The organism is Streptomyces sp. SS8 (assembly GCF_054072955.1).
In genome coordinates this window covers 1-56,633 of the sequence record NZ_JBSVCZ010000025.1, presented here as the reverse complement: position 1 = coordinate 56,633, position 56,633 = coordinate 1, and the positions used below count along the sequence as shown (strand labels likewise).

Here is a 56,633-nt window from a genome sequence, read left to right as displayed (position 1 = left end):
CCAGGGAGACGAATCCGTGCTCGTCCTCGGCGGCGTTCCTGGCGAAGCCGGGCAGGAGGTTGGTGCTCGCGTCGTTGACCAGCTTGGCGCGCAGCTCGGCCGGGGTGGAGGGGTTGAGGAGGTTGAGCGGGACGCCCGCCTCATGGTCCTCCTCGGCGGCGAGCGCGGTGTCCAGCAGTCGCGGGGTCCAGGCGAAGCCCTCGCCCCACTCGTCCTCCTCGCCGCCGTCCATGCCGCTGCCCCCCAGGCCCCGGATGACGGCCTCGTCGCCGATGTTGGCGCGCATGGCGCGGATGTCGTCGAAGAGGGAGTCGGTCCGGTACACCTGCGGGGTCGGGGCGTCCGGGTGCAGCTTCTTGACGTGGTGCACATAGCCGCCGAGGACACGCTGCTCCAGGGCCTTCGCGCCGAGCATGTGGTACGGCACCAGCAGGAACCTCCTGCCGTCCGTGCTCAGCCACTCGTGCCGGGTCAGCACCGGGTCGAACTCGGTGCGGGCGCGGGCGGCCGGGTCGCCGCTGAGCAGTGCGTAGAGGACGGCCATGAAGTGCGACTTGCCGGAACCGAACGAGCCGTGCAGATACGCCGCCTTGGAGCGGTGGCCGTCCAGCGCGGACTTGATGAGGGCCAGCGCCTCGTCGAAGTTCTCCAGCAGCCGCTCGGTGACGACGTAGTCCCTGAGCGCGTGCCGGGCACCCTCGGGCGTCGTCGCCTCGGCGAGGGACAGCACGAAGTCCGAGGTGGAGATGGACTCCTTGATGTCGATGACATCGCGGAGGAGGGGCTGCTGGGCCATCGGGTTTTCTCGCTCTCCTTGCGGACGTGCGGTGTGCGGCTCTGCGGTGTGCGGCTCTGCGGTGGACGGGCGGGCGGGTGGTGAGGGCGGCCGGGGCCGGAGGCCCCGGGCCCGGCCCGCCCCGGGGTTCTGCTGTTCCTGCTGCTTCCGCTACTTCTTCGCGGCGGCGCGGCGGCCCCGGGTGGCGGCCGGGGGCCGCCAGGCGCGCAGGTCGTCGTCGGTCAGGCCGTGCCCGCCCTGCTCGGCCCGCCGGTGGCCGAGGTCGGTCCCGACCACCTCGGCCTGCTGCTTCAGGTCGTCCAACAGGGCCTTGCGGTAGGTCACTTCGCGTCTCCCTCGACACCACTCGCCACGTTCTCGCCGGATCCCCGGTGGGCGTTGCCGACCCAGGTGTCCGGAAGCTGGATCCACTCCCCCAGGCCGGCCTGGTACGGCACGGCCACCTGCCCGAGCCTGGGCTCGCGCGAGGGGTCGGCCTGCGGGACCAGGAGCCACAGCCCCCGCCCGCCCCGCCGGGCCGCCGACGCCAGCCGGTCCAGGACGCCCATCGCGTCGTACCGGGCGAACACCCCGGCCTCCGTCAGCAGGACCGGGCCCGCCGCGCCGCCGCTCCCGTCATCGCCTTCGCCTTCGCCCAGCAGCTCCGCGATCCGCGGCTCCACGAACCCCCAGGCCGTCCGCGCGTACTCCGCGAACCGCACCGCGCCCTTCGAGCCCGGTTCTGCGGCGTCCGCCTTGAGCAGGGTCTCCCAGGTGGGCTTGGTGCCCGGCGCGACCTGCGCACGCAGGCCCTGGAGGAACAGCTCGGTCACCGAGACGGCCCGCGCGCCCAGGCGTTCGGCGCCCAGTTCCCGCACCGCGTCCCGTACGAGCTGCTGCCTCACCGTCAGCACCCGGTAGCCGTCCCGGCGGGCCGAGGCGGTGAGCCGTTCCTCCGCGCGCACCGCGCCCGCGAGCTGCGGGTCGTCCGCGTACCGGGTCACGGTGCCGATGCGGGTGGACTGCCGCCAGGCGCCCGTCGTGAGGTAGCTGGAGGCGTCGTCCACCCGCGTCGGCAGGTAGCGCAGCGTGCCCGTGTCCTCGCGCGTCTTGAGCGACAGCTCGAAGCCCGCTTCGCGCAGCGCCTTGGTGAGCGGTCCGCCGGCCGGCAGGTCGTGCGTCGTGCCGCCGCGCCCGTCCGGGACGACCAGCTCGGGGAAGCGGGCGCGGATCCGCTCGTGGATCTCCTCACCGGTCAGGCCGGGCTGCCTGCCCTCCGGCACGCCCGGGTTCCAGCGGACGAGTCCGGCCTGGGTCAGCCGCAGGGCGCGGACGAGGGGCAGGTCGCGCGGGTAGATCTCCAGGCGCGGGGTGGCGGCGGCGTTGACGGAGGTGGCGGCGGCCAGTTCGACCATGCGCCGCTCGTCCCAGTCGACCGTGCCGGGCGGCACGGTCACCGCGCCCAGCTCCGCCAGTACGGTCGTGGCCGTCGGCAGGGTGTCCAGCCTGGCGAGACGGTCGGCCGTCCTGCCGAGTCTGGTCGCGTAGTCCAGCAGACCGGGCGCGGTCGGGGTGTCCGGTGCGTCGTCCTCGCGCACGTCCAGGGCCAGCAGGCCCGCGCCGAGGGACTCCTCGGTGGCCCTGCGGTTGGGCTGGTGCTGGAACTCCGCCTCGTCGGGGACGAGTTGCTCGGCCTCGACCACGGCGCGCACGGCCGCCAGCGCCAGCGCGCGCCGCTGTTCGCGCTCGGAGAGCTGGCTGCCGCGCCGCACGGCGAGGGCGTCGGCTATCTCGACGGCGGAGGCGACGCGCCCCATGCCCGCGAGCAGGTCGAGGATCTCGTCGCGCAGGGCGCGGACGGCCGGAGCGGCCTTCCAACGCCTGCGCTCCTCCTTGAGCATCTGCGGGATGCGCCCGGCGCTGAGCCCCAGCGCCTCGGCGACGTCCTTCTGTCTGGGCCAGACCCCGATGTCCGGCAGGACTCCGTGCTCGTCGGGCAGGCGCAGCAGCAGCCGCACCATCTCGGCCTTGTTGCGGTTGGAGCCGTTGTTGTTGACCGGCGGGACGAGGATCGTGGCGAGGGCGTCGAGGCTGACCGAGCGCAGGGCGCGGGCCGACAGCCCGCCGGCGGCGTCGGCCGCCGCCAGGTCGCCCGCGAGGGCGGACTCGGCGGCGGTGAGCTGCTCCAGCTCCTCCTTCGCCTCCGCCCGGCCCTCGGGCGTGAGCGGCGAGACGGGTGTGCCGCGCAGCCTCTCGCCCCACTCCCGCTGCCGCCGCTGCACCTCGTTGCGGGTCTTGGCGCCCAGGCCCGGGGCGTTGACGAGCTTGCGGCGGCTGTAGTCGAGGAGTTCACCGACGGTGCCGATGCCCAGGCCGTAGAGGAAGGACTGGGCCGCGCCCGTGAGGCCGGAGACGGTCAGCGGGGTGTCGCGGGTGACCTCGGCGGCGAGGCGGTCGCGCTGCTGCTCGGCGGTCTCCGGCTCGGCGTCCGCGATGGCGCCGAGGGGAGCCGCCCCGGCCGTGCCGGGGCCCGCGGCGGAGCCGGTGGCGGCCGGGGCCGGGTGGCGGGTGCGGTGGCTGGAGGGGACGGCCCGCGAGGCGTCGAGGAAGACCTTGCGCCAGGCGTCCCGCATCGGCTTGAGCTCGGGGAACCGCTTGCTCACATCACGGTGCAGGGCCTTCCGGAAGAAGGCGACCAGCCCCTCGCGCACGGCCGGGTCGAACGCCTCGGCCGCGATGGTCGGGTACGGCCACTCCTTCGCGTCCGTCATCCGGGGCGGGACGCTGCCGTCGCCCCACCTGGGCAGCTCGCGGGAGGCCATCTGGTGCAGGGTGACGGCCACGGCGTACCGCTCGGCGTGGGAGTCGTAGCTGCCACGCGTGATGACGCCGACGAACGGGTCGAGGTAGCCGTCGGTGCCCGCGTCGGTGTTCTTCGCCGGGTATCCGGCGAGCGAGAAGTCGATGAGGACCAGTTCGCGGGTGCGGTTGGGGCGGATGCGGATGGCGATGTTGTCCGGCTTGATGTCGCGGTGCCAGACGCCCTCGCCCTCCAGGAAGTCGACCGCGCCGAAGAGGTAGTCGCCGTACGCCTCCAGCTGGTCGACCGGGAGCCGGCCGTCGTCGCGGAGCTGGCGGGCGACGGTCTCCTCGCGGCGGCGGGGGGTCTTGCGCTCACCCGGCTCCCCGGCCTCGTCGCGTTCGTCGCCCACGTACTCCAGCGCCAGGACGGTGCGGCCCGCGATGCGCAGCGGCTCCGGCTCGACCAGGCGGATGATGCCGGAGTGGGGACGCAGGCGGCCCATCACCTCGGCCTCGCGGACGAGGATGTCGCCCCGGCTGTCGGACAGGGCCACCTTCAGCACGGCCAGCGGGCGGGTCCTGCGCACCTGCGCCTGAAGGTCGCGGACGAGGAAGGCGCGGCTGGTGGAGCCCGTGCCCAGGCGGCGGCGGATCTCCCAGCGTCCGTCGAGCACATCGCCGGGGACGGCCTCCAGCGGGTCCTTCTCCGGCGCGGCGGCCTCGGAGGCGGTGTCGGTGGCGGCCTCGGAGGCGGGGGCGGTCAGGGAGTCCTCGACGACCTCCAGCATCTCCAGGAAGTCGTCGACACTGGACAGGCGCCGGTCCGGGCTGTACGCCGTGGCGGCCTGCACCAGCTCGTCGACGTCCTCCGACAGGCCGTCCACCAGGGAGCTGGGCCGCAGCCCCTCCCCGGTCTCCAGGCGGGCGCGCAGCTCGGCCTGGCTGGCGGCCGGGGCCCGGTCGGTGACCAGCAGATAGGTGAGGACGCCGAGGCCGTAGACGTCCAGGGAGACCGGGTCGGGGCGGAGCGCGGTCAGCTCGGGCGCGAGGTAGGGGTCCTCGTCGTCGGCCAGGTTCATCGCGGACAGGGCCGTCGGCGCCAGGCGCGTGGCGCCCCCGGCCTGGGAGGAGTCCGCGCTGCGCTGGGTGGCGATCTGCCAGTCGGAGATCTGCAGCCCCGGGCTGAGCCAGGCCGCCTCCTCCCCGGCCGCCTTCCCCGGCCCGCCGCCCGGGCGGGGCAGGACGTGGACGGAGCGGGCGGCCAGGGCCCGGTGGTGGATGCGCCGGGCGTGCGCGGAGCGCATGGTCTCGGCGAGCTGGCGGACCAGCGCCATCCGGCCGAGGATGTCCAGCTTCGCGCCGTACTGGACCAGGTACTCGTCCAGCTTCATCGTCCGCCGGTCGTAGTCGAAGACCAGCGCGGGGCCCGCCGGGTGCCCGGTCGGGAAGTACTGCCGGTAGGGGACGACGCCGGGGTGCCGGAAGCGCTGCAGGACGGCCGCCTCGCGGCGGGCGGCGTTCTCCACGGACTGCCGCAGCGAGGAGTCCGAGCCTCGCTCGCTCAGGTAGACGCGGACCCGGGCGCGCTCGGGCAGCTCGCTGTGGCGCGCCTCGTAGTCGGCCCAGGTCTGGCCGGAGTCGAAGGGGCGGCGCTCCAGCTCGTAGGGGCCGACCTTGTACTCGGCGTCGCTGCGGCGGATGCCGATCTTCTCCAGCGCGGCCTTGATCTGGCGGGAGTCGCCCGGGGAGATCCTGCCGCGCTCGTCACGCGGGGGCCGCTTGAGCAGCTCGACCAGCTCGGCGACCGTGTGGACGCCGTTCCGGTCGTGGGCGGGCAGCCTCACGCGCAGTGAGTCGTCGGTGAAGCAGACGGCCTCGCCGACCCAGATCCGCCTGCCGGGCTGCCCGGCCTGCCCGAGCAGCCCGGACAGCTCCTTGGCCTTCCTGTTGACCAGATGCAGGGGGTTGGAGTGGGTGCGGCGCCGGCCGTCGGGCGTGGTCTGCACCCAGGTGCCGCCGACGGAGGTGACCGAGCCGTGCCAGTCCTTCAGCTCGATCATGTAGACGCCGCCGGGGGCGACGACGAGCAGATCGACCTCGCGGACGTGCCCGGTGCCCGCGGTGAAGGTGAAGTTCGACCAGGCCCGCCATGGTTCGGCGTCCGGCAGCCTCTCCCGGACGGCCTCCAGGCCCCGGCGTTCGTGATCGAACTCGGACTCGGTGACCGTGGTCCACCGGCCTTCCCGCATGCGCTGTCCTCGCTCGTCGTCTCCGCCGCCCCGGCCTGCCGGGGCCGTCCGGCCGGCGCTCGCGGGCCGGTCCCCGGGCGGGATCCTAACGGGTCGGTCCGACATGGGCGGAGGGATCACGGATCACACCTATGAGACGTTCGCCCCGGCCGGCAGGGACGCCGGCCAGGGCTGGGGGCAGGGTCAGCGGCGGCGTCCGAGAGTGGGCAGCCCACCCGAGACGGTTCGCACACTGCTGCCGCGCTCCGTGATGTCGCGGAGCTCCTCCCGGAACTCCTCGGCCGCGCGGTCGTCGCCGTAATCGCCGTAATCGCCGTACGAGAACGCGTCGCCCCTGAGCGGGCGGGCGGAGTCCGGCCGCTTAACGCCCTGCCGGGCCTTGGACTTCGGGATCCGCCGGACCGCGACCGGCCGCTTCCGCCGCCCCTTCCCCGGAGAGGGGCAGGCGCATCCCATGCCGATCAGAAGCTCACACCGCGTGCATCTGGTTCCGTTCACTCAGCCCCACCCCCGAGACAGTGTTGACGCCGACATCACGTCGAGCGCCACCAACCAGCCTACGCAGGCATCAGCGGACGTCAATCCATTTGACTGAGCTTTCAGTTGAATTCTCGCCGGGCGCGCTCATCGCTCGGGGCTCAGGCCCCGCCGCACAGGCGGATCGACGGCACCGCGGAGGTTCACCGGATGATCTCGCTGCTGCTTGGGCACGGAGGCGTGGCAGTGGACGACTACACCCCCCACCCGTGGACCCTGCCGGAAATCATCTCGGGCGCCGTGATCGACGGCCTGCGCTTCTTCGACTTTCGCGGCTACCACGAACTCAACCACCGCGAACACGGATGTTCCTGACTCGGTCACTGATCGGTGCAGGTCCGGGAAGGCGGGAGGAGCCCCGGCCGTCGTACGGCCGGGGCTCCCCGATGTGGTGGGTGCCGGGCGGCGGGTGGGGTCATCCGCGCAGCGGACCGCACCACATCACGCACTCACCGGGAAACGAGCGGGTCAGCGCCGCAGGGTGAGGACACCCGGCCGCCACGGCAGCCGGTTGTAGTCGCCGCCCGCGCCGGGGGTCATGCCCTGGTAGAGGAACTGCAGGTTGCAGGGGTCGATGGTCATGGTCTGGTCGGGGTTCTCGCGGACCAGGTCACCGTGGCTGATGTCGTTGGTCCAGGTGGCACCGCTGTTGGCCTTGCCCGCGAAGGGGTTGCTCTCGCTGGTGGCCTGCGGGGTCCACGAGCCGCTCAGGCTGGAGGCCGTGAAGGAGCGGAAGTAGCGCCCGTTCGCGCCCATCGCCTCGACGATCATGAGGTACTGGTTCTGGCCCTTGACCTTGTAGACCTGTACGCCCTCGAACAGGTTGGCCTTCGTGTCGCTCATGATCGTCGTGTACGACGATCCGAAGTTGCCCGGGAAGTTCCCGAGCGGCATGCTCGCCCGGTAGATCTTGCCGTTGTCACCGGCGAAGAACAGGTACATGTTCCGGTCGTCGGCGATCAGGGTCTGGTCGATCGGGCCGGTGTCGGAGCCGGAGATGCTCCCGGTGAACAGCGGCTGCGGGGAGGACCAGCCGTTGGGGTTGGTGGGATCGCTCGACGTGCGGTAGATGAAGGGCCACTGACCCCACTGGTACGCCAGCACCCAGATGTTCTTGGGCGCGAAGTAGAACAGCGTGGGCGCCACCGCGGCCTGGTTCATCCCTCTCTGGTCGGCCGACGCCATGTCCGACCAGTTGGTGAAGGGACTGAACATCATCGAGCCGTACGACGATCCCGAGTAGTTCGTCCCGTAGACCAGGTACCTGCCGTTGTGCTTCACGGCGGTGAAGTCCTTCACCGCGGCCCACCCGTGGGCCGGCTGCGCCAGCGCACCCGTCGACGTCCACCGGTACGTCGACGGCAGGGAGCACGTGCCGTCCGTCGGCGGCGTCCCGGACAGGCCCGTCCACTTCTGGTTGCTGCCGCCGTTGCACGTCCAGATCTGCACCGCCGTGCCGTTGGCCGTCCCGGCGCTCGCGGCCTCCAGGCAGAGCCCGGACTCCACGCCGACGATCGTGCCGTCGGAGTTCACCCGCCACTGCTGGTTCGCACCGCCGGAACAGGTCCAGATCTGCACCCGGGTGCCGGGCGCGGTGGCGTGGTCCGGGACGTCCAGGCACTTGTCGCCGTACACGGTCAGCCGGTTGTCGTCCGTGAGCGTCCACTGCTGGTTGCTCCCGCCCCAGCAGTCGTAGATCTGCAGTTGCGTGCCGTTGTCCGTGTTGCCACCCAGCACGTCGAGGCACCGGTTCGAGCCGGCGCCGCGTAAGGCGCCACTGGTGGCGGCCTGGGCCGACGGGGCGACGAGCATCGCCGCCAGCGCGGCCAGGGCCGCGACCGCGGCGGCGAGCGCCGCGGTCGGACGTCTGCGGATGGAACTTCCTCTGTACATGGGGGCTCCCCCAACCTTGAGTGGGTGGTTCCGGTCGGTCTCTTCGGAGGCCGGCCGGACTGTCGGTGCAGTGCGGTCAGCGTGCGCACCCGGGCGCGGCTGCCGGGGAGGACCGGGTCGGCCGGTGGGATGTCCTGCCGCTCGGGCGGTGGGGCGACGACACCCACCCCCCTCCGGCATGGCCGCGGGACCTGTCCGAGGGCGTGCTCGGCGCGGGAGGGCCGCGCCGGCGGCGAGGCCGGTCGGCGGCCGCCGGCTCGCGGCGGAAGGGGAAGGGTTCATGAGGCCGTGGCATACGCATGCGCCAGGCTCCTTGCGGCTCGGCGTTCGTGGGGGGTGCGACCCGGAGATGCCCTTGCTGCACGGTGAGCACCTCCAACGCGTTCGAAATACCGAACGACGGTCGAAGTATCGAGCAACCTGAATGATAGGGAACCGGTGGACGACGTCAACACCTCTCGCATGCGCCGCCCCCGACGACGGAACATCCCCGGGACTCACGGGGAGGCGGTGTCCGCCCTCCGGGAGGCCGCGACAAGGGCCCCGGGCGGGATGTCGGGCGAAGCCGGGCCCCGGGACGGACCTCAGCCGGTTCCGCTCCGGGGCAGTCCGCCGCGTCCCCGGATGCTGCTGGACCGGCCGAAACCCAGAAGCCGGGCTCGGCTCGGCCTACGGCCCTCCAAGGGCTCGCCGCCGGCTCATTGGCGACCCGGAGTCCCTGCCGCCGAGCGGCGTCGAGGTCTGCCACGGGCCGCCCTCCGCGGGGGTCATGTCCGCCGCCCGCCCGTACTGTCGGCCAAAAGCCGCACCAGGACGGTCGTCGACGGCGACCGGGCCCTCGACGAGACGGTGGGGAGCCGGTCGCCGTGCGGCTGCCGCGCGATCGGGGGGTGTTCACACCAGGAGCGCAGGCAGCCCCGTCGGGGCAGGGTGACCAGAAGGGTCCCCTGCCCCGACGGGGCTCGGTCGGCCGGGCTGCGGGTTACCGGCACCCGGCCGGGGCGGGTGCCGTGTGCGGCGCTCTCCGGCTCAGCCGAAGTTCACGTCGCTGCACCACATGTATGCCTGGTCGAGGTGCGAGGCCTGCCAGATCACGAACAGGATGTGGTGTCCGGTGTAGCCGGAGGTGTTGACGTTGAAACTGATGTCCTGCGCCGGGGCGAAGCGGCCGGTCTGCGTGATGAAGTCGAGGTTGCCCCAGCCCAGGGTCTGGGTCTTGGGGTCGAAGCCCTGCTTGCTCACGTAGACCCTGAAGTAGTCGGCACCGTGGGACGCCTGGTCGTGCAGCCGGACCGTGAAGTTGTTGCTGACGTTGGTCGTCTTCCACGCCCCGGGCCTGTTCAGGCTGGCGTTCCGCGAGAGGTTGTTGCTGCAGAGCGTTCCGTCGGGGGTCCGCGCCTGGAACTGGCCGCCGAGGCCGTCGCGGAGCGCGCTCATCCAGTTCCACATGGTGTCAGGGTTGGCCTGGAACGCCTGATAACACATGGGGTCCTGGGTCTGCATGGCCGGGTTCGTGTGGTTGCTGCCCCACGTCTTCCAGCACTGGTACGCGCGGGAGGCGGGGTCGACGATGGTGCCGTGAGCCTGGGCGGGGGCCGACCAGGTCAGTGCGCCGACGACCACGGCGAACAGCATGACCAGCGCCTGGAGGGGCCGGCGGAGGGCCGTCCGGGAACGTCCGGTTAATGGGCTCTTCTTACGCATGTGGGGGGAACTCCTTCCAGTTACGATGCACCATGGGAGCGCTCCCAACAGTACGGCTTCTGAGTGAAATGTCAATGAAACAAACGGAGTTGATCACATGAGGGGGCGGCGAGCAGGGGATCTGCCGGGAGTCGGGAGCCAGAACCCCACCCCGGACCGCCGGCCGGGCCGTAGGGACATCGTCTCCCCCGTGACGAATGGTCATTACGGGGTCTTGCAGATCCTCCGGACCGGTGGGGGAGACTGCCCCCACGACCGTCCGCCCGGTCCCGGGCAGCACCACACCGAGCGGGTCGACCGCCCCCCATCGAGATGAGGTCTCATGAACCGAAACCGAGCCGCTGTCAGCGCGGTCGCCGTGACCCTGTTAGCCGCCGGCCTCACCGCCGGCCCGGCAGCCGCCGCAACCGCCGAGGCCAAGGCCCGTGTCGGCGCCGACTGGGCGACTCAGTCGATCGTCTTCACCGCCGCTGCGGGACAGGTCAACGACCTCAGCATATTCACCATGTACACCAGTGACGGGATCCGGCGGATCGGCTTCAGCGACGTGGTCCCCCTCGCGCCGGGCGACCACTGTGCCTACTCCAGGCCCGAGGACACCACCTCCGTCGTCTGCGAACTGCCCGCCGACAGCCCCCGGCCCGACAGAATCGACGTCTTCCTCGGCGACGGCGACGACACGATCGCCGCCTTCACACCCGGGATCGGCACCGTCAGCGGCGGTCCCGGCGACGACGAACTGCACGCCCACACCGCACGCACGGTGCTGGGCGGCGCGGGGAACGACATGGTCATGGGACCCGCGGCCCTGCACGGCGGGGACGGCATGGACCACCTGATGGGTGACAGCGGCAACCAGCGGATGTGGGGCGGCCGGGGCGACGACATGATCGAGGGCTACGGCGGTGACGACATCGTGTACGCCGGCCCCGGCGACGACCACGCCATGGGCGGGGACGGCCACGACATCCTCCTCGGTGGACCCGGCAACGACACACTGGACGGCGAAGGCGGCGACGACCTCGTCCGTGGTGGCGCCGGAAGGGACAACCTCGAAGGCGGCCCCGGCCGCGACATCGTCCTCCCGTAAGCGCGCCCCATGCTCGAAGGCCCCTGGGCCGCGTCGCGATCAGCGTCGCGGGCGCCGGGCCACCACCGTCGGCGACCCGCCACCCGAACCGTGTCACACCGCGAACGCCACGGGCGGAGGGTCCCCGCGTGACACGAGGTGACCCGGCGGAACCGGGCCGTCGAACCTGACGGCCGGGGAGCGGAGGTGAGTCTCCGGGCTGCTCGGCTCACCCGCCCTCGCGAAGAACCGGCAGGCCGGCCGCGTCCACTGGTTTGGTCGGCACGCTCCCGCTCACCGGAGCCTTCGTCATCCCGCCCCACTACGACGGAATGCGTCTGAGCGCACTCAGACGCATTCCGTATGACCCCGGTTGGCCGGGACCGGCGATGCCGTCGGCGACGAGCTCCGCGGGGCGGTCCCGGCGACTCCGCGGCAAGGCCGCGTCGCGCACATCACGGCACGCCGCTTCCGTCGGTCCTGCCGTGGGGAGCCGGGCGTCACACGGGCGTCCGGACTCCGGGCGAGGCCCTCGCACCGCGGTGGGCACCAGGGGCGCTTCGCGACAGAACCGCAGGCCGGGCCGCCTCCGCGGGCGGAGCGGCCGTTCCATCCGGTGGATGGCCGGGAACAGGTCGAGCGCGGTGCCCGGCTCGGTGAAACCTCAGGTCAGGGGCGCTTCGGGGCGGGCTTGAGGACGGCGACGCACTCCACGTGGTGGGTCATCGGGAACAGGTCGAAGGCCCGCAGGAAGTGCGGGACGTAGCCCTCCTCGCGGAAGTACGCCAGGTCGCGGGCGAGGGCGGCCGGGTCGCAGGCGACGTAGGCGATCCGGCGCGGGCCGAGGGAGGCCACCTGCCGCACCGTCTTCCGGCCGGCCCCGGAGCGGGGCGGGTCGAGGACGACGATGTCGGCCTCGGTGATGCCGGTGCGCGGCAGTACCTGCTCGACGTTGCCGCGCTCGACGCGGACGCGGTCGAGGTCGGCGAGGTTGTGGCGGGCGTCCTCCACCGCGCGCCTGGAGGACTCGATGCCGAGCACCGCACCCTTGTCCCCGACGCGCTCGGCCAGGGCTCCGGCGAACAGCCCGGCGCCGCAGTACAGGTCGAGGGCCATCTCGCCCTTGCGCGGCGTCAGGCCGGTCATCACGGCCTCGACCAGCAGTTCGGCGGCCTTGGGGTGGACCTGCCAGAAGCCGCCCGCGCTGATCCTCCAGGTGCGGCCGACGGCGCGCTCACGGACGAAGGGGCGGCCGTGCACCCGGTGCACGGCCCGCTCGCCGCCGCGCTCCGCGCTGCGTCCGCGGGGCTCCTCGCCCCGCAGCACCGACACCGGCCGGTCCAGCTCCACCAGGGGCAGGCGCCCGCCGGGGCGGGGTGTGAGCACGACCTGGCGGTCGCCGGAGCCGGTGGCGGCGGTCGCGTCGACGGTGGCGATCTGCGGCCACCGGCGCTTCTCGACGCCCAGCTCGCTCACCTCCGGCGCGGCGATCAGGCAGCGGTCGACGGGCTGCACCTCGTGGGAGCGGTGGCGCAGCAGCCCGGCGCGGCCCTCGTCGTCCACGCTGTAGTGGACGCGGGTGCGCCAGGCCGGGACCTCGCCCTTGGGCACCTTGTCGCCGGGGGCGGGCTCGACGGTGCCGTCCCAGCCGGCGTCCTCGGCCGTGAGCCCCGCCAGCCGCGTCAACTGTTCGGCGATGACGGAGGCCTTCAGCCGCCGCTGGGCTCCGGGGGCGGCGTGCTGCCAGTCGCAGCCGCCGCACAGGCCGGGGCCGGCGAACGGGCAGGGCGCCTCGACGCGGTCCTTGGAGGGCTCCAGGACCTCGACGGCGTCGGCGCGCAGGAAGCGGGAGTCCTCCCGGCCCTCGGTCACCTTCGCGACGACCCGCTCGCCGGGCAGGGCGTGGCGCACGAACAGCACACGCCCCTCCTCGGTGCGGGCGATGCAGTGGCCGCCGTGCGCGACGGGGCCGATCTCGACCTCGTACTCCCGGCCCACCAGCGACGGTGCGGTTTCGGGGGACGCGGCGGGGGGTGTTGCGGGGGGCATGGGGAGCGGCTCCAACGGACGGCGGGGCGCATGGACGGCAGTCCTCCAGCCTACCGGTCCGCCCGGGTCACTCCTGTCGCCCGTCGCCCTCCGGCCGGCCCGCGGGCCGGTCGGGGCCGACGGGGCCGCGGCGCACCGCGCCGGGCGCGCTCCACTCCGAGCGCCTGCGCGCCCTCAGCCGGGCGCGCTCGGAGGACTCCAGCTGGTAGGGCACGGAGGTGACCATCACGCCGGGGGTGAACAGCAGGCGGCCCTTGAGCCGCAGGGCGCTCTGGTTGTGCAGGAGCTGCTCGTACCAGTGGCCGACGACGTACTCGGGGATGTAGACGCTGACCACGGCGCGCGGGTTGCTGCGGCGCAGGCCCTTGACGTACTCCACGACCGGCCTGGTGACCTCGCGGTAGGGGGAGTCCAGGGTCTTCAGCGGGATGTCGATGCCGCGCCGGTTCCACTCCTCGAACAGGGCGCGGGTCTCCTCGGGGTCGACGTTGACGCTGAGGGCCTCCAGGACGTCGGAGCGCATCATCTTGGCGTACGCCAGTGCCCGCAGGGTGGGCCGGTGGACCTTGGAGACCAGGACGATGGAGTGCACCCGCGAGGGCCTGGCCATCTCCTCCCGCCCGGCCTCGGCAGGCAGCGCCAGCTCCTCGGCCACCCGGTCGTAGTGGCGGCGGATGGCGGTCATCATCGCGTAGAAGAGCGCCATGCCGATGAGTGCGACCCAGGCGCCGTGGCTGAACTTGGTGACCAGCACCACCACCAGGACCAGGCCGGTGAAGAAGGCGCCGAGGGCGTTGATGGCGCGGGAGCGCCTCATCCGGCGGCGGGCCGCGGGGTCGGTCTCCTGGGCGAGGTGGCGGTTCCAGTGCCGGACCATGCCGGTCTGGCTGAAGGTGAAGGAGACGAAGACGCCGACGATGTAGAGCTGGATCAGCCGGGTGGAGTCGGCGTCGTAGGCGTGGACGAGCACGCCCGCGAAGACGGCCAGCAGCACGATGCCGTTGGAGAAGGCCAGCCGGTCGCCGCGGGTGTGCAACTGGCGGGGCAGGTAGCGGTCCTGGGCGAGGATCGAGCCGAGGACGGGGAAGCCGTTGTAGGCGGTGTTGGCGGCCAGGAAGAGGATGAGCGCGGTGGCCGCGGCGACCAGGAGGAAGGGGAGCGAGCCGTTGCCGAAGACGGCCGCGGAGACCTGGGCGATGACCGGGTCCTGGTGGTAGTCGGGGCCGGCGGGGCGGCCGTCGATGAGGATGTCGGTGGCGGGCGTCTCGGACATCTTCACACCGGTGGCCAGGGCCAGGGCGATGATGCCGCCGAACATGGTGGCGGCCAGTCCGCCCAGCAGCGCCAGGGTGGTCGCGGCGTTGCGGCTCTTGGGGCGGCGGAAGGCGGGGACGCCGTTGCTGATGGCGCCGACGCCGGTGAGGGCGGCGCAGCCGGACGAGAAGGCCCGCAGGAGCAGGAAGAGCAGGGCGAAGCCGGTCAGCTCGGCGGTCTCGGCGCTGACCTCGTATCCGGCGCTGGGCGCCGACATCTCGTCACCCAGGACCAGGCCGCGGAAGGCGCCCCAGGCGATGGTGCCGAGCACACAGGCGACGAAGAGGTAGGTGGGGGCGGCGAATATCGTGCCGGACTCGCGTACGCCGCGCAGGTTCAGCACGGCCAGCAGCGCGATGACCGCCACCGCCGTGCCGGTCTTGTTCTCGGAGACGAACGGGATGGCCGAGGCGAGGTTCTCCACCCCGGCCGCGACCGACACGGCCACCGTCAGGACGTAGTCCACCAGCAGGGCCCCGGCGACGGTGAGCCCGGCGCGGGGGCCGAGGTTGACGGTGGCGACCTCGTAGTCGCCGCCTCCGGAGGGGTAGGCGCGGACGTTCTGCCGGTACGACGCCACCACCACGAACAGGAGCACGACGACGGCGAGGGTGATCCACGGCCCGAAGCGGTAGGCGGAAAACCCCGCGATGGAGAGCACCATCAGGACCTCGCCCGGCGCGTACGCGACCGATGACAGGGGGTCGGAGGCGAAGACCGGGAGGGCGATGCGCTTGGGCAGGAGCGTCTGGGTGAGCCGGTCGCTGCGCAGCGCACTGCCGATCAGGATCCGTTTGGACACGTCGGTCAGCTTGGACACGCAGAGGATCGTAAGCCTCACCTGGCCGGCCCACCCAACCGCCGCCGGGCCGGAGTGCGGCAGGTCACGGCGGGAAGGCGGGCCCCGGGCGCCACTCCCCGCGAGTTGCGGGAGGTGGGGGCGGGGCCAAGCATGGCCGTATGGCGGAGAGGACGGACCGGCACATGGACGGCGGCGGCGAGGACGGCGGTACGGACCGCACCGGCGGTACCGGCGGGAGCGGGAGCACGGGCGGGCAGGGGGGAGGGCCCGCGGGCCGGCCGCTGCGCTGCCTGGTCACCGGGGCCACCGGCTACATCGGCGGCCGGCTGGTGCCCGAGCTGCTGGCCGCGGGCCACACCGTGCGCTGCCTGGCCCGCACCCCGGCCAAGCTGCGCGACCACCCCTGGGCGGAGCGGGCGGAGGTGGTGCGCGGCGACGTCACCGACGCCGCGTCGGTGCGCGCGGCGATGGAGGGCATGGACGTCGCCTACTACCTGGTGCACTCCATGGGCGGCGGCTCCCGCTTCGAGAGCACCGACCGCGAGGCCGCGCGGATCTTCGGCGAGCAGGCCCGGGCGGCCGGGGTGGGCCGGATCGTCTACCTGGGCGGGCTGACCCCGGCCGGGGTTCCCGAGGAGGAGCTCTCCCCACATCTGCGCTCCCGCGCCGAGGTGGGACGGCTGCTGCTGGCCTCCGGCGTGCCGACCGCCGTGCTGCGGGCGGCGGTGATCATCGGCTCGGGTTCGGCGTCGTTCGAGATGCTGCGCTATCTGACCGAGCGGCTGCCGCTGATGGTCACCCCGAGCTGGGTGCGCACCCGGCTCCAGCCGATCGCGGTGCGCGACGCGCTGCGCTACCTGGCCGGCTGCGCGTCGCTGCCGCCCGAGGTGAACCGGACCTTCGACATCGGCGGCCCGGAGATCCTCACCTACCACGACATGATGCAGCGCTACGCCGCGGTGGCCGGGCTGCCCAGGCGGGTCATCGTCCCGGTGCCGGTGCTCTCCCCCACCCTGTCCAGCCACTGGATCGGCCTGATCACTCCCGTCCCGCGCGCACTGGCCCGGCCGCTGGCGGAGTCGCTGCGGCACGAGGTGGTCTGCGCCGAGCACGACATCGCCCGCTACGTCCCCGACCCGCCCGGCGGCCTGCAGGGTCTGGACCAGGCGCTGCGGCTGGCACTGAAGCGGATCAAGGACGCGGAGGTGGCCACCCGCTGGTCCTCGGCCTCCGTCCCCGGCGCGCCCAGCGATCCGCTGCCCACCGACCCGAACTGGGCGGGCGGCAGCCTCTACACCGACGAGCGCGAGCGCACCGTGGCCGCCTCGCCGCAGGCGCTGTGGCGGGTGATCGAGGGCATCGGCGGTGAGAACGGCTGGTACTCCGCGCCGCTGGCCTGGGCGGTGCGCGGCTGGCTGGACCGGCTGGTGGGCGGGATCGGGCTGCAGCGGGGGCGGCGGGACGCCGAGCGGCTGCGTGCGGGCGACTCGCTGGACTTCTGGCGGGTGGAGGAGATCGAGCCGGGGCGGCTGCTGCGGCTGCGGGCGGAGATGCGGCTGCCTGGGCTGGCCTGGCTGGAGCTGCGGGCGGACCGGGGGCCGGGCGGGGAGACCGTCTACCGGCAGCGGGCGCTGTTCCACCCGCACGGTCTGCTGGGGCAGGCGTACTGGTGGGGCGTTTCGCCGTTCCACGCGGTGGTATTCGGCGGAATGGCGCGCAACATCGCCTCGGCGGCCGAGGCGGGGGCCGCGGGTGTCGGGCGGCGGCGGTCGGTCACCTCCGGGGCGGGCTCCCGTCCGGGTGGTGGCGCAGCGCGGCCAACTCCTCGTTCATGGCTGCCAGGAAGCGCACGACGGCGTGGAGTTCCGCGTCGCTGAAGCGCTGCCGCACGGCGTCGGTGGCACGCGCGAGGGGACGGAAGTACTCGCGGGCCACCTCCCGGCCCCGAGGGGCGTAGTGGAGGTGGACGATTCTGCGGTCGGCCGAGTCCCGGGTGCGCCGGATGTGGCCCGCGCGTTCCAGGCGGTCCAGGCAGGCGGTGACCGCGCCGGAGGTGAGCTGGAGCCGTTCGCGCAGCAGCCCGGGGGTGACGGGCCCGTCCCGCTCGCCGTCCAGGATCTCCACCAGGGCCTGGACGTCGGTGGGGTGCAGGCCGTGGGAGTGGGCGAAGTCGTGCGCCATGCGGCTGAACTCGCCGTTCATGCGGCGCAGCAGTACGGCGAACGCCTGGAGCCCGGTCGGACCGCCGTCGGGGCCGGCGGGGGGCTCGGCGACGGCGTCGGCGGGTTCGCCGGCCGGTCTGCCGGTGGGGTCGTCTGAGTCGTGCACTCCCCCACGATATACAGTCTTGATCGTCAAGTTTCTCAATGAAAAAGATTTAAGCCCGCGCAGGCGGTGCCCACATCCTTCGGTTCAGGGGAGTCGATGAAACCCACACCGCGTTTCCTCAGGTGGCTGGTGCCCGCCGCGCTGATCGTCGTCTGGCTGGCGGTCGGCGGCGCCTTCGGCCCGTACGCCGGGAAGATCAGCGAGGTCTCCACCAACGACCAGGCCTCCTTCCTGCCCGAGAGCGCCGAGTCGACCAAGGTGATCGAGGCTCAGGAGGACTTCCGGACCTCCGAGACCGTGCCCGCCATCATCGTCTGGGAGGCCGACGAGGGCGGCATCGACGCCGGTCAGCGGCAGCAGGCCGAGCAGGCGCTGGCCGAACTGGCCCAGGCCCCCGGCGTCGCCGGCCGCCCCTCGCCCGTGCAGCCCTCCCAGGACGGCGAGGCCCTGCAGGCCGTCCTCCCGCTCTCCTCCGAACTCGACGAGGGGATGGGCGACGTCATCGACGCCATCCTGGAGACCGCCGGGCAGGTGGAGGGCGCCGGGGCGTACGTCGCGGGCCCGGCCGCCACCCAGGCGGACCTGTCCGAGGCGTTCGCCGGTATCGACGGGCTGCTGCTGGGCGTGGCGCTCAGTGTGGTGCTGCTGATCCTGCTGCTGGTCTACCGCAGCGTGCTGCTGCCACTGGCGATCATCCTCGGCTCGGTCTTCGCCCTCGCGCTGGCCACCGCGATCGTCTACTTCCTGGCCGAACGGGACGTCGTACGGGTGGACGGCCAGGTGCAGGGCATCCTGTTCATCCTGGTCATCGGCGCCGCCACCGACTACGGGCTGCTGCTGTCGGCCCGCTTCCGCGAGGAACTCGCCCACAGCGGCGACCGCGTGGGCTCCGCGCGGACCGCGCTGCGCCGCTCCCTGGGCGCCATCGTCGCCAGCGGCTCCACCGTCGCCCTGGGCCTGCTGGCCCTGCTGCTGAGCGATCTGCGCAACAACCGCGCCCTGGGCCCGGTCGGCGCCATCGGCATCGCCTGCGCGATGCTCAGCGCCCTGACCTTCCTGCCCGCGGTGCTGGCGGTGCTCGGCCGGTCCGCGTACTGGCCCGCCCGCCCCAAGCCGCCCGCGGACCCCTCCGACCCGTCGGCCGCCCGGGGCGTGTGGGGCCGGGTGGCGGCCCTGGTGGACCGCTCCCCGCGCCGGGTGTGGGCGGTGTCCCTGGCGGGCCTGGCCGTCGCCGCCGCGTTCTTCCCGGCCCTGTCGTCCACCGGCGTGCCGACCAAGGAGATCTTCGTCGGCGGGGCCCAGTCCGTCACCGCCCAGGAGAGGCTCAACGAGCACTTCCCCGGCGGTTCCGGCAACCCCGCCGTGATCATCGCGGACGCCGACCGGGTGCGGGAGGTCACCGCCGCCGCGCAGGACACCGAGGGCGTCGCCTCGGCCGCCCCGGTCACCTCCTCGGGCCGCCCCGGCGGGGGCGAACCGCTGGTCGTCGACGGCCGGGTGAGCGTCCAGGCCACCCTGTCGGCCGGGGCCGACTCCGACGAGGCCCTGGAGACCGTCGAGCGGCTGCGGGAGTCGGTGGGCGCGGTGGACGGCGCGGACGCCCTGGTCGGCGGCTACACCGCCCAGCAGCTCGACAGCCGCGACACCGCCCGCGAGGACCGCGCGCTGATCATCCCCGTCGTCCTGGTGATCATTCTGGTCATCCTGATCGGGCTGCTGCGGTCGGTGGTGATGCCCGTGCTGCTGGTGGCGACCGTGGCCCTGAACTTCCTGGCCACCCTGGGCATCGCCGCCCTGGTCTTCGAGGGCCTCCTCGGCTACAGCGGCACCGACCCCTCCATCCCGCTGTACGGGTTCGTGTTCCTGGTCGCCCTCGGAGTGGACTACAACATCTTCCTGATGACCAGGGTCCGCGAGGAGACCCTGCTGCACGGCAACCGGATGGGCGTGCTCAAGGGCCTGACCGCCACCGGCGGAGTGATCACCTCGGCCGGGGTGGTGCTGGCCGCCACCTTCGCGGCGCTGGTGGTGATCCCGCTGTCCTTCCTGGTCCAGATCGCCTTCATCGTCGCCTTCGGCGTGCTCATGGACACCGTCCTCGTGCGCTCCCTGCTCGTCCCGGCCCTCGCCAGGGACATCGGCCCGGCCGTGTGGTGGCCCAGCGCGCTGAGCCGCCGCGGCCAGGAGACGAAGACACGGCCCGGAGGGGACCGGGAGGGGCGCCCCGCGCCGGACGCCGGGTAGCGTTACGGCGCAGGACAGATCGGCAGGTGCCCCGGTCGGGGCGGGAAGGATGACGCGCGATGCGGGCCCGGGTCGTCACGGCACAGGAAGGCACGGGGTAGCGGCCTCATGCACATCGTCATCATGGGATGCGGGCGCGTGGGCGCCGCGCTCGCCCGGACCCTGGAACAGCGGGGTCACACGGTTGCGATCATCGACCGGGACGAGGCGGCCTTCCGCCGCCTCGGCTCCTCCTTCGGCGGGCGCCGGGTGGAGGGGATCGGCTTCGACCGCGACACCCTGCGCGAGGCGGGGATAGAGGAGGCCGGGGCGTTCGCCGCCGTCAGCAGCGGCGACAACTCCAACATCATCGCCGCCCGCGTGGCGCGCGAGATGTTCGGCGTGGAGAACGTGGCCGCCCGCATCTACGACCCCCGCCGCGCCGAGGTCTACCAGCGGCTGGGGATCCCGACCGTCGCCACGGTCCGCTGGACGGCCGACCAGATGCTGCGGCGGCTCCTGCCCTCCGGGGCGGAGCCGCTGTGGCTGGACCCGACCGGAGGCGTCCAGCTCGCCGAGGTGCACGCCTCCTCCGCCTGGGTCGGGCACCGGGTGAGCCGCCTCCAGCAGGAGACGGGCACCCGGGTCGCCTTCATCACCAGGCTGGGCGAGGCGATGCTGCCCACCTCCGACACGGTGATCCAGGAGGGCGATCTGGTGCACGTGATGATGCGCTGCGACCGGGTCGGCGACGTGGAGGCCGCGTTCTCGCGCGGTCCCGAGGGAGAGGCACGATGAGGGTCGCGATCGCCGGGGCCGGCGCGGTGGGCCGTTCCATCGCCGGGGAACTGCTGGAGAACGGCCACGAGGTGCTGCTGATCGACAAGGCGCCCGGCGCCATCTCGGTGGAGCAGGTGCCGCAGGCCGAGTGGCTGCTGGCCGACGCCTGCGAGATCACCTCGCTGGACGAGGCCGCCCTCCAGCGCTGCAACGTCGTGATCGCAGCGACCGGTGACGACAAGGTCAACCTCGTGGTCTCCCTGCTGGCCAAGACGGAGTACGCCGTACCAAGGGTCGTGGCGCGGGTGAACCACCCCAAGAACGAGTGGCTGTTCAACGAGTCCTGGGGCATCGACGTGGCCGTCTCGACCCCGCGGCTGATGTCCGCGCTGGTCGAGGAGGCCGTCAGCGTCGGCGATCTGGTGCGGCTGCTGCGCTTCAGCCAGGGCGACGCCAACCTGGTCGAGCTGACCCTGCCCCCCGAGTCGGCGCTGGCCGGCACGCGGGTGGGCGAGGTGCGGTGGCCCGAGGACACCGCGCTGGTGACGATAATCCGCGGCAGCAGGGTCCTCACCCCGGGTCCCGAGGAAGCCCTGGAGCCGGGCGACGAACTGCTGTTCGTCGCCGCCCAGTCCCGCGAGGAGCAGCTGGAGGAGCTGCTGTCGGTGCGCCGGGAGCCGGAGGACGACTCCCGGTAGCGGCAGGCTCCGCACATGGGGAGGGCGGCGGCCCCGGTCGGTGGACCGGGGCCGCCGCCCTCGTCGGGTGCCGTACGGCCGCCGCGGGGCCGTACGGGGCTCAGGAGTCCGTCCGCGCCTCGCCCGCCACGCGCTCGCGTTCCCGCTCCTTCTCCCTCTCCGCCTCCGCGGCCTCCTCCGCCTCCATCTCGGCGATCACGTCGATCGGCGGCGGGGCCTTGGCCAGGAAGACGTAGGTCAGGTAGACGCACAGCAGCAGCGGCGGGATGCCGAGTGCCACCTTCACCCAGCCGAGCTGGGTGGCGTCGCCCCAGAAGTAGATCGGGAAGAGGATGGCCGACTTGGCCAGCAGGACGATGCCCCAGGCCCAGGTCGCCTTGGTGTAGGCCGCCAGGCGGCCGGGGTTGCGGGTGCGCCAGGAGAGGTTCTCGCGCATCAGCGGCCCGAGCAGCACCCCGATCAGCGGGAAGCGCACCATCGCCGAGAGGCAGTACGCGACCGCCAGCCCCAGGGTGTAGAGCATGCCCGGCAGGTAGAAGTTCTTGGCGTCGCCCGACATCATCGCGAAGACCGCGCCGATCCCGACCCCGAAGACGCCGCTGAAGGCGTGCTTGAGGGTCTCGCGCTGCACCAGGCGGGCCAGCGCGAGCAGGACGCTCAGGCCCAGGGCGGCGACGGCCGCGAGGTGGATGTCCCGCCTGATCGTGTAGACCAGCACGAAGACCAGCCCGGGCACGGTGGTGTCCACCATGCCCCGCACTCCGCCGAACGCCTCCATCAGTGCCTTGTCCGTGACCGTCGGACCGGGCGCGCCGGCCTCGGCCGCGGGCCCGGTCCCGTCCACGCCAGCGGCCGGCTTGTCGAGAGAGGTCACCCGTTACTCCTGTCCGCTGTCCTGTCCGATGGGTCGCAGCTCGTACTTGGGGTTGAACAGCACCGGACGGCCGCGGTTCATCGCGATCCGCCCGTGTGCGACCAGCCTGCGGCCCGGTTCTATGCCCGCGATGGACCGGCGGCCGAGCCACACCACGTCCAGCGGGGCGGACCCGTCGAACAGCTCCGCCTCCAGGGCGGGCACGCCCGCCCTGGGGCGCTGCGTCACCGTGCGCAGCGTACCGGTCACCGTGACGATCTGCCGGTCGCCGCAGTCGCAGATGCGTGTGCAGCCGCTCTCCTCGGTGTCCTGCCGGAGTTCGGCGGAGAGCAGATCCTCCTGGGAGGAGGCCAGACGCCCGAGGAGGCGCCGCAGCCGGCCGCCCCTCTCGAGTCGGGTAACGCCACTCATACGGCCAGCCTACCCGCGCCCGTCACCCCCGGTAATGCCCCTGAGGGCCCTGGAGGCGGATGTGACCGAAGGCTCCTCCCCCGCGTCTCCCCCGCGTCCGCCGAGCCTCCCGGTGCCCGACGGCGTCCCGCGGCGCGCACCGGGCCCACGGTCCGCCGCGCCGGCCGGTGGACGGTGGGCGGCAGACCGCGCGGTGCGGGCGGCGGACGTGTGGCCGCGGGCGCGGCGCGGGCTCTCGGCGGCGGCCACGGCGCCCGTACGGCGTCCCCGGCACGGACGGCGCCGGCCGTCGCCGAGCCCGGCGTCCGCCGCCCCCGGCGGGGCTCCGCCGTCACGTGCGGGGCGGCGGGCCCCCGGCGACGCCCCGCGCACCGCTTCCCGCGCGCCGCTCAGCGGACCTCGGTGATCTCCGGGCCGCGCTGGAGCTTGTCGATGCCGCCGGCGAAGCGGGAGCCCTCCTGGGCCTGCTCCTGCTGGACGCCGTCGGGCACCATCTGCGCGTCGTCGGGGAGCTTGAGGACGATCGGGTCGCGGGGCGCCATCGGGGAGTCCCCGCGCACCACGACCGTGTCGCGGAAGATCTGCTCCAGCAGCCCGGCGGCCTGCGGCTGCACCGCGCCCTGACCGGAGATGACACCGCGCAGGAACCAGCGGGGGCCGTCCACGCCGACGAAGCGCACGACCTGCATGCCGCTGTTGCCGTCGGGCAGCCTGACCGGCACCTGCGCGCGCAGCTCCCAGCCCAGGGGGCCCTCGACCTCGTCGATGATCCCGCCCTTCTGGGTGATGCCCGAGGCGATCTCCTCGCGCACCTCGTCCCAGATGCCCTCGCGCTTGGGTGCGGCGAACGCCTGGAGCTGGACGGCGCTGTCCTTGAGCACGATCGTCGCGGCGACGATGGCGTCACCGGCGACCTCCACCCGCAGTTCCATGCCCGGCACTCCGGGCACGAACATGCCGCCCAGGTCGACCCGGCCCTCGCCCGGGGCGTGCAGCTCGCTCACGTCCCAGGGGCCGTCCGGCCGGGGGGCCGGGGGAAGCTTGACCCGGGTCTGCTCGCCATCGGTGCCGTCGGCGGACCCGTCCGACGCGTCGGTGCCCTCGTCGGATCGTTCCGTCTCGAACTCGTCCGAGGCGCCCTCGGGCCCTACCTGCTTCTTGCGACGACGTCCGAACACGTCACTGTCCCTTCAGGTCGGCAGCCTCGTCGGCCGCGACCGCAGCGTAATGGTTGTGCTGTGCAGCGTGGTCCTGTGCGGTGCCGTCCTGTGCGGCGTGGCCGCCCGTGGAGCCGAAGCCCCCCGCCGCTCGCGCCGATCCCGGCAGTTCCTCCACCTCGTGGAAGCGCACCTTCTCGACTTGCTGGACGACGAGCTGGGCGATGCGGTCGAAGCGCTCGAACCGCACACTCTCGCGCGGATCCAGGTTGGCCACGATCACCCTGATCTCCCCACGGTACCCGGCGTCGACGGTTCCGGGGGCATTCACGAGGCAGACCCCGCAGCGGGCCGCCAGGCCGGAGCGCGGATGCACGAAGGCGGCGTACCCGTCGGGCAGTGCGATGGAAACCCCCGTGGGCAGAACGGCCCTCTCACCGGGGGCCAGTTCGGCCGCCTCGGTGGTGACCAGATCGCAGCCCGCGTCGCCGGGGTGGGCGTAGGCGGGAAGCGGCACCTCGGGGTCGAGGCGGCGGATCAGCACCTCGACGGGGCCGCGTCCGGGCAGGCCGGCGCCGCTCACGGGTTCACCTCGAAGGCGCGGGCCCGGCGGACGGTGTCGGGGTCGGCCATCGCGGCCTCGATCTCGTCCTTGCGGCCGTGGTCGACGAAGTGCTCGACCTTGACCTCGATGAAGAGGGCGTCGGCGCGCACCGCGAGAGGGCCGTCGGGGCCGCCGATGTGTCCGGTGGCGGTGCAGTAGATCTTGCGTCCGTGCCGGGCGGTCACCCGCGCCGCCAGGTGCAGCACGGAGTCCACGGGGACGGGCTGGAGGAAGTCGGTCTCCAGGCGCCCGGTGACCGAGATGGTGTGCATCAGCCAGTTCAGGGAGCCCAGGATCTCGTCCATGGCGGTGGACAGCAGCCCGCCGTGGGCGAGGCCGGGGGCGCCCTGGTGCTCGGGGTGGACGGTGAACTCGGCGGTGACGCTGACCCCCTCGCCCGCCCGGGCGTCGATGTGCAGTCCGTGGGGCTGCTCGGTGCCGCAGCCGAAGCACTGCGCGTAGTGGGCGCCCAGCGGCTCTCCGGGGGCGGGGGCGTCGGGGTGGCGCACGGGGGGAACGGCGTCGTCCGGCGGGGTCAGGGATGTCTTGGTGGCACTCACGGATGCTGACCTTACCGCCGGGTCAGTGAGCCGGTCGCGGGCGTGCCAAGCTGGGCACATGCTTCCTCCCGGCGTGCTGTACGACGAGCGGCTGACCGCGCCCCGCCCCTGGTGGCTGATCGCCGCCCTGTCCGGAATCTCCCTGGGCCTGATCCTGTTCCCCCTGGGCCTGATGCCCCTGCTGGGCGGTCTGGTGGTGGGGACGGCGCTGGGCGCGGTGGCGGTGAGCGCCTACGGTTCGGCCCGTATCCGCGTGATCGCGGACTCACTGGTCGCGGGGGACGCCCGGGTGCCGGTCTCCGCGCTGGGCGAGGCGCACGTCCTGGACGAGGAGGAGGCCCGCGCCTGGCGCACCCACCGTGCCGACCCGCGCGCCTACATGCTGCTGCGCGGCTATGTGCCCACGGCGCTGCGTGTGGAGGTCACCGACCCCGCGGATCCCACACCGTACCTGTACCTGTCCACACGGCGCCCGCGGGCGCTGGCCGACGCGCTGGAGGCCGCACGCCGGTAGCGCGGGCCGCGGCGGGGGACGCCGGGCGGGCGCAAGCGGGCCGGGGGCTCGGCGGGGGACGCCGGCTGTCGGCCGGGGGTCAGCCGTCCTCTTCCGGGGCGTGCCGGAGCTGCGAGGGGATGATCTTCCCCGGGCGGTCCTCCAGGGGGATCGCGCCCCAGGGGATCCGCCGCCCTCTCAGGTCGCCGCGGATCCTCTCCGCCAGCTTCCTGGTGTCGCGCCGGTTCATCAGGGCTCCCACCGCCGCGCCGATCATGAACGGCGTGAGGTTGGGGAGGTTGCGCATGGTGCGCTTGAGGAGGGTCTGGCGCAGCTGGCGTCTCATGTGGCCGCCGAAGGCCGCGCCGAACGTCGCGGGCGCGGCCAGTTCTATCCCGCGCTCCTGGGTCCACTCGGCGAGGTAGGCGGCGGCCCGCTCCCGGGCGTTGCCGGGCGGGCGCAGCCCGTAGACCTCGTGGAGTTCGGCGATGAGCTTGAGCTCCACCGCGGCCACCCCGACGACCTCGGTGGCCAGCTCGGCGGGCATCGCCGGCGGTACGGGCAGCATCGCCGAGGCGCCCACTCCGGCGCCGACGGTCGCGCTGCCCTTCACGGCGCCCGATATCAGCCGGTCGGCCATCTCCTCCGGCCCCAGGCCCGGGAACTGCCGGCGGAGCGTGTCCAGGTCCCTCACCGGGATCCTGGGGGCGAGGTCGACGATGCGGTCGGCCACCACGCCCAGGAACGCCCTGACGGTGCCGCGCTCGCGCGGCTCCTGTGCGCTGCCCCCGTCCGGCCCGCCGGCGCCGTCCGGTCTGCCCCCGCCGTCCGGTCTGCCCGCGCCGTCCGCGCCGGCCCGGCGGCGCGGACGGAGACGCCGCAGCCCGCGGCCGAGAGCGGCTGCGGGCGCGGATCCGGGTGCGGGTACGGGCGCGAGCGAGGCCTCCCCGTCCTGGCCCCGCTCGGCGTCACGTGCTTCCTCGGCCGTCATCAGCCGGCCCCGGCTCAGGCCGCGCAGTCGCGGCAGATGGGGTGACCGTTCTTCTCCGCCGCCAGCTGCGAGCGGTGGTGGACCAGGAAGCAGCTCATGCAGGTGAACTCGTCGGCCTGGCGGGGCAGCACCCGCACGGACAGCTCCTCGTTGGAGAGATCCGCTCCGGGCAGTTCCAGGCCCTCGGCCTGCTCGAACTCGTCGACGTCGACGGTCGAGGCGGACTTGTCGTTCCGCCGGGCCTTCAGTTCCTCGATGCTGTCCTCGTTGACGTCGTCATCGGTCTTGCGTGGAGTGTCGTAGTCGGTCGCCATGTCGCTCTCCCCCTCTGGGTGTCTGTGGTGTCTCCAGCGCACGTAACGCGCGAGAGGCCGGACTTGTGCCCGACCTGAGGCGGAGATTTTGCCTCACTTCAAGCCCTGTTACTCAATCGACACCCAACCGCGCCCCTGATGGGGTGACCGAGTCGGCCGTCGACCGAGGGCCCGGGACGGCCCCCGTGTCCACTTTGCGCATACCGCCTCCCCTCTTTTCCACGATCACGACCTGCGAAAACATGGATTTTCCGGCATTTTTCGGCAGGCCCTGGGGTGCTGTACGCGTGTGACCGAAAAATCGCGTGTGTGATCGATCACAACCGGTTCGAACCGTGGAGGAATTCCCGGATTCCGCCCCATAACGCCGGGCGCGGCGAGGTTATTCCATGATCGCCTTTCGTCCCGTCCGGCCCTGTCCTCGCCCCGTTCCGCAGCACGTCCGCGCGGCGTCCGCGCGGCGCCGGACGGGAAGCGTCAGAGGGGGAGCGTGACCCGCACCACCAGTCCGCCCTCCTCGCGCGGCCTGGCCGTGACCGCCCCGCCGTGGGCGCGCACCACCGACCGCACGATCGACAGCCCCAGGCCGACCCCCCTGTCGCTGCCGGTGCGCTCGGTGCGCAGCCTGCGGAAGGGCTCGAAGAGGTTGTCCACCTCGTACGCCGGGACCGCCGGGCCGGTGTTCTCCACCACCAGCACCGCCTGTCCCGGCTGTGCCCGGGTGTCCACCGACACCCAGCCGTCACGGGAGACGTTGTAGCGCACGGCGTTCTGCACCAGGTTGAGCGCGACCCGCTCCAGCAGCACCCCGCTGCCCTGCACATACGCGGGCCGGCGCACGCCCCGCAGCTCCACGCCCCTGTCCTGGGCCTCGCCGCGCGCCTGCTCCACGGCCTGGGAGGCGACCTCGGCCAGGTCCACGGGCTTGCGGTCCACGATCTCGTTCTCGCTGCGGGCGAGCAGCAGCAGTCCCTCCACCAGCTGCTCGCTGCGCTCGTTCGTGGCGAGCAGCGTCTTGCCGAGCTGGACCAGCTCCGGGGAGGCGCCGGGATCGGAGAGCTGGACCTCCAGCAGGGTTCGGTTGATCGCCAGCGGGGTGCGCAGCTCGTGCGAGGCGTTGGCGACGAACCGCTGCTGGGCGGTGAAGGCCCGGTCCAGCCGGTCCAGCATCTGGTCGAAGGTGTCGGCCAGCTCCTTGAGTTCGTCGTCCGGTCCGTCCAGCTCGATGCGGCGGTGCAGGTCGGAGCCGGCGACCCGCTGGGCGGTGCGCGTGATGCGCTCCAGGGGCGAGAGCACCCGGCCGGCCATGACGTAGCCGAAGGCGAAGGCGGCCACGGCCAGGCCCAGCAGGGCCATCAGGGAGCGGTTGAGCAGGACCTCCAGGGCCACCTGCCGCTGGTTCTCCATGCACTGCTGGACGGCGGCGGTCAGCTCCTGGGGGGTCAGCTCCCCGCCGTCCGCCCGGCTGGGCAGACTGCAGACGGCGTCGGTGGTCTGGTCCCGCACACCGATGATCTGGAAGGGCAGATGGCTGCCGTCCTTCAGGGCCTGGGCCGCCAGCAGGTAGATGATCGCCAGCAGCACCATCCCGGCGATCAGGAACATCCCGCCGTACAGCAGGGTCAGGCGTATGCGGATGGTGGGCCGCAGCCAGGGATGGGAGCGGCCCGGCTGGAAGGGGTCCCAAGTGGGCTTGGGCGGGGTCGCCGGGGGCTGGGGAGGGGGGCCGGGGGTACCGGGCGTGCTGGGTGTCATGAGGGGCTCAGATGCGGTATCCGGAACCGGGCACGGTGACGATCACCGGCGGCTCGCCGAGTTTGCGGCGCAGGGTCATCACGGTGACCCGTACGACGTTGGTGAACGGATCGGTGTTCTCGTCCCAGGCCTTCTCCAGGAGCTGCTCGGCGGAGACCACCGATCCCTCGCCCCGCATGAGCACCTCCAGCACCGCGAACTCCTTGGGGGCCAACTGCACCTGCCGGCCGTCGCGGAAGACCTCGCGGCGGTTGGGGTCCAGCCGGATCCCGGAGCGCTCCAGCACCGGCGGCAGGGGCGCGGTGCTGCGGCGGCCGAGCGCCCGCACCCGGGCGGTCAGCTCGCTGAAGGCGAAGGGCTTGGGCAGGTAGTCGTCCGCGCCCAGTTCCAGGCCCTCCACCCGGTCGCTGACGTCGCCGGAGGCGGTGAGCATCAGCACCCGGGTCGGCAGGCCCAGCCGGATGATCTCGCGGCACACGTCGTCACCGTGGACCAGCGGCAGGTCGCGGTCGAGCACCACCACGTCGTAGTCGTTGACCCCGACGCGCTCCAGGGCCGCGGCGCCGTCGTAGACCACGTCGACGGCCATGGCCTCCCGGCGCAGTCCGGTGGCCACGGCATCGGCGAGCAGCCGCTCGTCCTCGACGACGAGTACGCGCACGGGTGGTGTCCTTCCCTCGGTTCACGGGGCTTCACGGGGGCTTCGCGGGGCGGGAACCGTCCCGGCCGTTCGTGGACGGCCGGGAGCGGCACGGAGCCGGGCGGGGGCGCGCCCCCGCCTGTTCCATCATGTCCATCGTGCCCGCGACCTCAGTAAACGGGCCGTAAGGGACTTCCGTCGCAGCCGTTCACCGAATTTTCGTCCTTCTTGAGGTTTCTCTGAGGTTTGGGATGGGGAGGACGGCAGTACACCCGCGATCACGCCCTGTAGACGGCATGTCACGACCCCTCTTCCCAGCCCCGGGAGAGCCGTCGGCCGACCGCTCGGGGTACACACCGTGATCGCCCCACCCCCGGCACACCCCGTGCCGACGACCCACGACGAGGGGGCGCACCATGGACGCGTTCACCGCAGGCATTCTGCAGCGCATACGGACCACGGAGTCCGACCTGATCCGCGCTCGTGAGTCGGGCGACGACTTCCTGGTGGACGTCGAGCAGGCCGAGCTCGAGGACCTGCGCCGTCTGGCCGCCGAGTACGGAGTGGAGATCGGCGCCACCACCTGCGCCTGACCGGCATCGCACACCGGCGCCCCGGGAGGTTCCTCCTCCCGGGGCGCCGGTGTGCGGGGCGCACGGGGGGCCGGTGCCCCTCATGCCCGGACCGGAGCCGTTCAGTCGTGCCAGGCGCCCAGTTCCTCCAGCAGCGGCTGGAGCGCGCCGAAGACCCCGGGCGAGGCGGCCACCGTCAGCTCGCCAGTCGGCGGGGAGCCGGGCCGCCCGCCGGTGAGGGCACCCGCCTCGCGGGCGACCAGATCGCCCGCGGCGAAGTCCCAGGGGTGCAGCCCGCGCTCGTAGAAGCCGTCCAGCCGCCCGCCGCCCACGTCGCACAGGTCGATGGCGGCCGAACCGGAGCGGCGGATGTCGCGGACCTCCGGCAGCAGGCGGCGGGCCACCTCGGCCTGGGCCCCGCGGCGCTCGGCAATGTAGTTGAAACCAGTGCCGATCAGCGCCTGCTCCAGCGGCGGCGAGGGGCGGCAGCGCACCCGCCTCCCGTTCAGCCAGGCGCCTCCGCCCAGCACCGCGTGGTAGGTCTCGCCGCGCGGCGGGACGTGGACCACGCCGACGACCGTCTCGCCCCGGTGCTCGGCGGCGATCGAGACGGCCCAGGCGGGCTGCCCGTAGAGGTAGTTCACGGTGCCGTCGATCGGGTCGATCACCCAGCGCACCCCGCTGCCTCCCTCGCTGGAGGCCCCCTCCTCCCCCAGGAAGCCGTCCTCGGGACGGTGGTCGGCCAGGAAGCCGGTGATCAGCTTCTCGGAGGCCAGGTCCATCTCGGTGACGACGTCGACGGGGCTGCTCTTGGTCGCGGCCACCCCCAGGTCGGCGGGGCGTCCCTCGCTCAGCAGCGCGCCCGCCCGGCGGGCGGCCTCCAGCGCGAGGCCCAGAAGCTCCCTGTTGAGCGGGTCCGCCACGGCGGCGGTCGCGCGTTCGGTCTCCGTCCCGGTCCCGGCAGGGCTGTCGGCAGCGGGCCCGGCGGAGCTTGCGGCGTCGGTCACGGCTCTCCTCGGCGGTGTGGTGAGGGCATCGGACGGGTGTCGTACGGGCGCCGGGGCGGCGTCAGGCGTAAGGGCTGTCGGCGCCCGCGGCGGCGGGCCTGGGCGTACGCGCCGGGCAGCAGCTCACCGGGCACACGTCGTGGCTGGGGCCCAGCGCGCCCAGCGCGCAGCGCTCGGGGTTCTCGCCGCGCTCGGCGGCGGCGCGCTCGGCCACCAGGTCGCGCACGGCCGCGGCGAAGCGCGGGTCGGCGCCGACGGTGGCCGACCGCACCGCCGGCAGGCCCAGCTCTCCGGCCTTGGCCATCGCCTCGGTGTCGAGGTCGTACAGGACCTCCATGTGGTCCGAGACGAAACCGATGGGGATCATCACCGCGGCCGGTGCGCCCTGTCCGTGCAGCGCCTCCAGGTGGTCGCAGACGTCCGGCTCCAGCCAGGGGATGTGGGGGGCGCCGCTGCGGGACTGGTAGACCAGTTCCCAGGGCCGGTCCACCCCGGTCTCCTCGCGCACCGCGGCGGCGATCACCCGTGCCACGTCCAGGTGCTGGGCGACGTACGCGCCGCCGTCGGGCCCGGAGGTCTCGGACTGGGACAGGGGGATGGAGTGGGTGGTGAAGACCAGATGGGCCCCCGCCCGGACGTCCCCGGGCAGCTCGGCGAGGGCGGCCAGCACCCCGTCGGTCATGGGGCGGACGAAGCCGGGGTGGTTGAAGTAGTGCCGCAGCTTGTCCACCCGCGGCACCCGCAGTCCCTCGGCCTCCAGGGTGGCCAGGGCCTCGGCGAGGTTCTCCCGGTACTGGCGGCAGCCTGAGTACGAGGCGTACGCGCTGGTGGCCAGCACCAGGATCCGGCGGCGGCCGTCGGCCACCATCTCGCGCAGGGTGTCGGTCAGGTACGGCGCCCAGTTCCGGTTGCCCCAGTAGACGGGCAGGTCCAGCCCGTTGGCGGCGAAGTCCTCGCGCAGGGCCGCGAGCAGCCGACGGTTCTGGGCGTTGATCGGGCTGACCCCGCCGAACAGGTAGTAGTGCTGCCCGACCTCCTCCAGCCGCTCCTTCGGAATGCCTCTTCCGCGGGTGACGTTCTCCAGGAACGGCACCACGTCGTCGGGGCCCTCCGGTCCTCCGAAGGACAGCAGCAGCAGGGCGTCGTAGGGGCGGGCGTCAGTTGCGTCGGACATGCCCCGATCCTGCCATCCGGCTCCGTCGCCCACCGCCCGGACCCGCGGGGGTCCGGAAGAGGCCCCGCGTGAGTATGATCCCCCTCCGACCGGCGGGGCCACCGTCCGCGCGGTACGCCAGCCATGGGGAGGGCCGTCAGCGATGACCACGCACACCGCACGGCGCACGGGGCGGCCCGCGCCGCCGACGTGGCGCAACTGGGCGGGCAACGCGACCGCCCGTCCGCTGCGGACCTCGGCCCCCTCCACCACCGAGGCGCTCGCCGAGGTGGTGCGCCGCGCCGCCGAGGACGGGCTGACGGTCAAGGCCGCCGGCACCGGGCACTCGTTCACACCCGTGGCCGCCACCGAGGGTGTGCTGATACGCCCCGACCGCCTCACCGGCGTCCGCCGGATCGACCGCGAGGCGGGGACGGTGACGGTGGCCGCCGGGACGCCGCTGAAGCGGCTCAACGAGGTGCTGGCCGCCGAGAGGCTGTCCCTGACCAACATGGGCGACATCATGGAGCAGACCGTCTCCGGCGCGGTCGGCACCGGCACCCACGGCACCGGCCGCGACTCCGGCTCGCTCGCCACCCAGATCCGCGCTCTGGAGATGGTCCTGGCCGACGGATCGGTCCTGCGGTGCTCGGGGGACGAGGGAGGCGAGAACGGGGACGTCTTCGCGGCGGCCCGCGTCGGCCTGGGGGCGCTGGGAGTGATCACCGAGATCACCTTCGCCGTGGAGCCGCTGTTCCTGCTGACCGCGCGCGAGGAGCCCATGCGCCTGGAGGCGGTACTGGAGGACTTCGACCATCTGGTGCGCGGCAACGAGCACTTCGAGTTCTACTGGTTCCCGCACACCGACCGCTGCGTCACCAAGCGCAACAACCGCAGCGACGGCCCGGCCGACCCGCTGCCGCGCCTGGGCGGCTGGCTGGAGGACGAGTTGCTGGCCAACGGCGTCTTCCAGGCCGCCTGCTCGGTGGGCCGGGCCTTCCCCGCCGCCGTCCCCGGCATCGCGCGGATCGCCGGGCGCGCCCTGTCGGCCCGCACCTACACCGACATCCCCTACAAGGTGTTCACCTCCCCGCGCCGGGTGCGCTTCGTGGAGATGGAGTACGCCCTGCCGCGGGAGGCCGCGGTGGAGGCGCTGCGCGAACTGCGCGCGGTGGTCGACCGTTCGGAGCTGCGGGTGAACTTCCCCGTCGAGGTGCGCGTCGCGCCCGCCGACGACATCACGCTCTCCACGGCCTCGGGCCGCGACACCGCCTACATCGCGGTGCACGTGTACCGGGGCACCCCGCACGAGCGGTACTTCACGGCCGCCGAGCAGATCATGGTCGCGCACGGCGGGCGCCCCCACTGGGGGAAGCTGCACAGCCGCGACGCCGCGTACCTGGCCGGGGTCTACCCGCGCTTCGCGGAGTTCACCGCGCTGCGCGACCGCCTCGACCCGGACCGGGTGTTCGGCAACGACCACCTGCGGAGGGTGCTGGGCGACTGAGCCGGGCAGCGGCCCGCCGTCAGCCCGCCGCCCCACCCGTCCCCCTACCGGGCCGGGTCGCACGTATCTTCCTCTGCGCTCCCCGCCAGGCGGTTTCCGGCCAAGGTGGTGGTTCCGTTTCGGCGGATTCCGTGAAGATCCACACCTTCGATGCCGTCTTTTTGCGACCCGCGTGGTGTTCAACTCCCCCGCACTGTGAGAACTTGGGCGGCGTGCCGATCCAACGGTGTGGCCCCAATGGAGTAGTGTGGCGAGCCCTGACCCCGGCTCCGGTCAGCCGGTACCACGGACAGTCACCACCGAGGTCACTTTCCGTGGTCAACAGGCAACCGTGCCACAGTGGCGGATCAGGGCGCGGGCCCGACACGCCGGGCAGGTCGGCAAGGTTGTGGCAGGCTGCGCCCGGGCACGCCACACTCGTCCAACGGGAGCAGCGACGCACGTGACGTCGGCAGGCACCACCCGGGAGGTTCCCATGCCCGAACTGCGTGTCGTGGCCGTCAGCAACGACGGCACACGGCTGGTGCTCAAGGCTGCCGACAACACGGAGTACACACTCCCGATCGACGAGCGGCTGCGAGCCGCCGTCCGCAACGACCGCGCCAGGCTCGGCCAGATCGAGATCGAGGTCGAGAGCCATCTGCGCCCCCGCGACATCCAGGCCCGCATACGGGCCGGAGCCACCGCCGAGGAGGTCGCCCAGCTCGCCGGCATCCCCGTGGACCGCGTACGGCGGTTCGAGGGGCCGGTGCTCGCCGAGCGCGCGTTCATGGCCGAGCGGGCCCGCAAGACGCCGGTGCGCCGCCCCGGCGAGAGCACCGGTCCACAGCTCGGTGAGGCCGTGGCCGAGCGGTTGATGCTGCGCGGCGCCGACAAGGACACGGTGCAGTGGGACTCCTGGCGCCGGGACGACGGCACCTGGGAGGTGCTGCTCGTCTACCGGGTGGCCGGCGAGCCGCACTCGGCGAGCTGGACCTACGATCCGCCGCGGCGGCTGGTGCAGGCCGTGGACGACGAGGCGCGGGCGCTGATCGGCGAGAGCGACGACACCCCCGAGCCGAGCTTTCCGTTCGTGCCGCGCATCGCGCGGCTGCCGCGCGACCGCTTCGACCGGACGGAGCGTTCCGACGCCTTTGAGTCCGAGCCCTCGGAGGCCGCGGGCCAGGACGGGGTCGGCGAGCGGGACTCGCTGACCAGTCTGCTGGAGGCGGTGCCCAGCTTCCGGGGCGATCTGGTGGTGCCGGAGCAGTCCTCCCCCGACGGCGCGCCGGAGGACGAGGCCGAGGAGCCGGAGGCGGTGGAGCCGCCCGCTCCCGCGGCGAGCGCGGGGGCGGCCTACGCCGATGTGCTCATGCCGCGCTCGGTGGCGGGCCACCGCGACCGGCTCACCGGCAGCACCGACCGTCAGGCCGAGGCGGACGGCGTCCGCCCGGGCCGCCGCGCCGCGGTCCCCAGCTGGGACGAGATCGTCTTCGGCACGCGCCGCAAGAAACAGGAGTAGGCCAAGGGGCGGCGGGGCGGGTCCCCGCCGCCCTCCCGCGTGTGCGCCGGTCCGCCCCTCAGCCCGGTTCGGGGCCCGTGGCCACCGGACGGGAGGGATCGGCGGACCACTGCGACCAGGAGCCCGGATACAGCGCGGCGTCGATGCCCGCGACCGCCAGGGCCAGGATCTCGTGGGCCGCGGAGACCCCCGAACCGCAGTAGACGCCGACCTCGGTGTCCGCGTCGATACCCAGCGCGGCGAAGCGGGCGGCCAGTTCGGCGGCGGGCCGGAAGGCGCCGGGGGTGCTTCCGGAAGCGCCCCGGGAGACGCTTTCGGCGGTGTTCCCGGTGGTGGGTGCCGATACCGCGCCCGGAATGTGCCCGGCGACGCGGTCGATCGGCTCGACCTCACCGCGGTAGCGCTCGCCCGAGCGTGCGTCGAGCAGCACCCCGGTGCGGGCCAGGGCCGCCGCACCGTCGGCGTCGAGCACGGGAAGCGAGCCCGGCCGGGGCGTGAAGTCACCCTCGGGCGGCCGCGGCACCTCCCCCGTCAGCGGGCCCTCCCATGCCTCGAGACCACCGTCCAGCACCCGTACGTCCTCGTGGCCGGCCCAGCGCAGCAGCCACCAGGCGCGGGCGGCGGCCCACCCCCGGCCGCCGTCGTAGACCACCACCGGGTGCCCCTGGCGGACCCCGGCCCGGCGCATGGCCGCCCCGAACGCGCTTGGGTCCGGGAGCGGGTGACGCCCCGTCCCCTCCCCCACCGGGCCGGCCAGTTCGGTCTCCAGGTCGACGTACACGGCTCCGGGCAGGTGCGCCGCCTCGTAGTCCGGTCGCCGGGAGGGGCCGGTCAGCTCCCAGCGGACATCGAGCAGCGTGGGCGGGGTAGGCGGTGAGGAAGGCGAACCGGTGAGTTCGCGCGCGAGTTGGGTAGGGGAGACGATGACTGCCATGGCCGTATCTTCGCGCGGCCGTTCCCGTATGTCCTCGCCACCACCCGGCGCGGCCGGCCCGTGTCGGCGCGCGCGGCGGGGGCTTGGGGCGGAATGTCCGTCATCCTCCCCCGAGGGCCGTCCCGCCCTCTTCCCGGGCGGGACGGCCCCGTGCGCGGCATGGGCGCCGAATGAGACCATGGCCACCGACAGTGCACGGAAGATCACCGAACGACCGCATCGACGACGGTCCCGAGGAGAGAAGTGAACAGATGACCGAGGCAGTGGCACGACACGCTCCGGGCACCCCCTCCTGGCTGAGTCTGCTGGCCCGCGACCCGGCGGCGAGCCAGGAGTTCTACCACGAGTTGTTCGGCTGGGAATACCGGCAGGGCCCGGGGCCGGGGTCGGCCGGCCCGCACTTCCGCGCACTTCTCGGCGGGAACGAGGTCGCGTGCATCGGCCAGATGCCGCGGGGACGGCAGTGCCTTCCCGCCTGGCTGCCGTACCTGTCCGCCGACGACGCCGACAAGTCCGCGGAGTTGGTCAGACTGTGCGGCGGGACGGTCGGGGTGGGACCGCTGGACATGGAGGGGACGATGCGCGTGGCGATCGCGGCGGACCCGGCCGGGGCCTCCTTCGGGATACGGCAGGCGGACACCCGGCCCGGGGCCCGCATGGGCGGCGGGCCGGGCACGGTGGTGTGGAACGAGCTGATCACCCACCGGGCGTCGGCGGTCGAGAAGTTCTACCAGGCGGTGTTCGGTCTGGAGGCCGAGCCCGCCGGGGAACACCCGGGGGCGGGCGGCGGCGGCGCGGACGCGGAGCCGGAGCGCCTCACCCTGACGGCGCACGGCCGGATCGTCGGCGGCGTCCACGGCGTCGGTGACGGACTGCCGCACGACCGCGGCTCGCACTGGCTGATGTACGTCGAGGTGGCCGACACCGACGCGGCGGCGCGCCGGGTGACCGAGCTGGGCGGGCGCGTCCTGCTGCCGCCGCACGACACGCCGTACGGGCGGACGGCACGGGTCACCGACCGGGAGGGCGCCCCCTTCGCGGTGATCCACACGGGCCGCCGGGGCTCGTGAGGGCCCTTGCGGGAAGCGCCTCGTGAGGGGCGCTCAGCCGCGGTGCAGGGCGGGGGCGTCCGCACCGTCCACGGGCAGTACGTCCGGGGACAGCGCCCCCGCCCGGGCCGCGGCCGCGGTGAGCCGGCGCCGGTGGTGGCGACGGCACAGCACCTCGTAGCCGACGTCCTCCCCCGCGGCGCCATGCGCGCCGGCGACGTCCCCGACGACGACCTGGGCGCCCTCGACGACCATCCGGCCGCCGGCCGTGCGGGCGTTGTGGGTGGCGCGCGCGCCGCACCAGCACAGCGCCTCGACCTGGAGGGACTCGATCCGGTCGGCCAGCTCGATCAGCCGCTGCGAGCCCGGGAAGAGCCTGGTGCGGAAGTCGGTGGTGATGCCGAAGGCGAAGACGTCGATGCCCAGATCGTCGACGACGCAGGCGAGTTGGTCGACCTGCCCGGGTTCGAGGAACTGCGCCTCGTCCGCGATCACGTAGTCGGTGCGCCCGCCGGAGGTCAGGTGCCGCACCAGGTGGGCGTGGAAGTCGAAGCCCTCGCCCGCCTCCACCGCCTCGGTGACCAGACCGAGCCTTGAGGAGAGCCGGCCCTCCCCCGCCCGGTCGTTGCGGGTGAAGATCATCCCCGACAGTCCCCGTGCCGAGCGGTTGTGCTGGATCTGGAGCGCGAGGGTGCTCTTCCCGCAGTCCATCGTTCCGGCGAAGAAGACCAGTTCGGGCATGGGGAGGCGGAACCTTTCGGCGTTCGGCGGTCGGCTTGGGGCGCGGGCGGTGCGCGGCTGCGGACGGATCCAGCGGGACGCGGCGGCGCCGGGCTATGTGCGGACTTCCAGCAGAGGGACCAGTTGCTCGGCGGGTGTCATCGAGCCGTGCATGCCGATCAGTTCGGACTCGTTGGGCTCGGTCTCGGTGGCGACGACGGCGGCCGTGTCGCTCATCGCGGCCACCACGTCGCCGATCCGGCCGCGCACCCGGTCGTCGACCTCCGGCCCGAACCAGCCCAGTTCGATCGCCTCGTCCCGGGTGGCCACCCACGCCCGGTCCGCCAGGACCTCGCGCCAGACGGCGTGGACGTCCCCGGCCGCGCCGGGCACGGCGTACAGATGGCGGGCCCGGCCCTCGCCCCCCAGGCGTGCGACGCCCGCGCGCAGCTCCCAGTCGTGGTCGAAGTCGTAGCGGGCGTCCGGGTCCTGCGGGACGTCCACCATGCCGTGGTCGGCGGTGATGTAGAGCGCGGAGCGCGGCGGGAGCTGCTCGGCCAGGCGCTGGGCGAGACCGTCGACGTACATCAGCCGGCCGCGCCAGGCGTCGGAGTCCACGCCGTGGCGGTGGCCGCTGCCGTCGAGTTCGGCGTAGTACGTGTAGACCAGCGAGCGGCCGGCCGAGCCCAGCCGCTCGGCGGCCAGGTCCATGCGGTCCTCGGCCGACAGCCGGCCCAGGAAGGAGCCTCCCGACAGGGCGATCTTCGTGAGCGGAGTGTGCTCGAAGTGTGGGGCGGTGACCTGGCAGGTGGCGACGCCCGCGGCGTCGGCGAGCCGGAAGACGGTGGGGTACGGCTGCCACTGGTACGGGTCGGTCCACGGCTGCCAGCGCAGCTGGTTCATCAGTTCACCGGTGGCCGGGTCGAGCACGGTGTAGCCGGGCAGCCCGTGGGCGCCGGGCACCCGGCCGGTGCCCACGGAGGCGAGCGAGGTGGCGGTGGTGGAGGGGAAGCCCGCGGTGAGGGGCTGCCCGGTGCCGCCGCGGGAGGTGGCCAGCAGGGAGGCCAGGAAGGGGGCCTCGCCGGGATGGGCGGCCAGCAGCTCCCAGCCCATGCCGTCCACCAGGAAGACGCACACCCGGTCGGCGGGCTCCAGTTCCAGGCCCGAGGAGAGACCGGGCACGCCCTGTCCGGCGGCGACGGCGGGCAGCAGGTCGGCCAGCGAGGCGTCGCCGTAGCGCGGCACGGGGGCGGTACGCGGATCCAGGGGAGCGGGGTCGTGGGCGGCCGGGCCGTACGGGAGGGACTGGACCATCAGCGGGCGCCGGCGGTCGCCGCGGTGGCCTCGGACAGCGCCTGCGCGAAGGTGAGCGCCTGGCGGACGGTGTCCGGTCCGTCGCCCGCCTCGCTGACGCGCAGCGAGAGGTCGTCTGCGGTCAGGGAGCCCGTGTAGCCGTGGTCGGCCTCGCAGTTGGGGTCGCCGCAGTTGGCGGGCTCCATGTCGAGGCGGGAGACGGCGCCCCAGCCGATGGTGAGGACGACCTCTCGCGGCAGGGTGCCGGGAGTGTAGGACTCGGGGTTGGCGACGACACGGCTGAGGACGACCGAGGAGATCCGCTCCAGCTTCACCGACTCGGTGGAGGTGGTGGCGTACGGCGAGGGGGAGGTGCCGTCGGCGGGCTGCTCGTCGGTGTGGCTGACGATGAACCGGGTGTCGGTGAGCACCAGCACCGTGACGTGGCGGCGGACCTCGTTGGAGTCGAAGGTCGTCTCCTGGTGGACAACGTACGAGGAAACGGGCTCGCCGCCCACGGCGGACTCGACCGCCTCGGCCACGAGAGCCGGGTAGTAGCCGCTGCGCTCGATGGCCGCGCGCAGCCCCTGGGTCGTCGTACCGGTCTTCGCCATGCGGCCCATCCTACGGGGACCGGGCGGGTCAGTACGCGGGCAGGCGGCGGGGGCCGAGGTCGGCCCAGGCGGGGTGGGCCGTGCCGAAGGGCGCGGGCGGCTCGGCGACGCGGACGGCCGCGTCCAGGACGGTCAGCCCGCGAGCAGCGACGACCACCGGTTCCAGGTCGACGGAGACGACCTCGGGATGGTCCTCGACCAGCCGGGAGACGCGCAGCAGCAGCTCCTCCAGGGCGCCGGTGTCCACCGGCTGGGCGCCGCGCCAGCCGAACAGCACGGGCGCGGAGCGGATGGAGCGGACCAGGCCGGCCGCGTCCCGGTCGGTGACGGGGACGAGCCGGTGGGCGACGTCGCCCAGCAGTTCCGAGGGCGGTCCGGCCAGTCCGAAGGAGAGCACCGCGCCGATGGCGGGGTCGACGGTGGCCTTCACCGCGGTGTCCACGCCTCGGGGTGCCATGGCCTGGATGACGGGCCGCAGCTCGGCGGGATCGCCCAGCTGTTCGGTCATCCTGGCGTAGGCGCGCCGCAGTCCGGCCTCGCTGCCGATGTCCAGCCGTACGCCTCCCAGGTCGGGGCGGTGGCGCAGATGGGGGGCGGTGGTCTTCAGGGCCACGGGGTAGCCCAGCCTCTTCGCGGCGGCGCGGGCCGCGCGGGCGTCGGGCGCGGGCAGGACGGGCTGCACCGACACGCCGTAGTGGCCCAGCAGTTCGGCCGTCTCCTCGCCGCTCAGGGGGGTGCTGCGGAGCGTGCCGCGGTCCGGTTCGCGCACCCGGGTCAGCAGGGCGGCGGCGGACGCCTCGTCGATGTCGTCGTACTCGGGCACCCGGCCGGGTTCGGCCGCCTCGCGCCGCCACTGCGCGTAGCGGACCGCCTCCGACAGGGCGCCCGCCGCGCGCTCGGGGGCGGGGTAGGCGGGCAGGCGGTGCCCGGCGAGGGCGGCGTCCAGGCCCTCGATGGCCAGATGGACCACGACCACCGGCTTGGCCGGGGCGCTCGCGGCCTCCGCGCCGCCGCGGTCGCCGTCCTCGCCGCCGCCCTCACCGCCGGCCGGCTCGCGCAGCGCCCGGGCCAGCGCATCGGCCAGCAGGGTCGCGTCCCCCGGGCCGTGGCTGCCGTCCACCCAGGGGATGGCGGTGACCACGACGGCGTCGGTGGCCGGGTCGGCGAGGGTGGCGGCCAGGGCCCGCCGGAAGTCCTCGGGGGTGGCCTCGGTGGTCAGGTCGGTGACGGGCTGCGGGCGCAGGCCCCGGGCCAGGCAGGCGTCGTAGGTGAGCAGGCACAGCGACTCGGCGTTGCCCAGGATGCCCACCCGCGGGCCGGCGGGCAGCGGCTGGGTGGCCAGCAGCACGCCGGCGTCGACGAGTTCGGTGACGGTGTCGACGCGGATGACCCCGGCCTGCCGCAGCAGCGAGGAGACCGTGGCGTCGGGGGTGCGGCCGGCCGGGACGGCGTGGCCGGGGGGCGGGGCGCTGGCGTTGTGACGGGCGCCCTTGACCACGACGATCGGCTTGCGGGCGGCGGTGCGCCGGGCCAGGCGGTTGAACTTCCTGGGGTTGCCGAAGGACTCCAGGTACATCAGGACGACGTCGGTGTCGGGGTCGTCGTCCCAGTACTGGAGCACGTCGTTGCCGGAGACGTCGGCGCGGTTGCCGGCCGAGACGAAGGTGGAGATGCCGCCGGCCCCCCGGCCCCGGCGGTGGAGCCCCGCGAGCACGGCGATGCCGATGGCCCCGGACTGGGTGAACAGCCCGATGCGGCCGCGCTCGGGCGTCTCGGGCGACAGGGTGGCGTTGAGCCGGACGTCCGGGGCGGTGTTGATCAGCCCGAAGGCGTTGGGTCCGATGATGCGCATCCCGTACGAGCGGGCCTGCCGCACCAGCTCGCGCTGTGCGTCACGGCCGAAGTCGGCGGAGAGGACGACCAGTCCCTGCACGCCCCGCTCCCCGCACTCGTCGACCACCCCGGGCACCTCCCGGGCGGGGACGGCGACGACGGCGAGGTCGACGGGCTCGGGGATGTCGCGCACCGAGCGGTGGGCGGGCACCGAGTCGATCTCGGTGCGCCCCTCCTCCAGCGCGCGGTTGACGGCGTGGACGCGGCCGGTGAAACCGGCCGTGCGCAGACTCTCCAGGACGGTGCGCCCGGCTCCGCCCGGGTTGCGGCTGGCGCCGATGACGGCGACCGCGCCGGGGGACAGCAGCCGCTGCACGGACCGGCCCTCGGCGCGCTGCTCGCGGGCCCGCATGACCGCCAGGGACTGCTCGGTCGGTTCGATGCCGAAGGTGAGGTGGACCGCACCGTCCTCGAAGCTGCGCTTCTGGGAGTAGCCGGCGTCCGTGAAGACCTTGACCATCTTGGTGTTGGCGGGCAGGACCTCGGCGACGAAGCGGCGCACCCCGCGCTCGCGGGCGCAGGCGGCGATGTGCTCCAGCAGGGCGGAGCCGACCCCGCGGCCCTGGTGGTCGTCGCGGACGAGGAAGGCGACCTCGGCCTCGTCGGCGGGCAGGGAGGCGGGGCGGCCGGTGGCGTCTATGCGGTCGTAGCGGACGGTGGCGATGAACTCGTCGCCGACGATGGCGGCCAGGCCGACCCGGTCGACGTAGTCGTGGTGGGTGAAGCGGCGTACGTCGCGGTCGGAGAGCCGGGGGTAGGGGGCGAAGAAGCGGTAGTACTTCGACTGGTCGGAGACCTGCTCGTAGAAGCTGACCAGGCGCTCGGCGTCGTCGGGTGTGATGGGGCGGACCCGGGCCGTACCTCCGTCGCGCAGTACCACGTCGGCTTCCCAGTGGGCGGGGTAGGCAGGCTCGCTCGGCGTCCGCATGGATGTCAGCCTAGTCACCGCGGCCCGGATCGCGGAGGTGTCGGCTCCCGTTCCGGAGGACCCGCCTGTGCGAAGCTGGGCTGGCCCCCGGGCACGCGGCCCGTTCCCGGTCGGCCCCGCACCGGTCCGGCCCTGTCCGGCCCGTTCCGGTTCGGTCCGTTCCGATCCGTTTCGACTCGAAGGGCAACACCATGGCAGAGCGCCGTGTCACCGTCGGCTGGCCCGAGGGCCTTCACGCCCGCCCCGCCGCGGTCTTCGTCCGCGCCGCGACCGCCTCCGGCGTCCCCGTCACCGTGGCCAGGCCGGACGGCGAACCGGTCAACGCCGCCTCGATGCTCTCGGTGCTGGGACTGGGCGTGGAGGGCGGCCAGGAGATCGTGCTGGCCTCCGCCGCCGAGGACGCCGACGCCGCCCTGGACCGGCTGGCGAAGCTGGTCTCCGAGGGGCTGGACGAGCTGCCCGGAGCCCTCTGAGCCGCGCGGGCCGGCGAGCCGGCCGCGGTCCGGGCCCGCATACGGCACTGGACACGGGCCCGGAACGAAACGCGACGGATACCACCGACGGAAATCCACCGGCAAAGGCTGCGGGGCGAGCGACCCCGCAGCCTTTTCCCGCACCCGGAACTTTCCCGGCATGCATTCCCCGCGTATTCCCGTCCTGTGTACACAATTTCTGTTACGAATTGTCACACGGTGTGTTTACGGCGTGTTTCGCTCTCCTCACGGGGATTTCCCGGCGGCCGTCGCGCGGCCACCGGACGCTGCTCACGGCGCACCGCGACGGAGCGCTCCACGTGCTCGCCGGCCAGGACGCGCGCCCCTTCCGCGTCGCCGCGCGCGACGGCGTCCACGATGGCTCCGCGCTCGCGCCACACGGCGACCGCGCGCAGCGGCGGTTCCGCGGCGTACACCCAGGTGATCTTGCGGCGCAGCTGGGTGAGCAGCGAGGCCAGGCTGGGGCTGCCCGACGCCCGGGCCAGCGTCTCGTGGTACCAGTCCTCCAGGACGCCCAGGTCGGACAGCCGGCCGCTCTCCGCCCGCTGCAGCCCCAGTCGGACCAGCCCCCGCAGGACCCTCAGCTGCGCCTCGGTGCGGCGCCGGGCGGCCCGCGCCGTGCCCAGCGGCTCCAGCAGGGCGCGGATGTCGAGCAGGTCGGCGGCCTCCTGCTCGGTGGGCCGGGCGACGCAGGCGCCCGCGTGGCGGCGGGAGACGACGAACCCCTCCGACTCCAGGGTCCGCAGTGCCTCGCGCACCGGGACGCGCGAGACGCCGTAGCGTCTGGCGAGGAGTTCCTCGGTGAGCCGGGCTCCGGGCGGGAAAACACCACGGACGATGTCGTCACGGACCGCGCTGCACACCATGTGCGCGGAAATGCGCATGGGCCGACCTCCACCGCCGTCTCCATGTTCCCCGAAGTACCGCAGAGTGGAACTGTATTCCACTGGAACGCGTTTTCCGATGCCCGCCGGGAAACAGGCGTGAAAACATCCGCCGCGCGACCTCACGGGTCGCGCGGCGGATGCCGGTGTGTGACGGGCGCGGCTGCCCGGCGCCCTGCGGGCGGGGTCCGTCAGACGTCGACGCCCTTGCCCGCCAGGTAGGTGATCGGGTTGAAGTCCGATCCGTAGTAGGCGCCGTTGCGGGCCTCGAAGTGCAGGTGCGGGCCGGTGCTGTTGCCGGTGGAGCCGACCGCGCCGATGTGCTGGCCGCCGTCGACCTTCTGGCCCGCCGAGACCTTGGTGGCGGACAGGTGGGCGTACTGGGTGTACTTGCCGTCGTCGTGGCGGATGACGACCTGGTTGCCGTACGCGCCGCCCCAGCCGACCGTCACCACGGTGCCCGGGCCGACGGACCGCACCGGGGTGCCGGTGTTGGCGGGGAAGTCGATGCCGCTGTGCTTGCCGGAGGACCAGGAGGCGCCGGCCTGCTTGTAGGCGGTGGTGGTGTCCACGCCCGCGACCGGGTCGACGTAGCCGGTGGCCGAACGGCGCTCGGCGGAGCGGTCGGCGCGCTCGTTCGCGCGCTTGGCCTCGGCGGCCTCGCGCTTCTCGGCGGCGGCCTTCTCGGCTTCGCGCTTCTCGGCCTCGCGCTCGGCGGCGGCCTCGCGCTCGGCGGCGGCCTTCTCCGCCTCCTCGGCCTTCTCCTCGGCGGCGTCGGCGACGCGCTGCTGGGCCTGGGCCTGGGCCCTGACGTCGTCGGCGATCGTGTCACCGACGGCCATGGCCTGGACGAAGCCCAGGGCGTAGGTCCCCGAGCCCCCCTCCGGAGCGGCGATCGCGGGAGCGGCGGCGCCGACCACGCCGGTGACGGTCAGGGCGGCGGCTCCGGCCAGGCCCACGCGGGTGCGCATGGAGCGGCTGGAGAGGTGGTGCTTCTCGGTGAGGCTCTCGGTGAGCCCGGTGAGCTTTCCGGCCAGCTTCTCGGCGAGCTGCGCGGTGGCACGGGTGAACGCCATGGGTGGCGTGCTCCTTTCCTTCCTTCTCGCCTACCGGGTTAGCTGTCGGGTTCGGAGCAGGAAGGTCTCCTACGGGCGCACGGCCCGATTCACCCCAGGTGCCTCGGAAGAGGACCGCTCCCGCGTGTGAAGGACGGGAGGGTGGGTCCCCGGCTCCCCCGCTCGGGGGACTCGGCGATCACTGCCGTCGGCCGCGGTCGCGGTCACTTCTGACGGCCAGCGAGATCGACGCTAAACGGACAAATTTGAGCGAGCAAGCAAAAAGCTGCTTTTGTAGGCCATGCCACATGAGCCACCCACCGGAACGGCTCAAAACCGGACATACGTAGGGCCCTTGGTGTGGCTTCCCACCAAGGGCCCTACGCTGTGCGACCGCCACGGGACGGCCGGGGATCACTGGTCCGTGACGACCGTCACCTCTCCGATGCCCAGGTCGCGCACCGTGTCGGCGATCTGTGACGCGTCTCCCACCAGCACCGTCACCAGGCGGTCCGCGGGGAAGGCGGCCACGGCCGCCGCCGTCGCCTCCACCGTGCCGGTCTCGGCGAGGCGGGCGTACAGCTTCGCCTGGTAGTCGTCGGGGAGGTGCTGTTCCACCTGGTCGGCGAGGGTGCCGGCGACGGCCGCCGCCGTCTCGTAACGCAGCGGGGCCACCCCCACCAGGTTCTGCACGGCCGTGTCGCGCTCGGCGTCGGTGAGACCCTCCTGCGCCAGGGTGCGCAGCACGCGCCACAGGTCCTCCAGAGCGGGACCCGTCACATCGGTGGCCACCGAACCGTTGATCGCCAGCATCGAGGCGCCGGTACCCTCGGGCGAGGAGCGCAGCACCTGGGCGAAGGCCCGCACGCCGTAGGTGTAGCCCTTCTCCTCGCGCAGCACCCGGTCCAGGCGGGAGGTGAGCGTGCCGCCCAGGCAGTACGTGCCCAGCACCTGGGCGGGCCAGACCCGGTCGTGCCGGTCGGGGCCGACCCTGCCGATGAGCAGCTGGGTCTGCACCGCTCCGGGCCGGTCCACGACGATCACGCGGCCGGTGTCGTCCGCCGTGATCGGCGGGACCGGGCGGGGCCCGGCGGCCGCGCCCTTCCAGTCGCCGAGGGTCTCGGCCAGTGCCTTGTCCAGGTCCACCCCGGTGAAGTCGCCGACCACCACGGCCGTGGCCGTCGAGGGCCGCACGTGCTCCGTGTAGAAGGCGCGCACCGCCTCGGCGTCGATGTTCCTGATGGTCTCCTCGGCTCCCTGGCGGGGACGCGAGAGCCGGGAGTCGGCCGGGAACAGCTCCTTCGACAGCGCGATGGCCGCCCGGCGGGCGGGATTGGCCAGCTCGTGCGGGATCTCGTCCAGGCGGTTGCGCACCAGCCGCTCGACCTCGCCCCCGGGGAAGGCGGGGGCGCGCAGCGCGTCGGCGAGCAGGCCCAGCGCCCTGGTCAGCCGGGAGGCCGGGACCTCCAGGGAGACCCGTACACCGGGGTGGTCGGCGTGTGCGTCCAGGGTGGCGCCGCACCGCTCCAGCTCGGCGGCGAACTCCTCGGCGCTGTGCCGGTCGGTGCCCTCGCTCAGCGCCCGGGCCATGATCCCGGCCACGCCCTCCCGGTCACGGGGCTCGGCCTCCAGCGGCGCGACGAGGTTGACCTCGACGGCCACGACCTTCTGGCCGGGGCGGTGGCAGCGCAGCACGGTCAGCCCGTTGGGCAGCTCACCACGCTCGGGGGCGGGGAACGCCCACGGCCTGGGCTCGCCGCCGCGGGGCTGGGGGTGGAACTCCATCGACATTCCGTTCTGGGCCGTGGCGTCGCTCACTGAGCGGCCTCCTGGTCGTGGGTGTCGGCGGCGGTGCCGGTCTCGGAGACGGTGGCGCCCTCGGAGACGTCGGCCGCGGTGTCGGGGGCGGTCGCCTGGGTGGGCTCGTAGATCAGCACCGCGCGGTTGTCGGGGCGCAACCGGGCCGCGGCCACCTCGCGCACCTCGTCGGCGGTGACCTGGAGCACGCGCTCCACCGCGGTCAGGGCGAGCTGGGGGTCGCCGAACAGCACCGCGTAGCGGCACAGCTCGTCGGCGCGGCCGCCGACCGTGGCCAGCCGGTCCAGCCACTCGCGCTCCAGCAGCGCCTGGGCGCGCTCCATCTCCGCCGGGGTCGGCCCCTCCTGCGCGAAGCGGGCCAGCTCCTCGTCGACCGCCCGCTCGATGTCGGCGATCTCGGCGTCGCCGGACGCCTTCACGTCCAGCCACCCCATCGAGGGCGCCCCCGCCAGCCGCAGCATGCCGAAACCGGCGGTGACGGCGGTGCGGTCGCGGCGGACCAGACGGGTCTGCAGACGGGAGGACTCGCCGCCGCCGAGCACCGTCAGCGCCAGGTCGGCGGCGTCCGCCTCACGGGTGCCGTCGTGCGGCAGCCGGTAGGCGGCCATCATCGCCCGGGAGGGCACCTCCTCGTGGAGGACCTGCTTGACCTCCTCGCCGATGACATCCGGCAGGGAGCCGTCCCGCGGCGGCCGCTTGCCCTCGTGGGAGGGGATGGAGCCGAAGTACTTCTCGGCCCAGGCGAGCGTGCGCTCCGGGTCGATGTCGCCGACGACCGCCAGCACGGCGTTGTTCGGCGCGTAGTAGGTGCGGAAGAAGTCCCGCGCGTCCTCCAGGGAGGCGGCGTCCAGGTCGGCCATGGAGCCGATCGGGGTGTGGTGGTACGGGTGGCCCTCGGGGTAGACCATCGCCGTCAGCCTCTCGAACGCCGTGCCGTAGGGCACGTTGTCGTACCGCTGACGTCGTTCGTTCTTCACCACGTCGCGCTGGTTCTCCATGGACTCCTCGTCCAGGGCGGCCAGCAGCGACCCCATGCGGTCGGCCTCCAGCCACAGCGCCAGCTCCAGCTGGTGGGCGGGCATCGTCTCGAAGTAGTTGGTGCGCTCGAAGCTGGTGGTGCCGTTGAGCGAGCCGCCCGCCCCCTGCACCAGCTCGAAGTGACCGTTCCCCTTCACCTGGGCCGATCCCTGGAACATCAGGTGCTCGAAGAGGTGCGCCAGGCCCGTGCGCCCGGCGACCTCGTGGCGCGATCCGACGTCGTACCAGAGGCAGACCGCGGCGACCGGCGTCTGGTGGTCCTCGGAGAGCACCACGCGCAGGCCGTTGGCCAGCCGGTGCTCGGTCGCCGTCAGGCCGCCGGCGGTGGGCGGAGGGGAGGCCGTGTGAGCCATGGGCAGGGAGTCCCTTCGATCGCGATCGCGGACCGCGTTCTCACAACGCGTGTGTGGTCACTGTATGCAAGCGGCCGGACAAAGCGCGAAGTTCCCGTACGGTTCGGGGCGGGGACCGGAGTGTCGGTGCCGAGGTCCACAATGGTGCCCGTCCGTCCCATGCCCCGGCACGGGGACACACAGTCCGCAGTAAGCAAGAAGGAGTCGCAGCCGCGATGGCCCGCCGCAGCACGAAGACCCCGCCGCCCGGGGGAGAGTTCGAGGAGCGCGTCCTCGACATCGACGTCGTCGACGAGATGCAGGGCTCCTTCCTGGAGTACGCCTACTCGGTCATCTACTCGCGCGCCCTGCCCGACGCACGCGACGGGCTCAAGCCGGTCCACCGGCGGATCCTCTACCAGATGCACGAGATGGGGCTGCGGCCGGAGCGCGGCTACGTCAAGTGCGCCCGCGTCGTCGGCGAGGTGATGGGCAAGCTCCACCCGCACGGCGACAGCGCCATCTACGACGCGCTGGTGCGCCTGGCCCAGCCCTTCTCGATGCGGCTGCCGCTGGTGGACGGGCACGGCAACTTCGGCTCGCTGGGCAACGACGACCCGCCCGCCGCCATGCGGTACACCGAGTGCCGCTCCGCCCCGGCGGCCGGGCTGATGGTCGAGTCGATCGACGAGGACACCGTCGACTTCGCGCCCAACTACGACGGCAGCGAGTCCGAGCCGTCCGTGCTGCCCTCGGCCTACCCCAACCTGCTGGTCAACGGCGCCTCGGGCATCGCGGTCGGCATGGCCACCAACATGCCCCCGCACAACCTGGGCGAGGTGATCGCCGCCGCCCGGCACCTGATCAAGCACCCCGGCGCGGACCTGGAGACGCTGATGCGTTTCGTGCCGGGCCCGGACCTGCCCACCGGCGGCCGGATCGTCGGGCTGGAGGGCATCAAGGACGCCTACGCCAAGGGGCGCGGCACCTTCAAGATCCGCGCCACGGTCTCGGTGGAGAACGTCACCGCGCGCCGCAAGGGCCTGGTCGTCACCGAGCTGCCCTTCAACGTCGGCCCCGAGAAGGTCATCTCCAAGATCAAGGACCTGGTCAACGGCAAGAAGATCCAGGGCATCGCCGACGTCAAGGACCTCACCGACCGCGAGCACGGGCTGCGTCTGGTCATCGAGATCAAGAACGGCTTCAACCCCGAGGCCGTGCTGGAGCAGCTCTACAAGCTGACGCCGATGGAGGAGTCCTTCGGCATCAACAACGTGGCCCTGGTCGACGGCCAGCCGCTGACACTGGGCCTGAAGGAGCTGCTGGAGGTCTACGTCGACCACCGCTTCACCGTGGTGCGGCGGCGCAGCGAGTTCCGGCGCGGCAAGCGGCGCGACCGGCTGCACCTGGTCGAGGGCCTGCTGGTGGCGCTGGTCGACATCGACGAGGTCATCCGGATCATCCGCTCCAGCGAGAACGCCGCACAGGCCAAGGAGTCGCTGATCGAGCGGTTCGGCCTGTCCGAGGTGCAGACGCAGTACATCCTGGACACCCCGCTGCGCAGGCTGACGAAGTTCGACCGCATCGAGCTGGAGTCCGAGCGCGACCGGCTGAACGCCGAGATCGGGGAGCTGACCCGCATCCTGGAGTCCGACGCGGAGCTGCGCAAGCTGGTCTCCTCGGAGCTGTCCGCGGTCGCCAGGAAGTACGGCACCCCGCGCCGCACCGAGCTGCTGTCCTCGGCGGACGTTCCGGTGGCGGCCGTTCCGCTCCAGGTGGCGGACGACCCGTGCCGGGTGCTGCTGTCCTCCACCGGGCTGCTGGCCCGCACCGCGGGCGGCGAGCCGGCCTTCGACGCCTCCGCCAAGCGGCGCAAGCACGACGTGGTCGTCTCGGCCGTCCCCGCGACGGCCCGGGGCGAGGTGGGGGCGGTGACCTCGGCCGGGCGCCTGCTGCGGATCTCGGTCATCGACCTGCCGCAGCTTCCGGAGAACTCCGCGCCGAACCTGGCGGGCGGCGCCCGGTTCACGGAGTTTCTGTCCCTGAAGGACGGCGAGGAGCTGGTGTGCCTCACCACCCTGGACGAGTCCTCGCCGGGGCTGGCGCTGGGCACGGAGCAGGGCGTGGTCAAACGGGTGGTGCCCGACTATCCCTCCAACAAGGGCGAGTTGGAGGTCATCTCCCTCAAGGAGGGCGACCGGATCGTCGGCGCGGTGGAGTTGCGCACCGGTGAGGAGGACCTGGTCTTCGTCACCGACGAGGCGCAGTTGCTGCGCTTCCCCGCCGGGCAGGTCAGGCCGCAGGGGCGCCCGGCCGGCGGCGTGGCGGGCGTCAAGCTGGGCCAGGGAGCGAAGGTGATCTCCTTCACCGCCGTCGACCCGGCCGCCGACGCGGTGGTCTTCACGGTCGCGGGGTCGAGCGGCACGCTGGCCGACGAGTTCGGGACGGCCAAGCTGACACCGTTCGACCAGTACCCCCGCAAGGGCCGGGCCACGGGCGGGGTGCGCTGCCAGCGCTTCCTCAAGGGCGAGGAGCGTCTGGCCTTCGCCTGGGCCGGCGCCGCTCCCGCCCGCGCGGCGGACGCCAAGGGATCGCCGGTGGAACTGCCGGAGCCGGACCCGCGCCGCGACGGCTCGGGCACTCCGCTGGCCAAGCCGGTCTCGGTGGTCGCCGGACCGGTGTGACGCCCCGGTGCGGCGGTCCGGTCCGGTGGTGCGGGCCGGCCGCCGCGCCACCGGGTCGTTCCGTGAAACGGTGCGCTCAGGGCCGTACGTAGCGCAGGACGCCCCACATGCTGTCGGGGCCCGTCTCCCGCGGTGAGCCGGTGGCCGTGCAGGAGGCCAGTTCCTCGCGCACCGCGTCGGCGTCGATGCCGGAGCCGATCAGCACGAGCTGTGTCAGGCGCGGCTCGCCGTTCTCCCACGGGCCGGGGTTGAAGCGCAGAAAGCGGCCGACCGCGTGCAGCCCGTACTTCTCCTGGTGGCCGGGCACAGCGAAGTTGACGAAGCCCTTGATCCGGTACAGGCCGTCGGGCCTGCCGTCCAGGAACTCCATCAGCCGGCGCGGGTCCAGCGGCTCGCCGGTGGTGAACTCCACGCTCTGGTAGGCGGCGTGAAGGTGCCCGGCGTGTCCGTCGTGTCCGTCGCCGCATCCGTGCCCGCCCTCACGGATCTCGGCCCACACGTCCTCGAAGGAGAGCTGCCGCACGCCCTGTGCGCCGTCGTCGCGGGGGCGCGGGTCGAAGAGCAGCTCCGGGTCGATACGCCCGTGGGAGGCGGGGACGACGGGCACGCCCCGGCCGATCCCGCGCAGCCGGCCGGCCAGGGCGGACAGCTCCTCCTCTCCGGCCCGGTCCGCCTTGTTGAGCACCACCAGATCGGCCATCGCCACATGCCGTTCGAGCTCCGGGTGCCTGGCCCGGGTGGCCTCGAACTCCGCGGCGTCGACGACCTCCACCAGCCCGCCGTAGACGATGTTCTCCTCGTCGCTGGAGAGGATCATGCGGATCAGGGTCTCCGGCTCCGCCAGCCCGCTGGCCTCCACCACGATGACGTCGATGCGGGCCGAGGGGCGCGCCAGGCGCTCCAGCATGGTGTCCAGGTCGCTGGTGTCGACCGCGCAGCACAGACAGCCGTTGCCCAGGGAGATCATCGAGTCGACCTGTCCAGCCACCGACATGGCGTCGATCTCGATGCTGCCGAAGTCGTTGACGACCACGCCGATGCGGGTACCGCCGCTGTGGGCGAGGAGGTGGTTGAGGACGGTGGTCTTCCCCGAACCGAGGAAGCCGGCGAGCACGACGACCGGGATCCGCTTCCTGACCAAGCTCGCGCCTCCATCCTGCGGGTGGCAGCCGTACCGGGACGGCTGCCGATGGTAGCCGACGGCCTCCCTCCTCCCCGCTGCCGCCCGCGCGCCCGAGAGCCTGCCCAGGGCCTGCGAAGACCTGCCGGGATCCGCCCGGGCCCGCCGGTTCCGCCGGCGGGAATCCCCGGGCGGGAGCGGTTAGGCTCCCCTGTGTGAGTACCTGTTCGACCGCCTCCCGGGCGCTGGCCGAACCGCCGGCCGCCACCGCCGCGACCGCCCGGACATGGCTGCTGGTCGAGCAGCCCGGCCCGTGGGGGGCGAAGGCCCTCACCGACAGCCGTCTCGACCCGGCGCTCGGCCGTGCGCTGGAGCGTGCCGCCGCCGACACCGGTGTACGGGTCGCGCTGATCCGCCGCCCAGGCCGCCACGGGCCCGCCCTGCGCCGCGTCTACCTCGCCCACACCGTCCCCGGCCGGTCCTGGGTGCGTACCGCCCGGCTCACCGGCACGGACGAGCTGTACGGCCTCGACGCGGCCGCCATGGCCTCGCTCGGCGCGGGCGACCACGGCGGGCTGTGGGAGCCGTACGGCGGCGATCCCCTGGCCCTGGTGTGCACCAACGGCAGGCGCGACCGCTGCTGTGCCGTCCTGGGCCGCCCGCTGGCCGCGGAGCTGGCGGCCTCCGACACCTGCGAGGTGTGGGAGACCACCCACATCGGCGGTCACCGCTTCGCCCCCACCCTGCTGGTCCTGCCCCACGGCTACGCGTACGCCAGGCTGGGGGGCCACGCCGTCAAGGGCGTGCTGGACGAGCTGCGGCACGGCCGGATCGTCACCGAAGGGTGCCGTGGCCGGTCCGCCTGGGAGCGGCCCGGCCAGGCCGCCGATCTGGCGGTGCGCGGGCTGACGGGCGAGGCGGGCGCCGACGCCCTGACGGTCACCTCCACAACGGGCGGCGCTCCGCGGTGGAGCGTCACGGTGGTCCACGCCGACGGCCGCTCCTGGAGCGTCACGGTCACCGAGGACACCGACGTCCCGCCCGTGGCCGCGAGCTGCGGTGCCGCTCCCTCCGTACAGCCCCGCGTGACGGCCGTGGACGTGACCCCGCTCTGACCTCCGCGCGCCGGGGCCATGGGCGGGCCGGGACGGGGCGCGACCCGGCGGTGCGCCGGTCGGCGGGCCCGGCGGCGCCTGCCCGACGGCCCCGTGCAGGCGCCGCCGGGCCCGCCGCTCAGACCGCTCCACAGGAGCACCGGCATTCCCCTGCGGTCTCCCCGCCCCCGCCGCGGTGCGGTCGCGTGTGCCGGGCGTACGCACAGGCCAGCAGGCAGACGGCGGCGAGCTGCGCGAACCCGGCGGCCGTACCCACCGTGACGGATGTGCCGTCCGGTGTCCGGTCCGTCACGGTGGGCGAGGCGGTGGCGGCGATCAGATATGCCAGCTGGCAGACGAGGAGGACGGCACTCGCGGACAGCACGAGGCGGCGCCGGCGGCGCGTTGCGCGGAGGACCGCCGCACCGGAGCGGGCGGCGGGTGCGGCCGCCGTACCGGGGGCGGACCACCGGGGAAAGGGCGCCGCGGTGGCGCCGCGCTCCTCGCCCCAGCCGGAGGCGAGGGTGTCGTGCCAGGGGTCGTCGATCCGCATGTCCCAGGATGGGCAGGGCTCCGGGCCCACCTGAGGAGGAACCCGGACTCTTCACCCTTTCAGGGGAGGATTCACCGGACCGGTTCCCGGCGGACCGGCCCGCCGGAGCCACCGGCCGCCGGGAACCGGACCCGGTCCCGGAAGGACCCCGCCCCCGCCTCCGGATGGGCCGGAGGCGGGGGCGGGGTGAGGGCGGCCGGGGCCCCGAAGCGGCGTGGGTCAGACGTCGATCCGGGAGCGGTCCAGCGTGGCCGCGGAGGTGGTGATGAACTCCTTGCGCGGCGCGACCTCGTTGCCCATCAGCAGGTCGAAGGTCTTCTCGGCGGCCTCCAGGTCGCTGATGTTGATGCGCCGCAGGGTGCGGTGGCGCGGGTCCATCGTCGTCTCCGCGAGCTGGTCCGCGTCCATCTCGCCCAGGCCCTTGTAACGCTGGATGGAGTCCTTGAAGCGGACCCCCTTGCCCTGCAGCTCCAGGAGGGTCTGGCGCAGCTCGCTGTCGGAGTAGGTGTAGATGTACTTCGCCTGGCCCCGCCGGGGGTTGATCAGCTCGATCCGGTGCAGCGGCGGCACCGCCGAGAAGACCCGGCCCTGCTCGACCATCGGCCTCATGTAGCGCTGGAAGAGGGTCAGCAGCAGGCAGCGGATGTGCGCGCCGTCGACATCGGCGTCGGCCAGGAAGATGACCTTGCCGTAGCGGGCCTGGTCGATGTCGAACGTCCGGCCGGAGCCCGCCCCTATGACCTGGATGATCGCGCCGCACTCGGCGTTCTTCAGCATGTCGGAGACGGACGACTTCTGGACGTTGAGGATCTTGCCGCGGATCGGCAGCAGCGCCTGGAACTCGGAGTTACGGGCGAGCTTGGCGGTGCCGAGCGCCGAGTCGCCCTCGACGATGAACAGCTCGCTGCGCTCGACGTCGTCGCTGCGGCAGTCGGCGAGCTTGGCCGGCAGGGCGGAGGACTCGAGCGCCGTCTTGCGGCGCTGGGCCTCCTTGTGCTGGCGGGCGGCGATGCGGGTGCGGGCCGCGGCCACGGCCTTCTCCAGCACCGAGCGGGCCTGCTGCCTGGCGTCGCGCTTGGTGGAGGTCAGAAACGCCTTGAGTTCCCTGGAGACCACCTGGGCGACGATCCGGGAGGCGGCCGAGGTGCCCAGCACCTCCTTGGTCTGCCCCTCGAACTGCGGCTCGGCCAGCCGCACGGTGACGACCGCCGTCATGCCCTCCAGTGCGTCGTCCTTGACGATGTCGTCCTCGGCGACGCGCAGCAGCTTGGCGGAGCGCAGCACCTCGTTCACCGTGCGGGTGACGGCGCGCTCGAAACCGGCGACGTGGGTGCCGCCCTTGGGGGTGGCGATGATGTTGACGAACGACCTGACGGTGGTGTCGTACCCCGTCCCCCAGCGCAGCGCGACGTCCACACCCAGCTCACGGGTGACCTCGGTGGGGATCATGTGGCCGCGCTCGTCCAGGACGGGGACGGTCTCCTTGAAGGTGCCCTGGCCCGTCAGCCGCAGCACGTCGCACAGCGGCCGGTCCGGGGCGAGGTACTCGCAGAACTCGCTGATGCCGCCGTCGTAGCGGAAGACCTCCCGCGCGGGCGGCGCCCCGTCGATCCCGCGCTCGTCGCGGACGACGATCGTCAGGCCGGGCACCAGGAAGGCGGTCTGGCGGGCGCGCGCGTGCAGGTTCTCCAGGGAGAGCCGGGCGTCCCTGAGGAAGATCTGCCGGTCGGCCCAGTACCGCACCCGGGTGCCGGTGCGGGTCTTGGGGATCTTCCTGCCCTTGCGCAGTCCGCTCGCCGGGTCGAAGGGGGCGTCCGGGCCGGACTCGGTGAAGATGCCCGGGACACCGCGCCGGAAGCTGACGGAGTGCGTGCGGCCGTCGCGGTCGACCTCGACGTCGAGGCGGGCGGACAGGGCGTTGACGACGGACGCGCCGACACCGTGCAGGCCGCCGGAGGCCGCGTAGGAGCCGCCTCCGAACTTTCCGCCGGCGTGCAGCTTGGTCATCACGACCTCGACACCCGACAGTCCCGTCTTGGGCTCGACGTCGACGGGGATGCCGCGGCCGTTGTCCTGCACCTCGACGGAGCCGTCCTCGCCGAGGATCACCTCGATGTGGTCGCAGTGCCCTCCGAGGGCCTCGTCGACCGAGTTGTCGATGATCTCCCAGAGGCAGTGCATCAGACCGCGGCTGTCGGTGGAGCCGATGTACATGCCGGGCCGCTTGCGCACCGCCTCCAGTCCCTCGAGGACGAGCAGGTGCCGCGCGGTGTAGTTGGAACCGTCACGGTCCGCGCCCGTGAGCAGGGCGGTGGACGGCATGGGGTTTCCCCTGCCGGAGGCCAGGGGAGTCTCGGCGGTCACGCGGTTCGCTCCTCGCTGAATTTCGCTGGGGATGGCTGTCTTGCGGGTCAGAGGGTACCGAGGCCTTGGAGAGCCAAGGTGAAGCCACCCAGGAGAAGGCCCATGCTAGACCAGCGTCGACCAAGCGTTCGATAACTCGCCCGGGTGACGTGTACATCACGTTCCCTTCCGGGCATGAACCATCTAGGCTCCGGGCACGTCCTCTGGAACGACACCGGCGAGACCGGCGCCGGAGGAGACAACCGAACACACAACACGAAGACGGCAAAGATCAACACATCTCTGTAATCGGCTCATTCGCCGCCAACCGGCAACATGTCAGCCACCTCACACAGAGATTTTCGAGGAAAAGCCACGAGCGGGAACGTTTTCGGCCTGGTTGGATGTTGACCCTGGTACGACAGCTCGTCGAGCTAGAGAAGAGGCGACGTGACTACTGTTCTGACCCCCGCGAGCCCGCTGACGGCCGCTGACCGCTGCGACCGCTGCGGCGCCCAGGCATACCTGCGTGTTGTGCTCGTCAGCGGTGGAGAGCTGCTGTTCTGCGCCCACCACGGCCGCAAGTTCGAGCCGGAACTCAAGAAGATCGCTGCGGAGATACAGGACGAGACCGAGCGGCTCAACGCCACCCCCGCGACGGCGGGTGACGGCGAGCACTGATCTGCCGACCGGCGGCAAACGCGTCCCCATCCGACGAGCTCGGACCGGCCCAGGGCCGGACGTACGGGCGGTCCCCCTCACGGGGTGGCCGCCCGTTTGCCGTATCCGGGCACGAGTGGGCACGGCGAACGGCGGCGGGCCCGGAGGGATCCCGGAGTCTCCCGCACGCCCGGAAACGGGCGCACGGGGCCTCCTCGGACGTACGATCGCCCCACCTCACCCCAGGGTGAGCCATGCGGGCGACTTCCGCATCCGGAGAACCGCCCGCACCCGCGAGCAGCGCATGCCGGAGGGCCGGAACCCCCCCGGGGGGGGGGGGGGGCCCCCCCGGGGGGGGGCCCCCC

Annotated in this window: 47 protein-coding genes and 1 riboswitch (1 of these 48 running past the window's edge); of the genes, 15 read left to right on the top strand and 32 right to left on the bottom strand. The window is 73.1% G+C overall.

Features of this window, described 5'->3' with window-relative positions:
* The 4 genes from pglY to ACW69E_RS22125 form a co-directional block, all read right to left on the bottom strand.
* A protein-coding gene (gene pglY, locus ACW69E_RS22140) for a BREX-2 system ATPase PglY (protein ID WP_457500025.1) crosses the window boundary here: on the bottom strand, positions 1–796 show its 5' end (the start). It extends 3,104 nt beyond the left edge of the window; the window shows 796 of its 3,900 coding nt (coding positions 1–796); it begins with the start codon at positions 794–796; the stop codon falls past the left edge of the window.
* 150 nt (positions 797–946) lie between these two features.
* The gene (locus tag ACW69E_RS22135) at positions 947–1,120 is read right to left on the bottom strand and encodes a hypothetical protein (protein WP_457500024.1); all 174 of its coding nucleotides are present in this window, start codon (positions 1,118–1,120) and stop codon (positions 947–949) included.
* On the bottom strand, positions 1,117–5,826 hold the full coding sequence (gene pglW, locus ACW69E_RS22130; RefSeq protein ID WP_457500023.1) for a BREX system serine/threonine kinase PglW: 4,710 nt from the start codon (positions 5,824–5,826) through the stop codon (positions 1,117–1,119). The genes ACW69E_RS22135 and pglW overlap by 4 nt, the downstream gene beginning before the upstream one ends.
* Positions 5,827–6,009: 183 nt before the next feature.
* The gene (locus tag ACW69E_RS22125) at positions 6,010–6,324 is read right to left on the bottom strand and encodes a hypothetical protein (protein ID WP_457500022.1); all 315 of its coding nucleotides are present in this window, start codon (positions 6,322–6,324) and stop codon (positions 6,010–6,012) included.
* 189 nt (positions 6,325–6,513) lie between these two features.
* On the opposite strand from ACW69E_RS22125, the gene ACW69E_RS22120 reads away from it, so the two are divergent.
* Positions 6,514–6,678 carry a hypothetical protein gene (locus ACW69E_RS22120; RefSeq protein ID WP_457500021.1) on the top strand — a complete coding sequence of 55 codons (165 nt, stop codon included), beginning with the start codon at positions 6,514–6,516 and terminating at the stop codon, positions 6,676–6,678.
* A gap of 153 nt (positions 6,679–6,831) precedes the next feature.
* Here the strand turns inward: ACW69E_RS22120 and ACW69E_RS22115 are convergent, their stop codons facing one another.
* Together ACW69E_RS22115 and ACW69E_RS22110 are read right to left on the bottom strand one after the other, a co-directional pair.
* The gene (locus ACW69E_RS22115) at positions 6,832–8,256 is read right to left on the bottom strand and encodes a non-reducing end alpha-L-arabinofuranosidase family hydrolase (protein ID WP_457500020.1); all 1,425 of its coding nucleotides are present in this window, start codon (positions 8,254–8,256) and stop codon (positions 6,832–6,834) included.
* 1,029 nt (positions 8,257–9,285) lie between these two features.
* The gene (locus tag ACW69E_RS22110) at positions 9,286–9,891 is read right to left on the bottom strand and encodes a lytic polysaccharide monooxygenase auxiliary activity family 9 protein (RefSeq protein WP_457500066.1); all 606 of its coding nucleotides are present in this window, start codon (positions 9,889–9,891) and stop codon (positions 9,286–9,288) included.
* Positions 9,892–10,282: 391 nt separating this feature from the next.
* On the opposite strand from ACW69E_RS22110, the gene ACW69E_RS22105 reads away from it, so the two are divergent.
* Positions 10,283–11,050 (top strand): calcium-binding protein, encoded by a 768-nt coding sequence (locus ACW69E_RS22105; protein WP_457500019.1) that lies wholly within the window; start codon positions 10,283–10,285, stop codon positions 11,048–11,050.
* A gap of 648 nt (positions 11,051–11,698) precedes the next feature.
* Here ACW69E_RS22105 and ACW69E_RS22100 read toward each other — a convergent pair.
* A complete protein-coding gene (locus tag ACW69E_RS22100) occupies positions 11,699–13,078 on the bottom strand; it encodes a class I SAM-dependent RNA methyltransferase (RefSeq protein WP_457500018.1) in 1,380 nt (459 codons plus the stop codon).
* 67 nt (positions 13,079–13,145) lie between these two features.
* Positions 13,146–15,212 carry an APC family permease gene (locus ACW69E_RS22095; RefSeq protein ID WP_457500017.1) on the bottom strand — a complete coding sequence of 689 codons (2,067 nt, stop codon included), beginning with the start codon at positions 15,210–15,212 and terminating at the stop codon, positions 13,146–13,148.
* A gap of 164 nt (positions 15,213–15,376) precedes the next feature.
* Between ACW69E_RS22095 and ACW69E_RS22090 the strand changes: the two genes are divergently transcribed.
* Positions 15,377–17,071, top strand: coding sequence for an SDR family oxidoreductase (locus ACW69E_RS22090; RefSeq protein ID WP_457500065.1), 1,695 nt, complete (start codon positions 15,377–15,379; stop codon positions 17,069–17,071).
* Here ACW69E_RS22090 and ACW69E_RS22085 read toward each other — a convergent pair.
* Positions 16,968–17,522 carry a MarR family winged helix-turn-helix transcriptional regulator gene (locus ACW69E_RS22085; protein ID WP_457500016.1) on the bottom strand — a complete coding sequence of 185 codons (555 nt, stop codon included), beginning with the start codon at positions 17,520–17,522 and terminating at the stop codon, positions 16,968–16,970. The two genes, ACW69E_RS22090 and ACW69E_RS22085, sit on opposite strands and share 104 nt — an antisense overlap.
* A 96-nt stretch (positions 17,523–17,618) precedes the next feature.
* Here ACW69E_RS22085 and ACW69E_RS22080 point away from each other — a divergent pair, with 96 nt between their 5' ends.
* The 3 genes from ACW69E_RS22080 (at position 17,619) to ACW69E_RS22070 (ending at position 21,223) form a co-directional block, all read left to right on the top strand.
* A complete protein-coding gene (locus ACW69E_RS22080) occupies positions 17,619–19,766 on the top strand; it encodes an MMPL family transporter (RefSeq protein ID WP_457500015.1) in 2,148 nt (715 codons plus the stop codon).
* A gap of 108 nt (positions 19,767–19,874) precedes the next feature.
* A complete protein-coding gene (locus ACW69E_RS22075; protein ID WP_093851228.1) occupies positions 19,875–20,543 on the top strand; it encodes a potassium channel family protein in 669 nt (222 codons plus the stop codon).
* On the top strand, positions 20,540–21,223 hold the full coding sequence (locus ACW69E_RS22070; RefSeq protein ID WP_457500014.1) for a potassium channel family protein: 684 nt from the start codon (positions 20,540–20,542) through the stop codon (positions 21,221–21,223). The genes ACW69E_RS22075 and ACW69E_RS22070 overlap by 4 nt, the downstream gene beginning before the upstream one ends.
* 100 nt (positions 21,224–21,323) lie before the next feature.
* Here the strand turns inward: ACW69E_RS22070 and ACW69E_RS22065 are convergent, their stop codons facing one another.
* The 5 genes from ACW69E_RS22065 to ACW69E_RS22045 all read right to left on the bottom strand — a co-directional run bounded on the left by ACW69E_RS22065 (position 21,324) and on the right by ACW69E_RS22045 (position 24,829).
* Positions 21,324–22,097 carry a DUF3159 domain-containing protein gene (locus ACW69E_RS22065; RefSeq protein WP_457500013.1) on the bottom strand — a complete coding sequence of 258 codons (774 nt, stop codon included), beginning with the start codon at positions 22,095–22,097 and terminating at the stop codon, positions 21,324–21,326.
* Positions 22,098–22,100: 3 nt separating this feature from the next.
* Entirely contained in the window at positions 22,101–22,508 is a 408-nt protein-coding gene (locus ACW69E_RS22060; protein ID WP_457500012.1) for an OB-fold nucleic acid binding domain-containing protein, read from the bottom strand.
* 389 nt (positions 22,509–22,897) lie between these two features.
* Positions 22,898–23,686 carry a DUF3710 domain-containing protein gene (locus tag ACW69E_RS22055; RefSeq protein WP_237883937.1) on the bottom strand — a complete coding sequence of 263 codons (789 nt, stop codon included), beginning with the start codon at positions 23,684–23,686 and terminating at the stop codon, positions 22,898–22,900.
* Between the two features lies 1 nt (position 23,687).
* Positions 23,688–24,248, bottom strand: a complete 561-nt coding sequence (gene dut, locus ACW69E_RS22050; RefSeq protein WP_457500011.1) for a dUTP diphosphatase — start codon at positions 24,246–24,248, stop codon at positions 23,688–23,690.
* Entirely contained in the window at positions 24,245–24,829 is a 585-nt protein-coding gene (locus ACW69E_RS22045; RefSeq protein WP_457500010.1) for a PaaI family thioesterase, read from the bottom strand. The genes dut and ACW69E_RS22045 overlap by 4 nt, the downstream gene beginning before the upstream one ends.
* A gap of 58 nt (positions 24,830–24,887) precedes the next feature.
* Here ACW69E_RS22045 and ACW69E_RS22040 point away from each other — a divergent pair, with 58 nt between their 5' ends.
* The gene (locus ACW69E_RS22040; RefSeq protein WP_457500009.1) at positions 24,888–25,343 is read left to right on the top strand and encodes a DUF3093 domain-containing protein; all 456 of its coding nucleotides are present in this window, start codon (positions 24,888–24,890) and stop codon (positions 25,341–25,343) included.
* Between the two features lie 79 nt (positions 25,344–25,422).
* Here ACW69E_RS22040 and ACW69E_RS22035 read toward each other — a convergent pair whose 3' ends face one another.
* The 4 genes from ACW69E_RS22035 to ACW69E_RS22020 all read right to left on the bottom strand — a co-directional run bounded on the left by ACW69E_RS22035 (position 25,423) and on the right by ACW69E_RS22020 (position 29,043).
* Positions 25,423–26,313 carry a hypothetical protein gene (locus tag ACW69E_RS22035; protein ID WP_457500008.1) on the bottom strand — a complete coding sequence of 297 codons (891 nt, stop codon included), beginning with the start codon at positions 26,311–26,313 and terminating at the stop codon, positions 25,423–25,425.
* 14 nt (positions 26,314–26,327) lie between these two features.
* Complete coding sequence (locus tag ACW69E_RS22030; protein WP_093662716.1) at positions 26,328–26,627, bottom strand: DUF4193 domain-containing protein; 300 nt, start codon at positions 26,625–26,627, stop codon at positions 26,328–26,330.
* A gap of 477 nt (positions 26,628–27,104) precedes the next feature.
* Positions 27,105–28,382, bottom strand: a complete 1,278-nt coding sequence (locus ACW69E_RS22025) for a sensor histidine kinase (RefSeq protein ID WP_457500007.1) — start codon at positions 28,380–28,382, stop codon at positions 27,105–27,107.
* A gap of 7 nt (positions 28,383–28,389) precedes the next feature.
* A complete protein-coding gene (locus ACW69E_RS22020; protein ID WP_457500006.1) occupies positions 28,390–29,043 on the bottom strand; it encodes a response regulator transcription factor in 654 nt (217 codons plus the stop codon).
* A 395-nt stretch (positions 29,044–29,438) separates the two neighbouring features.
* Here ACW69E_RS22020 and ACW69E_RS22015 point away from each other — a divergent pair, with 395 nt between their 5' ends.
* Positions 29,439–29,615 carry a hypothetical protein gene (locus ACW69E_RS22015; RefSeq protein ID WP_457500005.1) on the top strand — a complete coding sequence of 59 codons (177 nt, stop codon included), beginning with the start codon at positions 29,439–29,441 and terminating at the stop codon, positions 29,613–29,615.
* A 101-nt stretch (positions 29,616–29,716) separates the two neighbouring features.
* Here ACW69E_RS22015 and ACW69E_RS22010 read toward each other — a convergent pair whose 3' ends face one another.
* Both ACW69E_RS22010 and ACW69E_RS22005 read right to left on the bottom strand, forming a co-directional pair.
* Positions 29,717–30,517, bottom strand: coding sequence for an inositol monophosphatase family protein (locus ACW69E_RS22010; protein ID WP_457500064.1), 801 nt, complete (start codon positions 30,515–30,517; stop codon positions 29,717–29,719).
* Between the two features lie 145 nt (positions 30,518–30,662).
* Positions 30,663–31,775 carry a ferrochelatase gene (locus tag ACW69E_RS22005; RefSeq protein ID WP_457500004.1) on the bottom strand — a complete coding sequence of 371 codons (1,113 nt, stop codon included), beginning with the start codon at positions 31,773–31,775 and terminating at the stop codon, positions 30,663–30,665.
* A gap of 142 nt (positions 31,776–31,917) precedes the next feature.
* On the opposite strand from ACW69E_RS22005, the gene ACW69E_RS22000 reads away from it, so the two are divergent.
* Positions 31,918–33,261: a D-arabinono-1,4-lactone oxidase gene (locus tag ACW69E_RS22000; RefSeq protein ID WP_457500003.1), complete on the top strand. Its 1,344-nt coding sequence runs from the start codon at positions 31,918–31,920 to the stop codon at positions 33,259–33,261.
* 442 nt (positions 33,262–33,703) lie between these two features.
* Positions 33,704–34,762, top strand: coding sequence for a septation protein SepH (gene sepH / locus ACW69E_RS21995; protein ID WP_457500002.1), 1,059 nt, complete (start codon positions 33,704–33,706; stop codon positions 34,760–34,762).
* A 58-nt stretch (positions 34,763–34,820) separates the two neighbouring features.
* Here the strand turns inward: sepH and ACW69E_RS21990 are convergent, their stop codons facing one another.
* Positions 34,821–35,696, bottom strand: coding sequence for a sulfurtransferase (locus tag ACW69E_RS21990; protein WP_457500001.1), 876 nt, complete (start codon positions 35,694–35,696; stop codon positions 34,821–34,823).
* A 251-nt stretch (positions 35,697–35,947) separates the two neighbouring features.
* Here ACW69E_RS21990 and ACW69E_RS21985 point away from each other — a divergent pair, with 251 nt between their 5' ends.
* The gene (locus ACW69E_RS21985) at positions 35,948–36,766 is read left to right on the top strand and encodes a VOC family protein (protein ID WP_457500000.1); all 819 of its coding nucleotides are present in this window, start codon (positions 35,948–35,950) and stop codon (positions 36,764–36,766) included.
* A gap of 33 nt (positions 36,767–36,799) precedes the next feature.
* Here the strand turns inward: ACW69E_RS21985 and ACW69E_RS21980 are convergent, their stop codons facing one another.
* From ACW69E_RS21980 to ACW69E_RS21965, 4 genes are all read right to left on the bottom strand, one after another.
* Positions 36,800–37,486 (bottom strand): thymidine kinase, encoded by a 687-nt coding sequence (locus ACW69E_RS21980; RefSeq protein WP_457499999.1) that lies wholly within the window; start codon positions 37,484–37,486, stop codon positions 36,800–36,802.
* A 93-nt stretch (positions 37,487–37,579) separates the two neighbouring features.
* Complete coding sequence (locus tag ACW69E_RS21975) at positions 37,580–38,779, bottom strand: alkaline phosphatase family protein (RefSeq protein ID WP_457499998.1); 1,200 nt, start codon at positions 38,777–38,779, stop codon at positions 37,580–37,582.
* A complete protein-coding gene (locus ACW69E_RS21970) occupies positions 38,779–39,372 on the bottom strand; it encodes a DUF5998 family protein (RefSeq protein ID WP_093851244.1) in 594 nt (197 codons plus the stop codon). Before ACW69E_RS21970 ends, ACW69E_RS21975 begins: the two co-directional genes overlap by 1 nt.
* Positions 39,373–39,400: 28 nt before the next feature.
* Complete coding sequence (locus ACW69E_RS21965) at positions 39,401–42,193, bottom strand: bifunctional acetate--CoA ligase family protein/GNAT family N-acetyltransferase (RefSeq protein WP_457499997.1); 2,793 nt, start codon at positions 42,191–42,193, stop codon at positions 39,401–39,403.
* Between the two features lie 191 nt (positions 42,194–42,384).
* On the opposite strand from ACW69E_RS21965, the gene ACW69E_RS21960 reads away from it, so the two are divergent.
* On the top strand, positions 42,385–42,666 hold the full coding sequence (locus tag ACW69E_RS21960) for an HPr family phosphocarrier protein (RefSeq protein ID WP_457499996.1): 282 nt from the start codon (positions 42,385–42,387) through the stop codon (positions 42,664–42,666).
* 212 nt (positions 42,667–42,878) lie between these two features.
* Here the strand turns inward: ACW69E_RS21960 and ACW69E_RS21955 are convergent, their stop codons facing one another.
* The 4 genes from ACW69E_RS21955 to ACW69E_RS21940 form a co-directional block, all read right to left on the bottom strand.
* The gene (locus ACW69E_RS21955; protein ID WP_457499995.1) at positions 42,879–43,571 is read right to left on the bottom strand and encodes a GntR family transcriptional regulator; all 693 of its coding nucleotides are present in this window, start codon (positions 43,569–43,571) and stop codon (positions 42,879–42,881) included.
* Positions 43,572–43,762: 191 nt separating this feature from the next.
* On the bottom strand, positions 43,763–44,647 hold the full coding sequence (locus ACW69E_RS21950) for a M23 family metallopeptidase (RefSeq protein WP_457499994.1): 885 nt from the start codon (positions 44,645–44,647) through the stop codon (positions 43,763–43,765).
* 13 nt (positions 44,648–44,660) lie between these two features.
* Positions 44,661–44,834: riboswitch (cyclic di-AMP (ydaO/yuaA leader) on the bottom strand.
* Between the two features lie 206 nt (positions 44,835–45,040).
* Complete coding sequence (locus ACW69E_RS21945; RefSeq protein ID WP_457500063.1) at positions 45,041–46,417, bottom strand: M16 family metallopeptidase; 1,377 nt, start codon at positions 46,415–46,417, stop codon at positions 45,041–45,043.
* A gap of 23 nt (positions 46,418–46,440) precedes the next feature.
* On the bottom strand, positions 46,441–47,835 hold the full coding sequence (locus tag ACW69E_RS21940) for a M16 family metallopeptidase (RefSeq protein ID WP_457499993.1): 1,395 nt from the start codon (positions 47,833–47,835) through the stop codon (positions 46,441–46,443).
* Positions 47,836–48,050: 215 nt separating this feature from the next.
* Here ACW69E_RS21940 and ACW69E_RS21935 point away from each other — a divergent pair, with 215 nt between their 5' ends.
* Positions 48,051–50,498, top strand: coding sequence for a DNA gyrase/topoisomerase IV subunit A (locus ACW69E_RS21935; protein ID WP_457499992.1), 2,448 nt, complete (start codon positions 48,051–48,053; stop codon positions 50,496–50,498).
* A gap of 76 nt (positions 50,499–50,574) precedes the next feature.
* On the opposite strand, the gene ACW69E_RS21930 is transcribed toward ACW69E_RS21935, so the two are convergent.
* Entirely contained in the window at positions 50,575–51,639 is a 1,065-nt protein-coding gene (locus ACW69E_RS21930) for a CobW family GTP-binding protein (protein WP_457499991.1), read from the bottom strand.
* 194 nt (positions 51,640–51,833) lie between these two features.
* On the opposite strand from ACW69E_RS21930, the gene ACW69E_RS21925 reads away from it, so the two are divergent.
* Entirely contained in the window at positions 51,834–52,733 is a 900-nt protein-coding gene (locus ACW69E_RS21925) for a sucrase ferredoxin (protein ID WP_457499990.1), read from the top strand.
* 118 nt (positions 52,734–52,851) lie between these two features.
* Here the strand turns inward: ACW69E_RS21925 and ACW69E_RS21920 are convergent, their stop codons facing one another.
* Complete coding sequence (locus tag ACW69E_RS21920) at positions 52,852–53,265, bottom strand: DUF485 domain-containing protein (protein WP_457499989.1); 414 nt, start codon at positions 53,263–53,265, stop codon at positions 52,852–52,854.
* 219 nt (positions 53,266–53,484) lie between these two features.
* Positions 53,485–55,587, bottom strand: coding sequence for a DNA gyrase/topoisomerase IV subunit B (locus ACW69E_RS21915; protein ID WP_457500062.1), 2,103 nt, complete (start codon positions 55,585–55,587; stop codon positions 53,485–53,487).
* Between the two features lie 471 nt (positions 55,588–56,058).
* Between ACW69E_RS21915 and ACW69E_RS21910 the strand changes: the two genes are divergently transcribed.
* Positions 56,059–56,289 carry a DUF7455 domain-containing protein gene (locus ACW69E_RS21910; protein ID WP_093662696.1) on the top strand — a complete coding sequence of 77 codons (231 nt, stop codon included), beginning with the start codon at positions 56,059–56,061 and terminating at the stop codon, positions 56,287–56,289.
* Positions 56,290–56,633 lie beyond the last annotated feature (344 nt).

What these genes read in the sequence shown, in the direction of transcription:
- ACW69E_RS22015 (WP_457500005.1), top strand. Translation starts at nt 29,439, where the DNA reads ATGGACGCGTTCACCGCAGGCATTCTGCAGCGCATACGGACCACGGAG.
- ACW69E_RS22060 (WP_457500012.1), bottom strand. Translation starts at nt 22,508, where the DNA reads ATGAGTGGCGTTACCCGACTCGAGAGGGGCGGCCGGCTGCGGCGCCTC.
- ACW69E_RS22105 (WP_457500019.1), top strand. Translation starts at nt 10,283, where the DNA reads ATGAACCGAAACCGAGCCGCTGTCAGCGCGGTCGCCGTGACCCTGTTA.
- ACW69E_RS22005 (WP_457500004.1), bottom strand. Translation starts at nt 31,775, where the DNA reads ATGTCCGACGCAACTGACGCCCGCCCCTACGACGCCCTGCTGCTGCTG.
- ACW69E_RS21935 (WP_457499992.1), top strand. Translation starts at nt 48,051, where the DNA reads ATGGCCCGCCGCAGCACGAAGACCCCGCCGCCCGGGGGAGAGTTCGAG.
- ACW69E_RS22100 (WP_457500018.1), bottom strand. Translation starts at nt 13,078, where the DNA reads ATGCCCCCCGCAACACCCCCCGCCGCGTCCCCCGAAACCGCACCGTCG.
- ACW69E_RS22030 (WP_093662716.1), bottom strand. Translation starts at nt 26,627, where the DNA reads ATGGCGACCGACTACGACACTCCACGCAAGACCGATGACGACGTCAAC.
- ACW69E_RS21960 (WP_457499996.1), top strand. Translation starts at nt 42,385, where the DNA reads ATGGCAGAGCGCCGTGTCACCGTCGGCTGGCCCGAGGGCCTTCACGCC.
- ACW69E_RS22080 (WP_457500015.1), top strand. Translation starts at nt 17,619, where the DNA reads ATGAAACCCACACCGCGTTTCCTCAGGTGGCTGGTGCCCGCCGCGCTG.
- ACW69E_RS21920 (WP_457499989.1), bottom strand. Translation starts at nt 53,265, where the DNA reads ATGCGGATCGACGACCCCTGGCACGACACCCTCGCCTCCGGCTGGGGC.
- ACW69E_RS21990 (WP_457500001.1), bottom strand. Translation starts at nt 35,696, where the DNA reads ATGGCAGTCATCGTCTCCCCTACCCAACTCGCGCGCGAACTCACCGGT.
- ACW69E_RS22115 (WP_457500020.1), bottom strand. Translation starts at nt 8,256, where the DNA reads ATGTACAGAGGAAGTTCCATCCGCAGACGTCCGACCGCGGCGCTCGCC.
- ACW69E_RS22035 (WP_457500008.1), bottom strand. Translation starts at nt 26,313, where the DNA reads ATGACGGCCGAGGAAGCACGTGACGCCGAGCGGGGCCAGGACGGGGAG.
- ACW69E_RS21915 (WP_457500062.1), bottom strand. Translation starts at nt 55,587, where the DNA reads ATGCCGTCCACCGCCCTGCTCACGGGCGCGGACCGTGACGGTTCCAAC.
- ACW69E_RS21940 (WP_457499993.1), bottom strand. Translation starts at nt 47,835, where the DNA reads ATGGCTCACACGGCCTCCCCTCCGCCCACCGCCGGCGGCCTGACGGCG.
- ACW69E_RS21965 (WP_457499997.1), bottom strand. Translation starts at nt 42,193, where the DNA reads ATGCGGACGCCGAGCGAGCCTGCCTACCCCGCCCACTGGGAAGCCGAC.
- ACW69E_RS22025 (WP_457500007.1), bottom strand. Translation starts at nt 28,382, where the DNA reads ATGACACCCAGCACGCCCGGTACCCCCGGCCCCCCTCCCCAGCCCCCG.
- ACW69E_RS21945 (WP_457500063.1), bottom strand. Translation starts at nt 46,417, where the DNA reads ATGTCGATGGAGTTCCACCCCCAGCCCCGCGGCGGCGAGCCCAGGCCG.
- ACW69E_RS21975 (WP_457499998.1), bottom strand. Translation starts at nt 38,779, where the DNA reads ATGGTCCAGTCCCTCCCGTACGGCCCGGCCGCCCACGACCCCGCTCCC.
- ACW69E_RS21970 (WP_093851244.1), bottom strand. Translation starts at nt 39,372, where the DNA reads ATGGCGAAGACCGGTACGACGACCCAGGGGCTGCGCGCGGCCATCGAG.
- pglW (WP_457500023.1), bottom strand. Translation starts at nt 5,826, where the DNA reads ATGCGGGAAGGCCGGTGGACCACGGTCACCGAGTCCGAGTTCGATCAC.
- ACW69E_RS21985 (WP_457500000.1), top strand. Translation starts at nt 35,948, where the DNA reads ATGACCGAGGCAGTGGCACGACACGCTCCGGGCACCCCCTCCTGGCTG.
- ACW69E_RS21955 (WP_457499995.1), bottom strand. Translation starts at nt 43,571, where the DNA reads ATGCGCATTTCCGCGCACATGGTGTGCAGCGCGGTCCGTGACGACATC.
- ACW69E_RS22070 (WP_457500014.1), top strand. Translation starts at nt 20,540, where the DNA reads ATGAGGGTCGCGATCGCCGGGGCCGGCGCGGTGGGCCGTTCCATCGCC.
- ACW69E_RS21980 (WP_457499999.1), bottom strand. Translation starts at nt 37,486, where the DNA reads ATGCCCGAACTGGTCTTCTTCGCCGGAACGATGGACTGCGGGAAGAGC.
- ACW69E_RS22110 (WP_457500066.1), bottom strand. Translation starts at nt 9,891, where the DNA reads ATGCTGTTCGCCGTGGTCGTCGGCGCACTGACCTGGTCGGCCCCCGCC.
- ACW69E_RS22090 (WP_457500065.1), top strand. Translation starts at nt 15,377, where the DNA reads ATGGACGGCGGCGGCGAGGACGGCGGTACGGACCGCACCGGCGGTACC.
- ACW69E_RS21950 (WP_457499994.1), bottom strand. Translation starts at nt 44,647, where the DNA reads ATGGCGTTCACCCGTGCCACCGCGCAGCTCGCCGAGAAGCTGGCCGGA.
- ACW69E_RS22075 (WP_093851228.1), top strand. Translation starts at nt 19,875, where the DNA reads ATGCACATCGTCATCATGGGATGCGGGCGCGTGGGCGCCGCGCTCGCC.
- ACW69E_RS22000 (WP_457500003.1), top strand. Translation starts at nt 31,918, where the DNA reads ATGACCACGCACACCGCACGGCGCACGGGGCGGCCCGCGCCGCCGACG.
- ACW69E_RS22040 (WP_457500009.1), top strand. Translation starts at nt 24,888, where the DNA reads ATGCTTCCTCCCGGCGTGCTGTACGACGAGCGGCTGACCGCGCCCCGC.
- ACW69E_RS22120 (WP_457500021.1), top strand. Translation starts at nt 6,514, where the DNA reads ATGATCTCGCTGCTGCTTGGGCACGGAGGCGTGGCAGTGGACGACTAC.